A 52,924-nucleotide genomic window follows, 5' to 3' on the forward strand; every position below is an offset into this window, starting at 1 on the left:
TAATGGAATCTATTTTGCCTATGCTTTATTAACTGGCCATTTCGTAGATCAGTTTCAAGTTCTCAATCAGTAAATTTCTTTTCAAAATCTAGCTCATATTGATGAATGAGCTTGTTTCGCTTTTGTCAAAATTACAACAAGATTCTCAAAATTCAATGTTATAGTATGCGGGCATAAAAGTGCAGGAATGATTGCCATTATGAATAATAAAACTCCTCTCTCGACTCAGTCACTCATTGAAGTGAAAAATTTGAGTTTTAATCGAGGGGAACGCGTCATTTATGACAATATTAGTTTAAATATACGTCGAGGCCAGATTACGGCCATCATGGGACCATCTGGTACAGGTAAAACGACTTTATTACGTCTGATTGGTGGGCAGCTTGTTCCCGATCATGGTGAAGTTTTGCTTGATGGTAAAGATATTGCTCAAATGTCACGTCAGGAATTGTTTGCAGCGCGTGCACGTATGGGAATGCTATTCCAAAGTGGTGCTTTATTTACCGATATGTCGGTGTATGAAAATGTCGCTTTTCCAATTCGTGCGCATACTAAGCTTTCTGAAAATCTGATTGCTGAACTGGTCGCTTTAAAGCTTGAGTCTGTTGGCCTGCGTGGAACAGAACAGCTTATGCCTACTGAGCTATCGGGTGGTATGAATCGACGAGTTGCTTTAGCTCGTGCAATTGCGCTTGATCCAGATTTAATTATGTATGACGAACCTTTTGCAGGGCAGGACCCGATTGTAAAAGGTGTTTTAACACGTCTCATACGCTCATTACGAGAAGCTTTGGATTTAACCACCATTATTGTTTCGCATGATGTTCCTGAAACCCTATCTATTGCCGATTACATTTATGTTGTGGCAGAAGGAAAAATTCAAGGGGAAGGAACACCAGAAGAATTGCAAAAATATGCTTCTCCATTTGTAAAACAGTTCTTAACTGGTTCTGCAGAAGGTCCGGTTGAGTACCAGTTTAGCCACCAAGCTTATTTAGATAACGAGGTTCGTCCATGAATACGATTGCCTGGTTAGGTAGACTCGTTATTGAGCGGATTCGAGGGATTGGTGTTGCGGCACTGATGCTCTTACAAATTATTTTTTCATTACCTTCAGCAGGCGGTTTTGGACGTTTCGTCTATCAAATGCATCGTGTAGGGGTAATGTCTTTACTTATTATCACGGTATCAGGTTTATTTATTGGTCTGGTACTCGGATTGCAAGGCTACTCAATATTGGTCAATGTTGGTAGTGAATCAATGCTAGGCACTATGGTGTCTTTAACCTTACTGCGTGAGCTTGCACCAGTTGTTGCTGCTTTACTATTTGCTGGACGAGCAGGTTCTGCATTAACTGCTGAAATTGGTTCAATGAAACAAAGTGAACAGCTTGCCAGTATGGAAATGATTGGTGTTGACCCTTTAAAGCAAATCGTATCACCACGTCTTTGGGCTGGCATAGTCAGTTTGCCAATGTTAACTGTTATCTTTGCTGCGATTGGTATCGTTGGCGGTAAATTGGTTGGTGTTGACTTTCTTGGCGTTGATGAAGGCTCCTTCTGGAGTGGTATGCAAAATAATGTTCAATTTGGCCATGACGTTGTAAATGGCATCATTAAGAGCATTGTATTTGCTTTACTTTGTACATGGATTGCTGTTTTCCAAGGGTATGCATGTGATCCAACACCTGAAGGCATTGCAACGGCAATGACCCGAACGGTTGTATATTCTTCATTATGTGTTTTAGGTTTTGATTTCGTGTTGACTGCGGTCATGTTCGGAGGGATTTAATGAAATCACGTACTAGTGAGCTGGCCGTAGGTATCTTTGTCATTATCTTCGGTATTGCTTTATTCTTTTTAGCGATGAAAGTAAGTGGTTTGGTAGGTACAAACTTGAGCGAAGGTTACACCATGAAAGCTCAGTTTGATAATGTTAACGGACTTAAACCACGTGCTAAAGTAACGATGAGCGGTGTAACAATTGGTCGTGTTGATTCAATCACGCTTGATCCGGTTACACGTTTAGCTACAGTAACTTTTGATCTTGATGGAAAACTGACAAGTTTTAATGCTGAACAGTTAAAAGAAGTTCAAAAAAATGCTTTAGACGAATTACGTTATAGTTCTGATTATACGCAAGCGACTCCAGCGCAACAAAAAACAATGGAACAGCAACTGATCAGTAACATGTCATCCATCACCAGTATTGATGAAGATGCTTATATAATGGTTGCAACCAATGGTTTATTGGGTGAGAAATATTTAAAAATCGTACCGGGTGGTGGTCTTAACTACCTTAAACGTGGCGATACAATTTCTAATACCCAAGGAACGATGGATTTAGAAGATTTAATTAGTAAATTTATTACTGGTGGTGGCGCAGGTAAAGTTGCCGCTGGTTCATCATCCTCAGCAGAAGAAAAAGCTCCTGCAAGTACTGACAGCAGCGCACAGCCGTCATTTGTTGAGTAAGAGATTATTTGAAGGAGTGGTTCCAGGTGAATAAGTTGTTTAAACAAACCCTGACAGCAAGTGTTTTGTCTACTATGATTGCTGGTACAGCTTTTGCTGCACCTTCAGAAGCACCACCTGATTTTATTAAGCGTGTTGCTGATGGTTTGATTGCTCGTTTAAAAACAGATCATGCCAAGTTGCAAAACAACCCTGCTTTAGTTAAATCAATCATACGTCAAAATTTAGATCCGTATGTTGACTCACAAGCGTTCACTCGTATTGTGATGGGTACTTATGCGACAAACCAGTATAGTACGGCTGCACAGCGTGCTCAGTTTGAAACAAACTTCCGTAATACATTAATTGAGAATTACGGTAGTGCATTTGCTAAGTATACAAACCAGACTTACACCATGCGTCCTTATAAAGCGACTGCAGGCAAAAACCCTGTTGTAACTTTAGACTTCAACCACAATGGCGATAAAATTCCTGTGTCGTTCCAGTTGGCTGACAAAGGTTCGCAGTGGAAAATCCGTAACATCAATGTTTCTGGTATTGATTTAGGATTACAGTTCCGCAACCAGTTTGCTGCAACTGTTAAGCGTAATGGTGGCGATTTAAATAAAGCAATTGCTACGTTCCAACCTGATGCAGATGCTGCTGTTAATCAGAACAAACAAAAATAAGTAGGTGAAGAGTGGTTCAGTATCTTAACCAAGAGTTAGTTGTTTCAGGCAAAATCGATTTTGAAAATGCTGAACAACAATATCAAGCTGGATTGGCAATTATTAAAAAGCAGACTAGCTTTCCTCTAATTGTTGATTTAAAACAGCTTGAGCATGGTAATACGTTAGCATTGGCGGTGTTAGTTCAATGGTTACGTCAGACGCCACAGAAGTCTGGATTACATTTTAAAAATGTTCCAGAGAAGATGCTGAAAATCATTCAAGCTTGCCATTTGCAAGAAGATCTACATTTGGTCTGATTATGCAAAGATAAAAAAAGCACCTAAATTTAGGTGCTTTTTTTATATAAAGGATTGGTGAATATGGACAGGCTTTAAATCCACTTTTTCCAGCGGAAATAAATGATAGGGCCAATAAAAAAGCCAATAATGATTAATAAGACTGCGATAAAACTACTTTTACCATGAGCAAAAGGCAATACTTCGGTGTTCATACCATAGATACTCGCGATCAGCATTGGTGGCGCTAACATACTTGGTAAAATCGAGAATCGACGAATCGTATCGTTTTGCTCAGTGTTAATGAACCCAGACGTTGTATCAAGCAAGAATCGTACTTTTTGGAATAAGAAAGCATCATGTTCTACAAGTGAACGAACGTCTTCACTGAGCTCTCGGATATCTGCATCGTAGATATGACTGCCTAAAGCACGTGGACGAGATAAAAACGTTAAGACTCTTCGTAAATCAATTAAACACAGTTGAGCTTTTCCAAGCATGTCTTCTTGTTGAGCCAAGCGGGTAATCATGTCATCAAGGTCTAAAATCTTCTCACGTTGATGGTTGTTGAGCACCTCAGTAGAGTATTTTTCTAGATCCTTGTGGATATCTTCTAAGATATCCGCAAGCTCATCCAGTTTTGCTTCAAGCAAGCCTAATAAAATCCAAGTTGGATCTTTGTAATCCATTTCATAGTCATTACGACGAGCTCGCGCACGAAATGCACGAAATGCAACTAGCTTCTCACCACGCAAAGTAAATAAGCGATCTTTATGTAAAATAAATGCTACGGTTTGCACCATGGCAAGCATATGGGATGAATCTTCCGCATCTCCATCAACCTGATAATTTTTATTTTTCGTTAAAAAATAGGTGCTGATATGCAAAATGCCGTCATCATCACGGTAGAATCGAGCAGAAGATGAAATGTCTTCTAGCGACTTTAGTGTGGGTAAGTTCTGATCGTAGGCATCTAAGACCCATTGTTGTTCTTCTTGAGAGGGTGCAATTAGATCAAGCCATACTAATTCGGGATGTAGATCAAATCCACCGTTGATGGTGGCATCTTCCAGACTTCCGCGTTCTGTGGCATAAAAGGCTTCAAGCATGTGTCTTTTTTCCTCACGCAGTCTGATGGAAATTGATGGGTGTATTTTAGACAAGGATTTGCCGAAAAACACTTGCCAATACGCTATTTTGCAAAAAAAAACTCTGTCGATAGTCTAGTTTGTCAGCATGACAGTTCAATAAAACGGTTTTTATACTATGAATTCAATTTGTATTTTCTGTGGTTCATCTTTAGGTTCAGACCCAATCTTTCAACAAATTGCTCAATTAACCGGTCAAACTATTGCTAAACAAGGTAAAACTCTTGTTTATGGTGGTGGACGTTCGGGTTTAATGGGCGTTGTCGCTGATAGTGCTTTACAAGCCGGTGGACAAGTCATTGGCGTCATTCCTCGTGCTTTAGTCGATCGCGAGTTAGCTCATCCCGGGCTGACAAGACTATATGTCGTCGAGAATATGCATGAGCGTAAGACCAAAATGGCAGATCTATCGGACGGTTTTATTGCTTTACCAGGTGGGGCAGGTACATTGGAAGAAATCTTTGAACAATGGACATGGGCACAATTAGGTATTCATCAAAAGCCGTGTGCTTTTCTAAATGTAGCGGGCTTTTATGAAGATTTGCTTAAAATGGTTCAAGGAACTGTAGATAAAGGTTTTAGCCAAGCAAGGTTTGCCGACAAATTGATCGCTTCGGATAAAATTGAGGATATTCTTCAGCAATTTGAACAATATCAGCCGCCTGCTCCGAAATGGACAAATGCGGATGTTCAACCATAAATGAGGTTAGATAGGTGAAAACAATTACGGTCGCCGCTGCGGTGATCTTAAATGAACAAAATGAATTATTGCTTGTTAGAAAGCGTAATACACAGGCTTTTATGCAAGTAGGCGGTAAACTGGAGCCGAATGAGGCTCCGGAAACTGCTATACAACGTGAAATCTTGGAAGAAATAGGTAGCTCGTGTGTAATAGAGCGGTTTATAGGCCGTTTTGAGACAGCAGCAGCCAATGAACCAGATCATACGCTGATTAGTCATTTATATTTAGTTCGTTTGAAACAGTCTCCACAAATTGCAGCCGAGATTGCTGAAATGAAGTGGATAAAATTTAATGATTCCGAGACAAAACTTGCGCCATTAACCAAAGAAATTGTAATTCCATGGTGTGAGCAGAACTTATCTACAACTCTATAATTTTAATATGATGTAGATGAGGCAGCAGCTAGGCAACTTGCATAAATAGATGTGCACCCTAGCTGTTTTAGTGCCTGACTTAAAGCGTGAATTGAACTTCCTGTTGTGATTACATCATCAATAATCAGCACACGACGGTAACGCCGTTTTTCTTGAGTCATCGCAACAAATTGCTGTTCAATATTTTCAAATCTTTCGAGGCGAGACAATCCTTTTTGAGAGCGTTCATTTAGGCGCTGCACAGGCTGCCAAACAGGTATTTTTAATTGTTTACTTAAAAGTTTGGCGAGTAATAAGGATTGATTAAAACCACGTTCAGTTAAGCGTTGTTTAGAAATAGGCATAGGTACTATGGCTTGTACCTTAGGAAATTTTATTTGCTGTAAGACCTCGGCAAGTAAGGTTTGATAGTGTAATTTTTGTTCATATTTGAACTGCTGAATTATGCGATTAATTGGATATGCGTAGTGGCAAGCCACAAGAACAGATTGATCATTGCGCTGAACTGTTTGCTTAAGCCACGGTAGTTGTTCCCAACATTCTTTACAAAGTGAATATTTTTCCCGTGTTCCTATTTCACATAATAGGCAAGGGGACAATAACTGAAAAAGATATTGAGGGTTGAACAACTTAAACATAAGCGTATCGAGGTGCTTCAGGCAGCCACCGTTTCAAGAGGGCGTCAGCTTGCTCAGGGTAATCTTTTAGAACTTGTTGTGCAACGTAATGCGCTTGAGTCAGTAAATGATCATCTCGTTCTAAACGTGCGACACGGAAGCCCATATCACCTGTCTGTTTTGTTCCTAATAATTCACCCGGACCTCGTAATTCAAGGTCTTTTTCAGCAATGACAAAGCCGTCGTTACTTTCTCTTAAGATTGACAGTCTTTCTTGCCCATTTTGTGAAAGAGGGGGTTTATAGAGAAGAACACAAAAACTAGCCTTTGCACCTCGTCCGACACGACCTCGTAATTGGTGTAGTTGTGAAAGACCTAAGCGTTCAGCATTTTCAATGACCATAATTGATGCATTAGGTACATCTACCCCAACTTCAATAACAGTTGTCGCAATTAGCAGTTGTAGTTCATTGTTTTTAAATGCTTGCATGACAGATTGCTTTTCATCAGCTTTCATTTTGCCATGAACCAAACCAATATTAAGTTCAGGAAAGCGCTCTTTCATTTCTTGATAAGTGGCTTCGGCAGCTTGAGCATCTAAAGTTTCGGACTGTTCAACCAGAGTACATACCCAGTAGGCTTGTTTACCTTCTCGGCAATTTGTAGCAATTCGATTTAGCACTTCTTCACGACGATCTAGCGGAATTGTGACGGTCTGAATTGGAGTTCGGCCTGGCGGCAATTCGTCAATAATCGATGTATCCAAATCGCCATAAGCACTCATTGCTAATGTTCTAGGAATTGGCGTTGCAGTCATGACGAGTTGATGTGGTGTGAGTTGTTCTGCGCCTTTGTTGCGTAAAGCCAATCGTTGATCCACCCCAAAGCGGTGCTGCTCATCAATAATCACGAGTCCTAATTTGGCAAACTCAACATTATCTTGAAACAAAGCATGCGTACCTACAATAAGCTCGGCATGGCCCTCTTTGATTTGTTGTTCAGCTTGTGTTCGTGCTTTACCTTTTTGTTTGCCTGACAGCCAAGCTACTGTAATACCTAAAGGTTCAAACCAGCGCTTAAAATTTAAATAATGCTGCTCTGCTAAAATTTCGGTAGGTGCCATTAAGGCAACTTGCCAATCTGCTTCTAAGGCGTGACATGCCGCAACTGCCGCAACTAAAGTTTTACCTGCACCTACATCACCTTGTACCAAGCGTAACATCGGTTGGTGTTGTTTTAAGTCGCTTAAAATTTCTTTTGATACACGCTTTTGTGCGTTGGTCATTTGAAAGGGAAGAGCTTCTAACAGTTTTTTTGCAAGTACTTTACTACTCGGAAAAGCAGGTGAGGCAATTTGACGAATATAAGCACGTCGCGTGAGAAGGCTAATTTGATGTGCGACCAACTCTTCAAAAATAAGGCGTTGCTGAGCAGGATGAGACCCTTGGGCCAATTGAATCATATTGGCATCGACAGGTGGCTCATGAATGTAATGTAGGGCTTCTTTGAGTGCGTATCCATTTGTATATTGTTTAGGAAGCAGCTCAGGTAGAGCATCACTATGATGCTTCAACGCTTGTTTAACATATTCACGTAACTTAGGTTGCGTTAAACCATCAGTACTTGGGTAAATTGCCGTGAGCTGCGTTTTGGGTAGAGGCGTATGCTCATTAATGAGCTGAATTTCTGGATGATAAAGCTCAAGTCCTCGTGCACCTACGCGAACTTCACCAAAAATACGTAAACGATGGCCTGGTTTTATTTTGTCGGTTAAATTTTTATAAATATGATAAAAGCGTAAAGTCACCTTACCAAATTCATCTTGTATTAATGCGGCCATAGATTTACGTTTACCTGGAGGGAAATCAACAGATTTGACTTCACCCTCGAGTAAATAACTACGACCAACCACCAATTGATTCATAGGAATAATGGTACTGCGATCTTCATAATCACGGGGCAGATGAAACAGTAAATCATCTGTGGTAAAAATATTTAGTTTTTCGAGTAGGGCTGCTGAAGCCGATCCAACGCCTTGTAACTGATGGACTGAAGTCATGTCCCCTCAACGAGTTCTCTATGCATATATTATTTATCGGTTATGGTAAAACATCTCAGCGTGTTGCTAAACAACTATTTGAGACAGGACATCAAATTACCACAATCAGCCGTAGCGAAAAAACAGATCCTTACGGGAAACACCTCGTACAGGATATTTTTACACTTGATTTAAGTGAAATTGCGCCTGTAGATGTAGTGTATATTTTACTTTCTCCAGACGATAGTACAGTTCAAGGTTATCAACATACTTACGTTGATAGTATTGAACCTATTCGTCAGGCGTTAAAATTACATCCAGTCAAAAGACTCATTGTCGTGTCATCTACACGTGTATATGGTGAAAACTCTGGTGAAACTATTAATGATGATAGTGAGATTCACCCGAATGATGCTCAAGGACATATCCTGCATAATATGGAATTGCTTTGGCAGAAATACTTTCCAGCTCAGTGCGTGATTGTACGTCCTACAGGGATTTATGGTACTTCGATTGACCGATTAAAACGCATGGCTGAAAACACACAGACCTATCCAAATATTCACTATAGTAATCGTATTCATATTGATGATTTGGCAAGATTTTTAGCATTTTTAGCCGATTTTGAAAAACCGCATAAGAGTTATCTTGTTGCAAATAATGCTCCTGTACCTTTACATGAAGTTTTACTGTGGTTCCAAAGTCAGTTGGATTTACCACTTCTTACTTTAGATTCAGCTCATGTTTCAGGTAAAAAAATATATGCGAAACATTTATTTGAAACAGGTTTTCAGCTTGAGCACCCAATTTGCTTTAATGACTATTTATTATGTTTAAATGCTCATGGTACAAATTAAAATTTAGACTAAACTTTAAATAACAATAGAAATACCAGAAGAGGCAATCAAATTGCCGATAAAGAAAAAAAGGTTGCAAGTGAAGAAATTTTGTTTAGCTCTTATTTTGAGCGTAATGTCAGTTGCGAGTTGGGCTCAAGATCAGGTGTGGTGTACATATGATCCTATGGGTACCCAAGGGGATATAACGCGTCGTTTAAACGACATTCGGTTATATGCTCAGCAATATCAAGTCAAGTTCAAGGTCGTCAGTTATCAAAAAGAGCAGCAAGCTATACAAGCTTTTGATGAGGGGAAATGTTCGGGGCTAGCAGCAAGTAACTTTAATACTTATCAGTACAATCATTTTATGGGGAGCAGTTCGGGTATCGGTCTTATACCTAATAACCGAACTGCCCGAAATTTATTGCAGCTTTTAAACCATCCTACAATTGAGAAAAAACTTATTAATCAAGACTATGAAGTGGTCGGTATGATTCCAGTAGGAACAGCTTACATGGTCATGAAAAACAAAAAAATATCAAAAGTTGCACAGCTTAGAGGCCAGCGAGTCGGAGTCTTGGCTAATAATCCGCCACAGCAGGCTTTGGTGAGAAGTGTAGGGGCGCAGCCAGTCTATGTTGACTTATCCAATGCAATTGCCCAGTTCCAGCAAAATAAAATCGATATTATGCCTGCACCGATTTATGGTCTTTTACCTTATAACTTACAGAAAGATTTTGGGCCAGACACTCAGGTGATTAATTTTCCATTGGCTTATTTTGGGGTAAATCTAATTATTAAACCTCAAGCTTATCCTGCCAATTTTGGACGAAAAATTCGGGCTTGGTTTGTGCAAAATAGTCAATTACTAACGAATAGAGCAATGCAGTGGGAAAATCATTTACCTGCCTATTATTGGGTAGATGTTTCTTTTTACGAAAAGCAGAGCTATGACATTATGGTGGCCAAAATACGGAATCAATATGTTCGCTCTGGATATTATGATGCATACTTTGTTGAGCTAATGAAACGCTTACGTTGTATCGATGATCCACGTTACTTTGAATGTTCTATGCGTCGATAAAATAAAAGGCAACCTGAGTTGCCTTTTATTTTGACTAAAATTTTAAGATTTCTTACGTTTTAAACGGCGTTTAGCTTGTTGAGAAGCCATTGCTTCAAGGGCTTCTTTTAACTCTTCATCAGTAAAGGTGGTGATGTGTTGCAACATCTGTAACGTTACTTCATCAAGTACTAACTGTGCGCCTGCTGCCATTTGACGGAAATTATCATCAAACTCGATTTGGCCTTGGTCATTCGTTCGAATGTAATTTTGTTGAGTTAAGACTTTGATAAAGCTTTGGAACAATGCTTTGTCAAAGAACTCTGGAGAATTAAACTCGTAAAGTACAGACAAACGTTGGCCTAACAAATGACTTAGCTCTTCAACTTGTTTTGTTGAAATATTGCCTGAACCACGCTGTGTGATTAAAGCTAACGTCATGTAATAACGCTCAAGACTTTGTTTAACAGGTGTTGCCAATACAACAAGCTGATTGTGCTCTTCAGTATTTGGTGCAGAGCTAATCAAGTTACCTTCATCATCTTGCTCAATAAGTTTTGATTGAACTAATGCATCTGCATATTGTTCAATCTGTTCTTTAAGTTCACTACTTTTCCATTTAAGGAATAGTTCAGCTTTTAAGAACGGGTAAAGTGTATAGATGACATTACTTAAATCAGTACGACTGATTTTTCCGTTATGCTCAACAAGAGATGCAACCAATGAAGGTAAAACGAAAGCATGTAAAATGTTATTACGGAAATAAGTGAGGAGAACGGCTTGGTTATCTTCAATCGCAATAATGTCACCAAGAGCATGCTGTACACGCTTAATGAGTTTAAGCTTTAAGCCGTAAGCAATAATTTCCTTACCAGATAAAGGCGTTACTTCTGTACGTGCATCATAAGGGAAATTTGATGCCAAATTGCGATAAGCTTCTAGCTGTTTAATGCAGATTTCTTCATCAAGCGTATGCTTTGGTGTTGCAAGTAAAATAATTGAAAGTAAAGAAACCGGGTTAATCACTACCGCACGGTTAATATTCTCTAAAATTGCATTTGCAGAGCTATTCACTGCTTCTGAAACAGCGGGTGGTACTGGGTCGTCATTCTTTTCAATGTAGACATTTTCTGCATTGTGCTGTTTAAGCAAGTCGTCTAGAAAAACAGGTTCACCAAAGTTAACGTGTACCTTACCGAAAATACGTTCAATTTTTCGAAGTGTTTTTAAAATACCAAAAATAGACTCAGCTTCTTTTGGCTTACCTTGCATTTCGCCTACATAGGTCGAACCCTCCATAAGACGTTCATAACCAATATAAGTTGGTACAAATACAATCGGCTTGGCACGGCCACGTAAATGGCTATGAACTGTCATTGCGAGCATGCCAGTTTTCGGTGGTAATAAACGACCTGTACGTGAACGTCCACCTTCAATAAAGTATTCAAGTGGTGTGTTACGAGAAAGAATACTATATAAATATTCTTTAAATACCGAAGTATAAAGGCCATTACCACGGAAAGAGCGGCGAATAAAGAAGGCACCGCCACCACGTAAAAGCTGACCAACGAAAGGTAAGTTTAAGTTGTCGCCCGCAGCAATATACGGAACCATCAAACCACGTTTATAGATCACATAAGACAGTAATAAGTAGTCAATATGGCTACGGTGACATGGTGTGTACACAATTTCATAGTCTTTTGCGAGCTCACGAACAGTGCTGAAGTTATGAACTTCTACCCCGTCATAAAGCTGAGTCCATAAGCGTGTTAATGCTAAATCTGCAAAACGAACTGCTGAGTGAGAATAGTCAGATACGATTTCGTTGACATAACCAATCGCACGGCGCTCTGCTTCAAGCATGCTGATTTTGCCACGAATACTTTCGCGTCGAATAGCTTCTTGAACATCACGAGACTTTAATACCGACTGCATGACATTGCGGCGATCTGATAAGTCAGGGCCTAAAACAACTTCACGTTGGCGGTCAAGGTAGTCATTTAAAGTACTCACAATATAAGTCGCTGGTGAAAGGTTCGGATAATGCTGTTGAGCATATTCAACGAGGTCACGCAAAGACTGTGGTTCATGGAACTCTAAATAAGATTGACGACCATGTAAACCAATATTTACAAGCTGTTTAACGGTACTTGGTGTTGCCCATGTGTCTGAGAACAATAGCTTAAACCAAGAGTCTTCTTTATCTGGAGAGCGGCCCCATAAAACGGTTACTGGAACTAGTTCTATATCGAGCTCAGGATTTGCTTGTAAAACTTCAATCAGTTTAATTAAACGAGGTGGAAAAGCATGAGGAGGGGGATTTAATAGATTATTTTCATCATTATGTTGTAAAAATAAAACTGATGCTTTTTCCTGATGAGAACCGATGACTAACGGATCTAATGCAGGTTTTAAATTTAAACGGCGAGTTTCCCCATCCACCACTAACGCATTACTGCGAGAATGATTTTGCAAGACGTAGCACACTACCTTTTGGCGCTCAGTCTTTGCTTCAGTTTCCGATGTTTCTGATACTGGTTCAGTAGGAACTTCCCCAAGAACATGTGGTGTTACCACGAGGTCAAGTAGCTTACTTGAAAGCCGACGATACATTTGACCAAACCCACTCTTGGACATAAGAACTCCTACTTCTTAAAGACAAATCCCAGCACCAAATGCAGAGGGTAATTATTTTGAGGCATTTATTAAAAAAAACAATATGCTACTTTCTTATAAATTATAATGCTTTTGGCATTTTTTATCGTTAAAAATCGTATTTTTAGCTACTTTAAGGGTAATGTTCGTCAGAAGTTGACTGATTGTTCCATGTACAAATAGTTTTTTATGGCACAATAGATTCTACACATCTGTCCTTTAATACCAATTTTGCCTGCAATATGAAGGTATCTCTCATGAATGCGTTAACCCAAGAACTGGTTGAGCTGCTCACTTTAGAAAAGCTTGAAGAAAATATTTACCGTGGAATTAGCCGTAATTTGGTCGGTAAACGTGTTTTTGGAGGTCAGGTTTTAGGGCAGGCTTTACGTGCAGCTTCTTATACAACTGATCGTCCTGCGCATTCTATGCACGCTTACTTTTTATATGGTGGCGATATTAATGCTCCAATCATTTATGAAGTAGATCGCTTGCGTGATGGAAAAAGCTTTGTCAGTCGTCAGGTTCGGGCAGTCCAACATGGACGAGTTATTTTCTCTGCAATGGTATCTTTCGCCAATCCTGAAGAAGGCTTGAACTACCAACACTCAGAACCAGAATATCCAGCTCCTGAGACCTTAAAGTCGGAAAATGAACTGAAAGAAGGTATTCTTAATTTTGTACCGGAAAATGTTCGTGCAAGTTTCATGCGTGAACGTCATGTTGAAATACGACCGATTGATCCAGTCAATCCATTTCAACCACAACCGGAAGCGCCATATAATGCGCACTATATCCGTACCCATGACCGTATTCCAAAACAACTTGATGATATCGCTTTACATCAAGCAATTGTGGCGTTTTATTCGGACTTTACTTTGATGACTACGGCTTTAAGACCACATGGTCTAAGCTATATTTCTCCAAGTTTGCAGTGTGCCAGTATTGATCATGCCATTTATTTCCATCGCCCACTGCGCGCTGATGAATGGATGCTCTATGACATGGAAGCAACAGTTAGTGCAGCTTCTCGTGGTTTGAATTTTGGCCGTATGTGGCAAAATGGCCAACTTGTATGTAGTACGGTACAAGAGGGTTTAATTCGTTTGCGGGAAATTGAAACGCAATAAACTTATTTATAAAGCCATCTCATAAGATGGCTTTTTTATTTTAATTGAAAGGATGTGACAAAAAATTGCTCGAATGAAAAGCAAGCTCATGTCATATTTGCAAAAGGATTGCCTACTGAAAAAAATAATGCTGATATGAACTTAAATACACAAATTCTGATTGCTGCCATTTTAGGTTTAGCCTTTGGCTTCGTGCTTACCATGTATCCTGATACTGCTTTTGTAAAGCATAGCTTATACGGCTTAGGCATATTAAGTAGTGTCTTTATTGGGCTGCTTAAAATGTTGTTGGTGCCGTTAATTTTCAGCTCTATTGTTGTGGGAGTTTCAAATTTACAGGCAGGAGGGCAGCTAGGTCCTGTTTGGAAAATTACGTTTTTATGTTTTATCACCACCACCACATTGGCCTTATTCTTGGGTATTGGCTGTGCTCATTTATTTGAGGTGGGGCGAGGCGTAGATATTTCAATTTTTCAGGCATCAATGCAAAACTATCAAGCACCAGATAGTTTAAATCCAGCAACTTTCTTTACTAACTTTATTCAAAATACGTTAATTAACCCCTTTAAAGCATTTAGTGATGGAAATGTTTTAGCTGTTGTGGTGTTTGCACTATTTGTGGGTTTTGCGTTGGTTCAAGGTGGTGAACGCTTTAAGAGTATCCGCTTATTAAGTCATCAGTTTTTTGAAATGATGATGATGCTAGTGGGATGGGTCATGAAGTTGGCACCATTAGGAATTTTTGCATTACTTGCTAAATTAATGGCTACCGAAGATATTTCAGTATTAAGCCGCTTGGCAGAGTTTGCTGTTGTTGTAACTGGAACCACTATTTTCCATGGTGCTGTTGTTTTGCCATTACTGCTCTGGATTGTTGGTCGTATGAGTCCTTGGACTTTTTTCAAAGGTACACGTACAGCCTTAATTACTGCGTTTGCAACAAGTTCGAGCTCTGCAACAATGCCGCTGAGTATGAAATGCACACAGGAAAACTTAGGTGTTCGTCCTCAAACGGCAGGTTTTGTGATTCCATTAGGTTCTCAACTTAACATGGATGGTACAGCTTTATATGAAGCTGCTGCTGCGCTCTTTGTTGCAAATTTAGTGGGATTAGACTTAAACCTGACCCAGCAAATTGTTGTGTGCTTAACAGCGATGATTGCATCACTTGGTGCACCAGGAATTCCAAGTGCGGGTATGGTCACCATGATTATGGTATTGCAATCTGTGGGGTTACCAGCCGAAGCAATTGCTATTTTACTTCCAATCGACCGTTTACTCGATACGGTAAGAACGGTGGTAAATGTGCAGGGCGATATGATGATTAGTGTAGTTGTAGATCGATATACTAAAGAGAAAGATATCAGTTTCTAATCTCTAAATAAAAAAGCAGGATTTATATCCTGCTTTTTTATTTTTAAGCGGCTTGTAGCTCGGCTCTTTTTGCTGCTGGAGATTGAGATAAATAACTTACCGCATCTTCAGTGCTACCTTCTTTAACTGGATCGTACCAAGGCATGAGATAGTCAATTTGCTGAGCAATAAGCCAAAATGGATTTGGTAATACCTGATTATCTTTACGGCTAATCTTGTACCACTCTACAGCAACCCAAACTGGAAAAAATTTAGATTTGGCCGCATCGGCAAAGCGAGGATCTTGCTTCATAATATGCGCAGCGCCGTCTACCCATAATCCAAGGACAAGGGTAATAACAGCAAGGCTTAAGTAGTAACGTGGGATGTAACCACCACCAAGATGACGATATAAATCAAAGGCTACGGTGCGATGTTCAATTTCTTCAGAACCATGCCATTTAACCAGATCGACCATTTCTGGATCTGCGCCTAATTCTTCCCAACGGTTGTTATAAAGCGCATATTTACCGAGTACACAGGTCATATGCTCAACAGTTGCGATAACACCTAAACGAAATAAATCCCATTGTTCCTGCAAGAACTGAGGAACTTCTTTATCAAAAGGTTTATCTGCCAAAGCAGTGGTAAATAGATAATTCATAATGTCCAGATTTCTCTGGATATCAATATTACGTGCGCTTAAATATTCTTTATTGGCAGAAGTGTGTGCATTTGCGTGCATTGCTTCTTGGCGAATAAATGCTTGGACATCCTGTTTAAGTTTTTCATCGGTAATACGAGGTAAAACCTTATTATAGAGTCGACAGAACCAGAACTCTCCAGCAGGCAAGATATTATTAATTTCATTAATAAAATAACTTGCAAACGGTTGGTTTGGAATCCAGTCTACAGGGGTATCTTTCCAGTCAAATTTTACCTTGCGTGGAAGAATTTTATAATCAATAGAAGAACCTAAAGCCTTATTCTTCAAAAAAGATAGCAATTTCATCATTTAGTCCTGATTTTTAACTCGATGAAGTTATAACGAGTATAAAAAAAGCCCCTACATTTGTGTTTAGCAATAGGGGCCAATTGAATATAAATTTAATAAAGAAATTGTATCTGTTTTGACGATTTACTCTTCTGCATCCTCATCGCTTGCTTCAGGGATCGCATCGACGTCAAATTCAGGCTGTTGCTCAAGCGTAAAGTGTAGACGTCCAGCCATTACACTTGCGAGTTCTTCTAAGCCTAGTTTGTTTAATGAAGAGAAAAGCTGAATTGAGAAATCAAGCTTCATTTTTTTCAATTGTTGTTTAACTTCAAGCAAAACTTTGTTTGCTGGACCACGGTTAAGTTTATCTGCTTTGGTTAAAAGAATATGAACAAATAAATGGCGGGAATAAGCCCACTCTAGCATCATCATGTCAAAGTGCTGTAAAGGATGGCGAATATCCATGAGTAAAACTAATCCTTGTAAACTTTTACGATGGATTAAGTAGTTCTCTAATTCTTTTTGCCAAACACGTTTCATATCCTCTGGTACAGCCGCATAACCATAGCCAGGAAGGTCAACTAAACGTTGATCGGGATTACCTAAACTAAAAAAGTTAATCATTTGCGTACGGCCAGGTTTTTTTGAGGCACGTGCGAGTTGTTTTTTGTTGGTTAAAGCATTAATAGCGCTAGACTTACCAGCATTTGAGCGCCCTGCAAAAGCAATCTCGTAGCCACTATCTTCAACACAAAGTGCCAATTTAGGTGCACTCATTAAAAACTCAGCTTGGCGTAACCAGTTTAGAGATTGCACAGCATAGGCTGTGATCGCCGGGTCTGGTTTTTTTTCATAACTGATCTTTTGCTTGGGTGCTAGTCTGGCTTTGGTGTCTTTCGATTTTTCACTACGACGCATAAAAAATAACTTTTTAAATGAGAGGGCTCGCGCTTAGTATAAAGGAGCTTGGTTATTCTTGCTAATTTTCAGTAAGCTTGGTTGTAAAGATAAATAGAATTACAAACATTAGATTTGCAAAAAGGAAATAGGGGATGTGTCAGATGCAGATTTAGGCTGTTGTAAAACTTCACCTAATGTATGCTGATCTAAACTTTGATAGAAACTTTCTAAAGCCTGATCAAGAATTCCTTTTAAACCACAATGCGAGCGTAAAACACAAGGAGGAGTATTGCATTCAACAATTTGATGATCACCTTGTAAAATTCGCACAATTGCGCCGAGCTTTAAATCTAAAGCTTTTGGATTTAAACGAATTCCACCGCCTTTACCTCGAATGGTAATAATCCACTCTTGTTTACCCATAAAATGGACAACCTTCACGAGATGATTTTGTGAAACATATAAATCTTGAGCGATTTCTGCAATTGTATACGGTGCATCACTTGGACGAGCGACATCCATTAATATTCTTAAAGCATAATCGGTAAATTTATTAAGTTGCATGATCACCAAAAACAAAAGGATAAGAGGTTGATCATCTTAGCCTGAAAGTCTAAAGAATAAAACTTTCAGGCCAGAGCTTTTTCAATTACAGCGTTAAAGGGGCTGAAACTTGTACTTGATCACCAACTCTATAGTGTTCAAGCAAAATGTTCGAAACTGAGAACTCTGTATGGTTTTCTTCAGGCTGAACTTCAAAATGATAAGTATTATTTTCTTGAGCCTCTGTGAACTTAAATGCTTTAGGTTGTTCAAGCTGGTGGTCGGGAACTTGAACTTTTACAGAAATAAAGGCATTTGCTGGGCCAGTTAATACATCTTCATGGTCAGTTGCTTTTAAAGTGAAACGTTTGCCAGATTCAAGTGGATCAATTTGTGTGATTTCAAATGAACGCCAACCAGCCCATCCACCTTTTAAGCTCTCAAGTTGCGCATATTTCTGTTTTTCAACACCAATTAATATATCTGCCAACTGTAAATAAGCTTGTTTCCACGCTTCAATGAGTTCTGATTCAAAAGGAACATTTAAAACTTCACTAATTGAATGAAGCAAGTTATCGCCCACAATTGCATATTGATCTGGTTGAATGTCTAAACTCACGTGCTTCGTGGTAATGCGTTCAACTGCTTTGGCAAGCACTGTAGGATTCTCAATATTTTCAGCATATGCGAGTACTGCTGCTGCAAGAGCACGAGGTTGGCGTAGGCTGGTTTGATCATCAAGATTAAAAACATTTTTTAATTCTGGGTTGTTATTCAACATACGTTTATAAAAGTATGTAGTCAGCGTAACGCCATGTTCGCGCAATACAGGTACAGTAGATTTAACGAGTTCAATTTGTTGTGGAGTCATGGCTAGACCTTAATTATCTGGCTATATAAGATGTATTTAAAATACATCTTTAAGAAAATTGTGGCAATAGCTTTTTTACAAAAACCTTAATTAAATTAAGGGATATTACATCCCTTAATTTAATTAATTGATTTGATTATTTTTTATTTTCCAAATAATGAACCGAGTAATCCTCGTACTAATTTTTGTCCAGTACTACCCCCTAAACTTCGAGCGGCACTTTTTGCAAAAGTTCCAACAATATCTTGAGTCAATTTTGCTCGTTCTCTTGCCGCACGTTCTTCTTCTTTCTGCTGTTCACGTGCTAGACGTTCTTGTTCTTTAGCTTGCTGTTTCGCTAAAGCTTCTTGCTCTTTGGCAAGCTCCGCATCTTGTTTTTGTTGTTCACGCTCAGCGACTTTATTTTGGAGCATTTCATATGCACTCTCACGGTCTACGACTTGTTCATAGACGCCAGCAATAATACTTTGCTCAATTAAAGTTTTTCGTTCTTCAGGTGTGATAGGGCTAAAAGAAGAGTAAGGAGGCATAACCCAGCCACGTTCAACAATTTGTGGAGTACCTTGCTCATCTAGACAACTAATAAGTGCCTCACCCACGGCTAGCTGTGTAATTGCCTCATCCACTTTAAAATCAGGATTTGAACGGAATGTATCTGCAGCAGTTTTTACTGCTTTTTGATCTTTGGGGGTAAAGGCGCGTAGAGCATGTTGCACACGGTTACCGAGCTGACCCAAAACACTTTCTGGTAAATCAAGTGGGTTTTGAGTGATAAAGTAAATACCGACGCCTTTAGAGCGAATTAAACGTACAACTTGTTCAATTTTTTGTTGTAAAGCTTGACTGGCGTTGTCGAATAACAAGTGAGCTTCATCAAAGAAAAACACGAGTTTTGGTTTATCCATATCGCCAACTTCAGGAAGTTGTTCAAATAATTCAGAAAGCATCCATAACAAGAAAGTGGCGTATAGCTTAGGTGTATTCATGAGCTTGTCTGCAGCAAGAATATTGATATAGCCACGACCATTAGCATCAGTTTGTATAAAGTCTAGAATATTTAAAGCTGGCTCTCCAAAGAACTGGTCTCCACCTTGGTCGGCAAGAGCGAGCAAATTACGCTGAATTGCTCCTAAACTAGCTGGAGATAGATTGCCGTACTCGGCTTTAAATTCTGCCGCATGTTCACTCACAAAGGTGATCATAGCTTTCAGATCTTTAAAGTCGACTAACAGTAATCCTTGATCATCTGCAATGCGGAATACAGCAGATAAAACACCTTCTTGAGTATCATTTAGGTTAAGTATACGTGCTAATAAAATTGGCCCAATCTCAGAAATAGTGGTTCGAATAGGATGGCCTTGTTGCCCAAATAGATCCCAAAAAATAACGGGATTAGCCGCAAATGGAACACTATCAATTTGTAGAAGCTTTAAGCGTTCATTAAATTTATCCGAGGCCTCGCCAGCTTTTGCAAGACTTGAAACATCACCCTTTGCGTCAGCAAGAAAGACGGGAACACCGATTCGAGAAAAACTTTCTGCAAGAACTTTTAGGGTGACAGTTTTACCTGTACCCGTAGCACCTGCAATCAGGCCATGTCGGTTGGCAAATTGAGAAAGCAAAACAATTTCTTTTGATGTGTCATTAATGTTTTTTGCAATAACAATCGGTGTACCCATATATTTTTATCCCTTGGAGCGAGCCACTATTGATGTTGTCGTTTTACAAATGTTTTAGTGCATTTTCGATATCTTGAATTAAATCTTGAGGATCTTCTAGCCCTATACACAAACGAACCAATAAACCTTGTTGTAAATGTGTATTCTCAAGTTTCCTCATCATTTTTAAATCATAAAGCATAACCAGACTAACTGGTCCACCCCAGCTAAAGCCAAGTTTAAATAACTTAAGAGCGTCACAAAAACGGCGTACTGCTGAAATATCATAGTCAGGTTTAAATATGACACTGACTAATCCTGCACTCTTACCTGTAGTGCAAATCTCTTGCCAATATTGATGACCTGGAGAGGCTTTATCGCTTGGATGTAGAACTTGTGCAAATTGAGGCTGTTGCTTCAACCATTCCAATAAGGTTTTTGCATTATCTGATTGCTGTTTATATCGTAGTGACATATGTGCGAGGCTGCGCTGAACTTGTGCTGCATCATCTCCTGAGATAGCAATACCTAGAATGGCATGTGTACGGAACAGGCGGTGATACAGTTTTTCATCACGTGTTACAACACTTCCCATTAAAATATCACCACCACCACTTGGATATTTTGTTAGCGCATGTACGGTTAGATCTACCGACAAGTGCTCATCAGAGAAATCAAAAGCATTAAATGCAAGTCCAGCGCCCCAAGTATTATCTAAAGCAGTTACAACTCCATGTGACTTGGCTTTTTTAACAAGTTCTTTAAGATCGGGAAATTCAAGAGTCACTGAACCTGCTGCTTCTATCCATAAGAGCTTGGTTTTTTCAGTCGGCTTAAAACTTGATACATCAATTGAATTATAAATTTTGACACTAATACCATATTGATCTTTTAAGTGGTTTAGATGCTCTAGATTTGGGCCATATATATTGTCCGGGACCCAAACTTCATCGCCTGTTGCTAAAAAAGCAGAGTTAACTAAGTTAATTGCAGATAAGCCGCTGGGTGCAAGTAAACAGTACAAGCCACCTTCAATTTGAGCAATATTGTCGCCTAAGGTAAATGTGGTTGGCGTACCGTGCGTTCCATAACTGTAATCATAAGGGTCGGTCCAGTGGCGGTCAAAAAGGTGCGTAGTTGATTTAAAAATAATAGTCGATGCACGAAATAAGGGAGGTTGCACAGTTTCAATAAATTGTGGTGCTTTTCGTGGTGCATGAATGAGTCGGGTTTGGAAATTGTTATGCTTTTTCATGGGGCGCTATGCTTTAAATAATAAGATTAGATTAAGAGAAAACTGATTTATTCGCCAGATTTTTGGTTAATTCTAAGATGTTTCGTTACTACTGTAACATTCACTAAAAACTTGGCTTTATTTTTGCAAAGATCAAACCAACATTCTAACAACAATAGGTTTAAGCGCATGAAGTCGCATTTACGTGTTCACTATTTTCAACATATTGCTGGCGAAGGTTTTGGAAGCTGCTATTCGTTTTTAAAAGCGCATCACGCCACTATTAGCTCTACAGAATTCTTTGCACTTCCCGTAGATCGGTCACTTGAAATAGAAGCTTTACCTCGGATTGAAGAAGTTGACTTACTACTAATTATGGGTGGAACCATGAGTGTAAATGACGAGGCAAACTATCCATGGCTTAAAATAGAAAAAAGATGGTTGCGTCGATATTTGGCAGCAGGGAAACCAGCAATAGGTCTTTGCTTGGGTGGGCAGCTAATTGCGAATGCATTGGGTGCAGCAGTAAGCCGTAATCGTTATCAAGAACTAGGATGGTCGACAGTTCAAAGAGTTGCAAACTTACCACAAGAAAGTTTTCCGCTACCTGAAGAAATCAATGTGATGCAGTGGCATAGTGAAACATTTGAAATACCTAAAGGAGCTATACGTTTGGCTGAGAGCATTGCTTGCCGTAATCAAATGTATCAGATTGGGAAAAATGTACTAGGTTTTCAATTTCATCCGGAAATGACACCAGCAGCTTTACAGCTTTTACTGGAAAATGAAGAAGAGCTATCTATTTTTGACGGAGAATATGTTCAATCTGCACATGAACTGCAATCTTCAGAAGCACAGAAATTTGAACAAGGTAATCAACTCTTAAATAAAGCAATTGAGTTTGTAATAAATGCATAGAATGAATTATTAATACGTAGCTAAAGTGGAATTTGAGCAAAAAATAGAAAAAGAGAATTGCATAAGACTTAAACAATCGTTATAATGAGCGACCCTCAAGAAGAGGGCATTTACTGCGAAGAAAGTAGTAAATGTGCATTACAGTCGTGGCATCGATCACGACCTTGGTGATTATCACTGCCTTTGACACTTACCAATAGGTGAGATGCGTCAAAGGTGATTCTTTATATATTTGGCTTGGAGTTTACTGGTATGTCTAACCAGAGAATTCGTATCCGTCTTAAGTCTTTTGATCATCGTCTGATTGATCAATCTGCTCAAGAGATCGTAGAAACCGCTAAGCGTACCGGCGCACAAGTTTGTGGTCCAATTCCGATGCCTACTCGCATCGAACGCTTCAACGTTCTTACTTCACCGCACGTTAACAAAGATGCGCGTGACCAGTACGAAATCCGCACCTACAAACGTTTGATCGACATCGTTCAACCTACAGATAAAACTGTTGATGCATTGATGAAGTTAGATCTTGCAGCTGGTGTTGATGTTCAGATCGCTTTGGGTTAAGGCTTTCGGTTAATTAACGATTAGTTAATTAGGCCGCTTTTTTAGAGGTTTATGCACATGGCTATTGGTTTAGTCGGTCGCAAATGTGGTATGACTCGCATCTTTACAGATGCTGGTGTTTCTGTACCTGTTACAGTCATCGAAGTCGATCCAAACCGCATTACGCAAATCAAAACACTTGAAACTGATGGTTATCAAGCTGTTCAAGTAACTACTGGTGAACGTCGCGAATCTCGCGTAACTAACGCTCAGAAAGGTCACTTCGCGAAAGCTGGTGTTGCTGCTGGTCGCTTGGTTAAAGAATTCCGTGTTACTGAAGCTGAGCTTGAAGGTCGTGAAGTTGGCGGTACTATTGGCGTTGATTTGTTCACAGTTGGTCAAATTGTTGACGTAACTGGTCAATCAAAAGGTAAAGGTTTCCAAGGTGGTGTTAAACGTTGGAACTTCCGTACCCAAGACGCTACTCACGGTAACTCAGTTTCTCACCGTGTATTAGGTTCTACAGGTCAAAACCAAACTCCTGGACGCGTGTTCAAAGGCAAAAAAATGGCTGGTCACTTAGGTGATGAACGCGTAACAGTACAAGGTCTTGAAATCGTATCTATTGACGCTGAACGTTCTGTTTTAGTTGTTAAAGGTGCAATTCCTGGTGCAACTGGCGGTGACGTAATTGTACGTCCTACCATCAAGGCCTGAGGGGAAATACCGTGAATTTGAAAACTGTTTCCGGCTCTGCTGTTGAATTGTCTGAAGTTGCTTTCGGACGTGAATTTAACGAGGCTCTTGTACACCAAGTTGTTACTGCTTATTTAGCAGGTGGTCGTCAAGGTACTCGTGCTCAAAAATCGCGTGCAGACGTTTCTGGCGGTGGTAAAAAACCATTCCGTCAAAAAGGTACTGGTCGTGCTCGTGCGGGTTCTATTCGTAGCCCTATCTGGGTTGGTGGTGGTAAAACTTTTGCTGCTCGTCCACAAGATTGGTCTCAAAAAGTAAACCGTAAGATGTACCGCGGTGCAATGCAATGTATCTTAGCTGAACTTGTTCGCCAAGATCGCCTTGTATTAGTTGAAGAGTTTGCTGTTGCAGCTCCAAAAACTAAAGAATTGCTTGCAAAACTTAACGACTTAAATGCTGCTCGTGCATTAATCGTTACTGACGCTGTAGATGAGAACTTATATCTTGCAGCACGTAACCTTCCACATGTAGATGTGGTAGATGCAACTGCAATCGATCCTGTAAGCTTGATCGCGTTTGATAAAGTTGTGATGTCTGTAGCTGCTGCTAAGAAAATTGAGGTAGAACTCGGATGAACAACGAACGTATCTATCAAGTCCTTAAAGGACCAGTCTTCTCAGAAAAGGCACAAGTTTTAGGTGATACTGTTGGTGTTCAAGTATTTAAAGTAGACATCAATGCTACTAAACTTGAAATCAAAAAAGCAGTTGAAAAACTTTTTGGTGTAGAAGTTGTTAAAGTTAACACAACTATTACTAAAGGTAAGACTAAGCGCTTTGGTCGTACATTAGGACGTCGTTCTGATGTTAAAAAAGCATACGTCACCCTGAAAGCCGGCCAAGATGTTGAAATGGCTGACTTGGGCGATACCGCTGAAAGCGCAGCGGAATAAGGACGAAAATTATGCCGATTCAAAAATGTAAGCCAACGTCTCCAGGACGTCGCTTTGTAGAGAAAGTGGTTCATGACCATCTTCACAAAGGCGCTCCTTACGCACCGTTGGTTGAAGCTAAAAAACGTACTGGTGGTCGTAATAACAACGGTCACATTACTACTCGTCACGTTGGTGGTGGTCATAAACAACACTACCGTATCGTTGACTTCAAACGTAACAAAGACAGCATCCCAGCTGTTGTAGAGCGTATTGAATACGATCCAAACCGTACAGCACATATTGCTTTATTGAAATATGCTGACGGTGAGCGTCGTTATATCATTGCACCTAAAGGTTTACGTGCTGGCGATAAAGTACAATCTGGTAACGATGCTCCAATTCGTCCAGGTAACTGCTTGCCACTTCGTAATATGCCGATCGGTTCTACACTTCATAACGTTGAACTTAAAATTGGTAAGGGTGCACAATTAGCGCGTTCTGCTGGTGCTTCTGTTCAGTTGTTGGGTCGTGATGGTTCTTACGCGATTATTCGTCTTCGTTCAGGCGAAATGCGTAAAGTGCATGTTGAATGCCGCGCTGTAATTGGTGAAGTTTCTAACCAAGAAAACAACCTTCGTTCATTGGGTAAAGCTGGTGCTTCACGCTGGCGTGGTGTTCGTCCTACCGTACGTGGTATGGCGATGAACCCGATTGACCACCCACACGGTGGTGGTGAAGGGCGTAACAAAGGTATTCAACCTGTAAGCCCATGGGGTCAAAAAGCTAAAGGGTACAAGACACGTACCAATAAGCGTACGACTAAGATGATTATTCGCGACCGTCGCGTCAAGTAAAGGAATCTGACTAATGCCTCGTTCTCTGAAAAAAGGCCCATTCGTCGATGCGCACTTGTTCGCTAAGGTTGAAGCGGCTGTTGCTAGTAACTCTCGCAAGCCGATCAAAACTTGGTCTCGTCGTTCGATGATCCTTCCAGATTTTGTTGGTTTAACAATCTCTGTTCATAATGGTCGTAATCACGTTCCAGTAATTGTTACTGAGCATATGGTTGGTCATAAACTCGGTGAATTCGCGCCAACTCGTACCTATCGTGGTCACGGTGTTGACAAGAAATCTAAACGTTAATAGGTGTCATGATGGAAGTAACTGCTAAATTACGCGGTGCCGCTATCTCGGCACAAAAAGCACGTTTGGTTGCAGATCTTATTCGCGGCAAATCTGTTGCGCATGCTTTAAACATCTTAAACTTCAGCAATAAAAAAGCTGCTGTTTTAGTAAAAAAAGCATTGGAATCTGCGATTGCAAACGCTGAACACAATAACAGTTTAGATGTTGACGATCTTAAAGTTTCTACGATTTACGTTGATGAAGGCATGAGCCTTAAACGTATTATGCCACGTGCTAAAGGCCGTGCAGATCGTATTACTAAGCGTACTTGTCACATCACCGTTAAGGTAGGGGTTTGATATGGGTCAGAAGGTTCATCCAATCGGTATCCGCCTAGGTGTTGTGAAACGTCATAACGCTAACTGGTATGCGAATCCGAAACAATACGCTGAATACTTGCTTAAAGATCTTCAAGTTCGTGAGTTTTTAACTAAAAAACTTAAGAATGCGATGGTAAGCAATATTCTTATCGAACGTCCATCAGGCGCTGCTAAAGTAACTATTAGCACAGCTCGTCCTGGTATCGTAATCGGTAAAAAAGGCGAAGATATTGAGAAATTACAGCGCGAACTTACCAGCATTATGGGTGTTCCAGCGCAAGTAAGTATCAACGAAATTGATCGCCCAGACTTAGATGCGCGTTTAGTTGCTGAAGCAATTGCTTCTCAATTAGAAAAGCGTGTTATGTTCCGTCGTGCTATGAAGCGTGCGGTTCAAAACACTATGCGTGCTGGTGCTAAAGGTATCAAAGTTGAAGTGTCTGGCCGTTTAGGTGGTGCAGAGATTGCTCGTACAGAATGGTATCGTGAAGGTCGTGTACCTTTGCATACATTACGTGCAGACATTGACTATGCAACTATGCGTGCAGAAACAACTTACGGTACGATTGGTGTTAAAGTTTGGATTTTCCGTGGCGAGATCTTAGGTGGCATGAAACAAGTCATGAACCCTGCTCCTGCTGAAGATCGTCCAGCTAAACGTGGTCGTGGTCGTGGTGAAGGTCAAGAGCGTCGTGGTCGTCGCGGTGACCGTGCTGCTGACAAGGGAGAATAATCCATGTTGCAACCTAAACGTACCAAATTCCGTAAAGTGCACAAAGGCCGTAACACTGGTCTAGCGCATCGTGGTAGTACAGTATCATTTGGTTCGATTGCAATTAAAGCAACTGAACGTGGTCGTATGACTGCGCGTCAGATTGAAGCTGCACGTCGTACTATTAGCCGCCGTATTAAGCGTGGTGGTAAAATCTTTATTCGCGTATTCCCGGATAAACCAATTACTCAAAAGCCTCTTGAAGTGCGTATGGGTAAAGGTAAGGGTAGCGTGGAATACTGGGTTTGCCAGATCCAACCAGGTAAGATCCTGTACGAAATTGAAGGTGTGAACGAAGAATTAGCGCGTGAAGCATTTGCTTTAGCTGCTGCTAAACTTCCGTTTAAAACCACTATCGTGACTCGGACGGTAATGTAATGAAAACTAAAGATCTACGTGAAAAATCGGTAGAAGAGTTGAAAGCTTTGCTTGATGAGCAGCAGCTTAACCAATTCCGTCTTCGTATGGCGAAAGCAACTGGTCAGTTGGGTAAATCGCACGAAGTGCAAGTTGCTCGTAAGACAATTGCTCGTATTAAGACACTCCTTACCGAAAAACAGGGGAACGGACAATGAGTGAAAAAACAGTCCGCACGTTAACCGGCAAAGTCGTAAGTGACAAAATGGATAAATCTATTGTTGTTCTTATTGAACGCCGCGTTCAACACCCGTTGTATGGCAAGTCAATTCGCCGTTCAACTAAGTTACACGCTCATGATGAGAACAACGTTGCTAAAATTGGTGATGTTGTAACCATTAAAGAAAGCCGCCCAATTTCTAAAACTAAAGCTTGGACTTTAGTGGAAGTAGTTGAAGCAGCTGCTGAGTAATTCGACGTTCTTGTTGCATCATCGGTCAATTTCGAGTACTCTTTGAGCCTTTCGAAATTGTGACCGGTGATGCTCGGTTTTGGAGTAGGGCAATGATTCAAACCGAAACTATGCTCGACGTAGCAGACAACAGTGGTGCTCGCCGCGTACAATGTATTAAAGTACTTGGTGGTTCACATCGTCGTTATGCTTCTGTTGGCGACATTATTAAAGTTACTGTAAAAGAAGCAATCCCACGCGCACGTGTTAAAAAAGGTGACGTGATGAATGCGGTTGTAGTTCGTACTAAATTCGGCATTCGTCGTCCAGATGGTTCTGTGATCCGTTTTGATGATAATGCTGCAGTTATTTTGAACAACAACAAAGCTCCGATTGCTACTCGTATCTTCGGACCAGTGACTCGTGAACTTCGTACTGAACAGTTCATGAAAATCATTTCATTGGCTCCTGAAGTTCTATAAGAGGCAATCATGGCTAAGATTAAAAAAGGCGATCAAGTTATCGTGATCGCAGGTAAAGAAAAAGGCAAACAGGGTACTGTGTTGTCTGTTTCTGAAGACCGCGTTAAGGTTGAAGGCCTTAACTTAGTGAAGAAGCATCAAAAGCCTAACCGTGTAACTGGCGCTGAAGGCGGTGTAGTTACTCAAGAAGCTTCGCTTCATATTTCAAACGTGGCAATTTTAAATGCTACAACCCAGAAGGCTGACCGTGTTGGTTACCAAGTGATTGATGGCGTGAAAACTCGCGTTTATAAATCAAATGGTGAATCAGTGGCGGTAGCGAAGTAATAGGTTGAAAAGGCAATGGCCAGACTTAAAGCACGTTACAACGATGAACTTAAAGCAAAGTTAAAAGAAGAACTTGGCATTAAGAACGTGATGGAAATTCCACGCATCACAAAAATTACCCTAAACATGGGTGTAGGCGCAGCTGCAACTGATAAGAAATTATTAGATGGCGCTGTAGTCGACATGCAATTAATTGCTGGTCAAAAACCAGTAATTACACTTGCTCGTAAATCTATCGCAGGTTTCAAAATCCGTGATGGTTGGCCAATTGGTTGTAAAGTTACTTTACGTGGCGACCAAATGTACGAATTCTTGGACCGTTTGATCTCTATCGCAATCCCTCGTATCCGTGACTTCCGTGGTTTCTCTTCGAAATCATTTGATGGTCGTGGTAACTACTCAATGGGTTTGAAAGAGCAAATCGTTTTCCCTGAAATCGATTTCGATAAGATTGATCGTATTCGTGGTATGGATATTACCATTACTACGACTGCTCGCACCGATGACGAAGGCCGTGCGCTTATGCGTGCATTCGGCTTCCCGTTCAAATAAGAGGTCGATATGGCTAAGAAAGGTATGATTAATCGCGAATTGAAACGCGAAAAAACAGTTGCTAAATACGCTGCAAAACGTGCTGAATTAAAAGCTACAATTGCAAACGTAAACGCAAGTGAAGAAGAGCGTTTCGAAGCGATGTTAAAGTTACAAGCATTGCCACGTAATGCATCTCCGGTACGTCTTCGTAACCGTTGTGGTTTAACTGGTCGTCCTCATGGTTACTTCCGTAAGTTCGGTTTAAGCCGTAACAAATTACGTGACACAGTAATGCAGGGTGATGTACCAGGCGTTGTTAAGGCAAGCTGGTAAGGAGCGACTAAATGAGTATGCAAGATACCGTTGCCGACATGCTAACACGTGTTCGTAACGCACAAATGGCTAAGAAACAAACTGTTTCTATGCCTTCTTCTAAGTTGAAAGTTGCAATTGCAAACGTACTTCAACAAGAAGGTTATATTTCAAATGTAGAAGTTGCTCAAGAAGAGACAAAATCTACTTTGACAATTACTTTAAAATATTTCGAAGGCAAACCAGTTATCGAAATGGTTAAGCGCGTAAGCCGTCCAGGTCTTCGCCAATACCGTGGTAAAGATAAACTTCCAAGCGTTAAGCAAGGTTTAGGTATTGCAATTGTTTCTACAAGCAAAGGCATCATGACTGATCGCGCTGCACGTGCTGCAGGCGTTGGTGGTGAAGTTATTGCTTTTGTTTCTTAATAGGTGATTCCTCATGTCTCGTGTGGCTAAAGCCCCAGTAACTGTACCTAATGGTGTAGCAGTTACTCAGAACGGCCGGCAGGTCGAAGTGAAAGGCAGCAAAGGTACATTGTCTTTCAACCTGCATGCGCTGGTCGAGCTAAAACAGGAAGAAGGTAAACTTCAACTTGCTCCAGTTAAAGAATCGAAAGATGCTTGGATGCAAGCTGGTACTGCTCGCGCTGTATTGAACAACCTTGTAAAAGGTGTTAGCGAAGGCTTCGAACGTAAGTTACAGCTAGTTGGTGTTGGTTATAAAGCTGCGGTTAAAGGTACTGTTGTAAACCTTAACCTTGGTTATTCACACCCAATTGACTACGCTTTACCAGAAGGTGTAACAGCGGAAACTCCAACTGCAACTGAAATCATTTTGAAATCAGCAAACAAGCAGTTGTTAGGTCAAGTAGCGGCAGAAATCCGTGCGTACCGTGCTCCTGAACCATATAAAGGTAAAGGTGTTCGTTATTCGGATGAAGTCATTCTTCGTAAAGAAGCTAAGAAGAAATAAGGCGCGAGGTTCTTATGAACGAAAAGAAACAATCCCGTTTGCGTCGTGCGAAAAGCACACGCTTGCACATTCGTGCATTGGGTGCGACTCGTTTGTGTGTAAACCGCACTCCGCGTCACATCTATGCTCAAGTTATTTCAGCAGATGGTGGCAAAGTTTTAGCGCAAGCTTCAACTTTGGATGCATCTTTACGTAGCGGTACTACAGGTAATGTAGATGCAGCTACTAAAGTAGGTGCTTTAATCGCAGAACGCGCGAAAGCAGCTGGTGTAACTAAAGTTGCATTTGACCGTTCTGGTTTTAAATATCATGGTCGTATCAAAGCCTTGGCTGATGCTGCTCGTGAAAACGGCTTGGAGTTCTAATCATGGCTAAAGTTGAACAAAACGAAGGTCTTGTTGAAAAGCTGGTTGCCGTTGATCGTGTAGCCAAAGTTGTTAAGGGCGGTCGTATCTTCTCTTTCACAGCATTAACTGTTGTGGGTGATGGTAATGGTCGTGTTGGTTTTGGTCGTGGTAAAGCACGTGAAGTTCCTGCTGCTATTTCTAAAGCACTTGAAGCTGCTCGTCGCAACATGATCACTGTAGACCTTGCTGGTACTACTTTACAACACCCTGTGAATGCTCGTCATGGTGCAAGCCGTGTATACATGCAACCTGCTTCAGAAGGTACTGGCGTAATCGCTGGTGGTGCAATGCGTGCCGTTCTTGAAGCTGCAGGTGTACATAACGTACTTGCTAAATGTTATGGTTCTACAAATGCTGCTAACGTAGTAAACGCAACTTTTAAAGGTTTGCGTGATATGACTTCTCCTGAGAAAGTCGCTGCGAAACGTGGTAAATCAGTAGAAGAAATTCAAGGGTAATCAATCATGAAAACGATTAAAGTTACCCAGACTAAATCTTCTTCACATCGCTTGAAAAATCACAAGCTTTGCTTACAAGGTTTAGGTCTGCGTCGTATTGGTCATACTGTAGAAGTGCAAGATACGCCTTCTAACCGTGGTATGATCAACAAAGTCTACTATATGGTTAGTGTAGAGGAATAAGCCATGACTCTGCGTTTAAATGAGCTTGCACCTGCAGAAGGTGCAAAACGTGAACACCGTCGTTTAGGCCGTGGTATCGGTTCTGGCGTTGGTAAGACTGGTGGCCGTGGTGTCAAAGGTCAAAAATCACGTAAAAGTGGTGGCGTTCGTCCAGGTTTCGAAGGCGGTCAAACAGCGATTTATCGTCGTTTACCTAAATTCGGTTTCACTAGCCAAATCGCTTTAAAAACTGCTGAAGTACGTTTGTCTGAGTTAACTAAAGTGGAAGGCGACATTGTTAGCCTTGAAACTTTAAAAGCTGCGAATGTTGTTCGTCGCGATCAAATTCGTGCTCGTATCGTGCTTTCTGGTGAAATCACTCGTGCATTCACTGTTCAAGGTGTTGCATTGACTAAAGGCGCTAAAGCTGCAATTGAAGCAGCTGGCGGTAAAGTCGAGGAGTAATCTCGAGTGTCTATGTCTCCTAGTTCTTCAGGTCATGTCAACATGATGAAAGGTCAGCCATTTCATGTGAAATACCGTGAAATTATTCGCCGGATGAGTTTTCTAATCGGTGCATTGCTGGTCTTTCGACTAGGAGCGCATATTCCAGTACCAGGCATTAATAATGCTGCGTTAGAAAATTTATTTCATGCAAACCAAGGAACTATTCTTGGGCTATTCAATATGTTTTCTGGCGGTGCTTTAGAGCGAATGTCGATTCTTGCTTTAGGGATCATGCCTTATATTTCTGCATCTATTATTGTGCAGTTAATGTCAACAGTGATTCCTTCTCTTGAAGCCTTGAAAAAGGAAGGGGAGCAAGGTAAGCGAAAAATTAATCAATATACGCGACAAGGTACATTACTACTTGCAGTGGTTCAGGCAGTAGGTATGTGTGCAGGCCTTATTGGTCAGGGTATTACTCTGTCTACAGGACTTGCATTCTATATACCTGCGGTTACATCACTTATCGCTGGAACTATGTTCTTAATGTGGTTAGGTGAACAAATCACTGAAAGAGGTATCGGTAATGGTATCTCAATGATTATTTTTGCAGGTATTGTAGCTGGTTTGCCTAAATTAATTATGCAATCAGTGTCATCTGTAGATAATGGTCAAACAAGTTTGATTGGTCTTGTCATCTTTGGGCTTTTGTCTCTTGGTGTATTGGCTGCGATTGTGTTTATTGAAAAAGCACAACGTCGTATTCCAGTAAACTATGCGCAGAAGCAGCAAGGTCGTCGTATATTTACAGCTCAGCAAACACATCTACCATTAAAAATTAATATGGCTGGTGTGATTCCTGCGATTTTTGCAAGTTCTTTACTATTGTTCCCAGCAAGTCTTGGACAATGGGTGGGTAGTGCAGATCCGAATGCTGGTTTAATTAAACGTAGCTTACAAGATTTAGCTTTGGTATTGTCGCCTGGACAGCCTTTGTATTTGGTGCTCTTTGGTGCGTTAATTATCTTTTTCTGTTACTTTTATACGGCTTTAGTATTTAGCCCTAAGGAAGTATCAGAAAATCTAAAACGCAGCGGAGCTTATGTGCCTGGTATTCGCCCAGGTGAGCAAACTGCTCGTTACTTAGATCATATTCTTAATCGTTTGACGTTTATTGGTGCGATTTATATTACAGTCATTTGTTTGATGCCAATGATTTTACAAAGTTCTTTTGGTATTCCATTCTATTTGGGTGGTACCTCATTACTGATCGTAGTCGTTGTTGTTATGGACTTTATGGCTCAGCTACAAGCGCATTTAACATCTCATCAATATGACAATCAAACATTAATGAGAAAAACGACTGCTCATCCTAAGGGATAAGCGCACTTAGAGGTTTCATCATGAAAGTACAAGCTTCTGTAAAGAAAATTTGTGGTAGCTGTAAAGTTATCCGTCGTAATGGGGTTATTCGCGTGATTTGTAGCGCAGAACCTCGTCATAAGCAGCGTCAAGGTTAATCTAATCAAGACCTGTTGATTTCAGTAGGCGAATTGGGTTAATATCCGCCCCTCAAGATTTTTGTGGGGCGGTTGATTATCTCTACTGCCTTTTTGGAGAAAAGTGAATGGCTCGTATTGCCGGTGTAAACATTCCGGATAACAAGCATGCTGTTATCTCCCTCACTTACATCTTTGGTATCGGTCGCCACACTGCTAAGAATATCTTAGCTACAGTTGGTATTACTGAGACTACTAAGATCCGTGAGTTGGACGATGCTCAGCTTGATGCGATTCGTGCAGAAGTTGCTAAGGTTCCTACCGAAGGTGACTTACGTCGCGAAATTTCCATGAACATTAAACGTTTAATGGATTTAGGTTGCTATCGTGGCCTTCGTCATCGTCGCAGCTTGCCTGTCCGTGGTCAACGCACCAAAACTAACGCACGTACCCGTAAAGGTCCGCGCAAACCGATTAAAAAGTAAGATTTCTGGAAGCTAAAAGATGGCTAAAGATACTCGCACACGCAAGAAGGTCACTCGTACCGTCTCTGAAGGTGTTGCACACATTCACGCGTCTTTTAATAACACCATTGTTACGATTACCGATCGTCAAGGTAATGCATTGGCTTGGGCCACCTCAGGTGGACAAGGCTTCCGTGGTTCACGTAAATCAACTCCGTTTGCTGCTCAGGTAGCTGCTGAAGTTGCTGGTAAAGCAGCTTTAGATTACGGTTTGAAAAACCTTGACGTCCTTGTAAAAGGTCCTGGTCCAGGTCGTGAGTCTGCGGTTCGTGCATTAGGCGCAGTGGGTTATAAGATTAACAGCATTACCGATGTGACTCCAATTCCTCACAACGGTTGCCGTCCACCTAAAAAACGTCGCGTGTAAGGAGAAACATTCATGGCTCGTTATATTGGTCCAAAATGCAAACTCTCTCGCCGCGAAGGGACAGACCTGCAACTTAAATCTGGCGTTAAACCATTTGACGTCAAAACTAAAAAAGCTAACAAAGCACCTGGTCAACACGGTCAGGCTCGCGGTGGTAAGCAATCTGAGTATTCACTACAATTACGTGAAAAACAAAAAGTCCGTCGTATTTACGGTGTGTTAGAGCGTCAATTTAGTAACTACTATAAAGAAGCAGCTCGTGTAAAAGGCGCAACTGGTGAGAACTTGTTGAAATTGCTTGAAAGCCGTCTTGATAACGTTGTTTATCGCATGGGTTTTGGTTCTACACGTGCAGAAGCTCGTCAGTTAGTAAGTCACCGTAGCATTACTTTGAATGGTCGTCGTGTAAACATCGCATCTATTCAAGTTAAAGCGGGTGATGTAATTGCGGTTCACGAAGGTGCTAAACAACAATTGCGTATCAAAAACGCGATTGAATTAGCTGCTCAACGTGGTATTCCAGCTTGGATTGATGTTGATCATTCTAAACTTGAAGGTACGTTTAAAGCTGCACCAGATCGTTCTGATTTACCTGCTGAAATCAACGAAAGCTTGATTGTAGAATTGTATTCTAAATAATCCTTGAGGTAGCAATAATGACGCGTACTGCAAACGAGTTTCTCACTCCGCAAGCGATCAAGGTCGAAGCGGTAAGCGGGACCTCGGCAAAAGTGATTCTAGAACCTTTAGAGCGTGGTTTTGGCCATACTCTAGGTAATGCTTTACGTCGCATTCTATTGTCTTCTTTACCTGGCGCTGCTGTGGTTGAAGTAGAGATAGAAGGTGTCGAGCACGAGTACAGTACTTTAGAAGGCTTGCAGCAGGACATCGTCGAGCTCTTGCTGAACCTAAAAGGATTGTCTATTAAGCTGTTCGATCAAAATGAAGCTTATTTAACATTAGAAAAACAAGGTCCTGGCGATATTACTGCTGCTGACCTTCGTTTACCTCATAATGTTGAAGTGGTTAACCCAGATCATTTAATCGGTACTTTGAGTGCTTCAGGTTCATTAAAAATGCGCTTGAAAGTTGCTCAAGGTCGTGGTTATGAAACTTCTGATTCTCGTTTCCCTGAAGGTGAAACACGTCCTGTAGGTCGTTTGCAATTAGATGCTTCTTATAGCCCAATTAAACGTGTTTCTTACACCGTTGAAAATGCGCGTGTTGAACAACGTACCGATTTAGATAAGCTGGTAATCGACCTTGAAACAAATGGAACGGTTGATCCTGAAGAAGCAATCCGTAAAGCGGCAACAATCTTGCAACAACAAATTGCAATTTTTGTTGATCTTCAGAAAGACCAAACTCCAGTTGCTCAAGAGCCTCGTGAAGAAGTTGACCCAATCTTGCTTCGCCCAGTAGATGATCTAGAGCTTACTGTTCGTTCTGCTAACTGTTTGAAAGCAGAAAATATTTACTACATTGGTGATCTCGTTCAACGTACTGAAGTTGAGTTATTAAAAACTCCTAACCTTGGTAAAAAATCGTTAACAGAGATCAAAGATGTTTTGGCATCGAAAGGCTTACAACTCGGTATGCGTCTTGAAAACTGGCCACCAGCTAGTCTTCGTATGGACGACCGTTTTGCCTATCGTAGCCGTTAATTAAGTAGGACTATCACCATGCGTCATCGTAATAGTGGTGTGAAATTAGGCCGTACAAGCAGCCATCGTAAAGCGATGTTCCAAAACTTGGCTAATTCTTTATTTGAACACGAGTTGATCAAAACAACTGTTCCTAAAGCTAAAGAATTACGTCGTGTTGCTGAGCCTTTAATCACTCTAGCAAAAAACGATACTGTAGCAAATCGTCGTTTAGCATTTGCTCGTACTCGTAATGCTGCAACTGTTGGTAAATTATTTACCGTACTCGGCCCTCGTTACAAAGAACGTAACGGCGGTTATCTACGTGTTCTTAAAGCGGGCTTCCGTGCTGGTGATGCAGCACCGATGGCTTACGTTGAGCTTGTAGATCGTGAAGTGAACACTTCAGCTGAATAATTGATATTATTCGAAAAAGGCCGGCTTTATGCCGGTCTTTTTTATGTTTTGAAAAATGGAAAATTTAAAAATTGTCCTCAAGTGACATAAAAAAACGGATAAACGGTCAAACTTGACATTGTGTATTGTCAAAATTGTGCTTTAATAAAGTCATATTCTCAACAATGGGTATAAAAATAAAATGGAAAAGCAAGTTGATATTCTAATCATTGGTGCCGGCATTTCAGGAATCGGAGTGGCTGCCCATTTATCTAAAAATTCTCCACAACGTCAGTTTGAAATTTTAGAGCGTCGTGAATCTTTTGGTGGGACTTGGGACCTCTTTCGTTATCCTGGTATTCGTTCAGACTCAGATATGTCAACTTTTGGTTTTAACTTTAAACCATGGCGTAAAGCAAATGTATTGGCTGATGGAGCTTCTATTAAAGGATATTTAGGCGAAGTTATTGATGAATTTAAATTAAAAGAAAAAATTCATTTTGGTCATCGTGTACTTTCTGCAAATTATGATTCTTCATCTAAGAAGTGGAATGTTGTTGTCGAAGACAGTAATAAAAAACAGCAGACTTGGGTAGCCAACTTTGTTGTAGGTTGTACAGGTTATTATAATTATGATCAAGGCTATGCGCCGACATTCCCAAATCAAGATGCTTTCAAAGGTCAACTTATTCATCCGCAGCATTGGCCAGAGAATTTAGACTATACGGGTAAGAAAGTAGTAATTATTGGTAGTGGAGCTACTGCAATTACTTTAGTACCAGCTATGTCAAAAGGTGGCGCAGGTCATGTGACGATGCTACAACGTTCACCGACTTATATTGCTTCTGTTCCGTCTATTGATTTCATCTATGAAAAAACACGTAGATTTATGTCTGAAGAGGCAGCTTATAAATTTACACGTGCACGTAATATTGGTATGCAACGGGCAATTTATGCATTGTCTCAAAAGCATCCGAAGACAGTTCGTCGTTTACTCTTAAAAGCAATTGAAATGCAGCTTAAGGGTAAAGTAGATATGAAACATTTTACACCTTCATATAATCCTTGGGATCAGCGTTTGTGTGTGGTACCTGATGGTGATTTATTTAAAATTCTTCGTGAAGGTAAAGCGAGTGTTGAAACTGATCAAATTGAAAAATTTACTGAGACCGGTATTCAATTAAAATCAGGTAAACATCTTGATGCAGATATCATTGTTTCTGCAACTGGTTTACAGGTTCAAATCATGGGTGGTGTGCAGGCAACTATTGATGGAGAACCTGTTAAATCATCTGAACACATGCTGTATAACGGCGTGATGCTCAGCGATGTACCAAATATGGCGATGATTATTGGCTATGTAAATGCTTCGTGGACATTAAAAGTTGATATTGCAGCAGATTATATCTGTCGTTTATTAAACTATATGGATAAGAATAATTATGATGAAGTCATCCCATCTGGTGATAAGACTGTGATGGAAGAGGACACAGTCATGGGTAGCTTATCATCTGGTTATATTAGTCGTGCTGCTGACGTGATTCCTAAACAAGGTAAACAAGCACCATGGCAGGTAACCAATAATTATCTTGAAGACCGAAAATCATTAAAAAATGCAAAATTTGATGATGGTGTTCTACGCTTTCATAAGCATTCAGAAGTTACTACACGTAAACCAAAATTAGTATCTTGATATTCAAAAATGAAAAGGAGGCTATAAGCCTCCTTTTTATTGTGAACATTAAAGAGTTCTAGAGATTAGTTCTTTCATAATTTCATTAGTACCTGCATAGATACGGTTTGCTCGGTGATCGATGTAAGCGCGAGCAATTGGATATTCCAGCATATAGCCATAACCACCGTGTAATTGAAGACATTCATCTACAACTTTTGAGAACATATCTGAAATTTTATATTTTGCAGCAGCTGCTGCTTCAACACTCAATTTTTCATCGAGTTGTAATTCCATACAACGATCTAAATAGGTACGGCAGAAATCAATTTCTGTACGTAATTCTGCGAGTTTGAAACGTGTATTCTGGAAAGCACTAATTGGCTTGCCAAATGCTTTACGATCTTTTGTATATTGAACAGTATGAGCAAACGCTGCTTCTGCACCAGCTTGGCAGATAATTGCCACCAACATACGCTCCCATGCTAATTCTTTCATGAGCATAATAAAGCCCATACCTTCCATGCCTAAAAGATTTTCTTTAGGAACACGGACGTTGTCGAAGAAAAGTTCACATGTATCTTGGCCTTTCATGCCAATTTTGTTGAGTGGCTTACCTTTAGTAAAACCTGCACGATCAGCTTCCACAATAATAAGTGATAAATTGGCAGAGCCTTTATCACTGTTGCCTGTTTTACAGACCACGATGGCCATATCGCACAAATAACCATTGGTAATAAATATTTTTGAACCATTAATTACATATTCATCGCCATCAAGAACAGCAGTCGTTCTCACAGCTTGTAAATCGGATCCTGTTCCTGGCTCGGTCATGGCAATCGCGGTTACTGTTTCACCAGTCGCCATTTTAGGGAGCCATTTTTGCTTTTGTTCTTCGTTTCCAAAGTTATTGATATAGTTCGCGACAATATCGGAATGCAGTGAAAAACCTGTACTTGAGTCCATTGCATAGGCTTGTTCTTCAATAAGAATCATACTGTATAGGCGGTCAACACCTGAGCCACCGTATTGTTCAGGCATGGTTGTGCACAGTAAGCCTAAGGCACCAGCTTTATTCCAAAGATCTCGGTCAACATGTTGTTGTTTTTCATATTTTTCAGTATTTGGTACCACTTCTTTTTCATAAAACTTGCGTACAGTTTCTCGGAAAGCTTCATGTTCTTCATTTAATAGACGGCGAGGTAACATATTTGGAATGGGACGAATAGCACCAGATTGCATTGTATTTCTTCCTTGGTTTGGGCTTGATGTTATAAGTCTAAACATACGGGAAGCTTACTAGGTCTAACAATGTGATGAATGCTCATTTATAGCTATGAAGTGATAAGTTTGGTCAATTTGAGATTTTTAGCGAACTTTCTTATGTGATCAGGTAAACTAGGCGCACTATCAACGCAGATGGGGAAATAAATGTCTGAAGAAATGACCTTGGAAGAACGTAAAGTAGTTTATCGCGCACGCCGCGGTTTAAAGGAAATTGATGTCTATTTTGACCCATATGTGAAAAATTATTATTTAAAGGCAGATCCAGCAGAAAAAGCATTATTTGCTGAATTAGTAGAGCAGGAAGATCCTGATTTACTTGACTGGTTTATGGAAGTATCTGAACCGCCGCGTACAGAATTACGTGATTTTATTCATAAATTAAAGCACTATGTTCATGGCTGATTAGTTTTGGTCAACCATTTGAATTTCAAACTGAAATATAGCCGTTTTGCGATTATATTTCAGTTTTTTATTGGCTTAAGTTTGGTAGTTCTATTTTATCAACTCCTACCAATATTATGGTGGTTGGTTACGGTCAGTTTACTATTCATAAGTTTTATTTTCTTTTTAAAGCGGCCACAGCTCGCTCAAATTGCTCATTTAGATCAAAAATTATGGTCACTTAGCTTTCATTCAGAACAAACAATTTCTCGGGTAGAGATTTTAAAAATAATTGATTATCAGATTTTCATAGTGGTCTATTTTGAAGGGCATAAGACATTAACTTCTGTTATTTGGTTTGATCAAATACCTCTATCTCAGTGGAAACAACTTAAAACCTTAGAAAAATTTTATTAATTGTTAGACAATTCTACATTTGTATATTTATTTAAAAGCATTAAAAATCAAATAATTAATATTTATTTCTTTTCAGGAAATTTAAATTGTCTAGTTAAAATACAGAAAAAATAGCAAGAAAGTCAATTGTCCGACAATTTCTCAATATGGTTATTATTCTATCGGTTAAAGTACAAACACCAACGTAAAGTGTGTCGGAGGTCTCAAATGGAGATGCCAACATGGTCGTTCTTGGTCATTGCCATCATTCTGGCAGTGGTGATAGGAAGAGCAGGAACTTTACTCAGGGAACATCTTAATAAAGCTAATTATAGCAAAGTTAAGAGACAGAGGATGCAAAGGTCGTCGGTCAGTCAATAGTTTAATTGGTTAATCGATTAATTTCATCAAGTGTCCAGTTTTACTGGGTGCGAATGTAGTAAGGAGGTCTCTCATGGAGATTTCAATGTGGATGTTTCTGTTAATTGCAGTTGTTATGGCTGTAGTAGTAGGAAGAGCAGGAACTTTACTCAAGGATTATATAGAACAACAATAATATAAGCCGTTAAAAGCTTATCCCAGTTAATAAGTAGCATGTGCTGAACCGTCGCAATGCTACTTTTTTTTGCCTAAAATTTTTGTTTCCCTGAAAAACTGTCAATTTTATCTGCTGTGAAGTGTGTCAAAGTATAAGCGCTACAATTAGAGTAATTACTCTTTTATTCAAGATATGCATCTGCTAATGTACATCTGAAAAGGAAAAAACAAATTACATCGAGGACAGGAAGATGTCTAAAGTCCAAAAAATAAGCCAAGGTTTGGCAATGAGTTTTCTTGCAGCTTCAGTTTTATCAGGTTGTTCATACGTCGTGAAAAGCGGAGCAAATGTTGCTTTAGGTTTCACGGAAAAGCACGTCGTTCCACCTATTTTGGCAATGCAAGATGCTGAAATGGTTTGTAATACTGGTAGTGCCTTAACTCCTGCAATTATGTCGACTAAAGGTATGGGTGCAGATCCTACTCGTGTCGCTGTCTTAATGTATGCTGCTTCAGGTGTATGTGCGGAAAACCAAGCATTAGAACAGGAGTTACGTTACTTGCGCGCTTCAAAAGCAGGACAGGTTACAGAAGCTCAAGATGCACGTATTGCGCAGAAGCGTTGGGCTGCTATTGCTGCTGAACGCCAATATACCGGCTATAAATTATTCGCTGATCGTTGGGAATCTAAATATAAGTACCATTTAGGTGACTCATGTCCAACTATGCGTAGTGATACTGATCAGACTGTATATCTACTTGGAATGATCAGCGGTCTTCAAGCGGTGACGAATGATATTAACTCAGGTGGTTCTGTCAATGTTCCGAAAGATATCGCTGCTATTGTAGAGCGTGGTATGGTCTGCCTTGATAACCAAAAGTTCTGGGGTGCACCAAATGCAACACGTGCGGTGATCTGGACTTTATTACCAGGGGCTAACGAAGGTAAGCCTGATCCGTATGAGACTTTAAAACAGTCAGTCCAAATTGGTGAACAAAAAGGTGTTCGTTTGTCTCACGCACTCTATGCTGTAGCTGCTCAGGCGAGTGGTGACGATGCAAAAATCCGTGATGCATTAAAAACATATGCAGCATCTCAAGCAGATGATAAACCAGTTAATCCGAACTTTAAGTTAATCGATAGTATGGCTGGTTTAATCGTTCGTGGCATTTCTGACCGTTACTGGACTGAGCATACCGGTGTTCGTACAGGCGATGGTGGTATGTCTCATTTCTGGGATGAGAAAAACGAAGGTTCAGCAGAACTGGATGAGTTATTTGATGGTGGGGCTGCATCAGAAGTTCCAGCTGACTCAACAACTGCACCTGCACAGTAAAAAGATCTGAAGAAACTCACTCCTTGCGTTACTACTTATTTTCGTATTAATCGTAAGGAGTTCAGTTTTAAAAGGAGTGTGCTATGAAAGATCATGTACTCAATAAAAAAGTGCTTTTGGTCGCAGGGTGCATTTCTGTTTCTGCATGTCTGCAGGTATTTCCAGACTATTTTATTTATTGGCGCGAAAGCTTACTTGGTGAGTTTTGGCGTTTGTGGACAGCACACTGGGTACATGTCGGCTGGATTCATTTTTTATTAAATATGATGGCATTTGCATGTTTGCCCTTCATATTTCCGCATACCAAAGTGTGGCATATTTTAAGTCTTCTTTTTCTTCTGCCGCCTTTTATTAGTTTGGTTTTCTATTTTTATTTGCCTTATATCGATGCATATGCCGGTCTATCTGGAGTGCTCCATGGGCTGTATACGGCTGTTGCTTTAGTTTATTTGCAATACCGTAAAGAACGGAATTTTGCATTACTGGTTTTAGGTTTAATTATCGCCAAGCTAATTTGGGAAAATACATTTGGTCAAACAGGCACAGCACAGCTGATTGGAAGTCCTGTTTTAACTGAAGCTCATTTATATGGGGCGATAGGCGGTGCAATCTTTGGAGGATGCTATTGGCTAATACAAAGATTCAAATAGAAAGATTGACAATACAAACTGTTAAAAAAGAGATTTTAGTCATTCTTTATTGATAAAGTTTGATGCAAATTTGATCGTTGAATAAAGGGATTGGTAGAAGGGGAATGGACGATACCCCTGACCAAGGAAATTGCATGACTCAAAGCCTTTGTTATGAGGGATTTGAGAGAACAAAATTGGAATATTTATGCAAGAATATCAAGAAAAAAGATCTGGATTAGGTCTGCTGGGTTATGTATGGAACGAATGGATCTCAACATTCGTGATCCTCATTTTGTTATTAATGACGCTCATAATTGGTACCGGGGAAATGATCCACGGACAATTATTACGTATCGGGGAACGCCTTTATGGTGACCCTGCTTCAGGCATGCAATATTCGTTTTTGCGTGCTGAGCCTGAAAAGCCATCTTGTGATCGACACCCAAATATTGATGCTCAAGTAAAAGAGCAAATGAAAGCGAATGCATCTGATGATTTCGCAAGCTTCTTTGGTGCAGCTTCAGAAAGTGATGTCCGTGCATCCTTACTAGCAGCACAGCAGCAATGTGAAGATAAATATTTGGCTTATGATAAAACCATTAAATATATTGAAGCACATCCAGGCGTACGTACATACCGTACGATTGAAACGGGTTTCTTTGGTATATTTAAATTTGGTACAGAAAATCGCGCAATTTTGCTGGTCTTTATGGTTTTGATTTCAGCGATTACTGCATCGTTAAAGTTTCACCATATTGGTTTACGTAACCCTGCAACAAAGCTGGACTACAAAGTGTATGCCTTCTTTATGTTGCTTGGTAATGCCTTGCTCAGTTCTTCAGTAATTAGCCAGTACCGTTCTGTGATTAATTCAGGGGTTTCTCCAACTCATGAAACAATCATTATTTATTGGTTATGGATGATCTTGTTTGTCATTCTGACCTTAATTAGCCTTTATCAGCTATTTGTTTCCCCTGCGCCAAAACGTGAGGGTGGCAATATTGGCTTAGCTTTATTATGTGTACCTTTGTATGCGTATATGGCTGTGATTACAGGTGTAGCTTTTACATTCTTTATGGACTATCCAATGGGCCAAGGGATTTACCTAGGTCAGTTGGTAGAATTCTCGGGTATTTTCTTAAACCTTGCCTTATTTATTTGGGCGGGTATGTTACTCACGCAAACACGTGTTATGGATTTATTCCTAAACGTACTTCGTCCATGGAATCTGGCACCAGAAACTTTAACTTGGTTAATTTTAATCGCTGCTGCTGTGCCGACTGCTTATACGGGTGCTTCTGGAATTTTCGTTATCGCAGCCGGTGCGATTATTTATAAGGAAGTTTGGAATGCAGGTGCTCGCCGTCAGTATGCACTTGCTGTATCTGCAATGTCAGGTTCATTAGGTGTTGTGGTACGTCCATGTCTATTGGTAGTTTTAATTGCCATGCTAGACAGTCGCCATGTTACATCTGATGAGTTATTTGGTCATGGTATTTATGTCTTCTGGTTAACTGCATTTATTTTCTTAGGTGTATCTCTTTTCTTGGCAGAAGAGAAGTTTCGCGTGAACTCGCCGAAAGTAGCACTTCCAGGCATGGCACGAGCTTTCGTACCTGTTATTCCATATATCTTAATTACAGTAGTTGTTCTTGCATTTTATAAATATGCATTAGATACAGGAATGAACGAATTTACTGCACCAGTAATTCTGCCACTCGTGCTGATTGCAATGATCTTGTACGATAAAATGGTTATGCCTAAAGAGGCACCAGCTTTAAATATTCATGAAGCAATTGTTCGTGAACATGAGAAAAAATCTCCATTTTTACAGTCACACGATCCGCATAGTTCACAGTTCCGTCTAGGTTTTGGTGGAGCATTACGTTTTGCCACATCAGAAACAGTTGGACATATTGGTGCACTTATTATTTTGATGGCATTGTCAGCAAGTGTGGGTGGTTTAATCGAGCGTACCGAAATTGTTGAAATGTTGCCGACTCACTTAGGTAATATTTATATTTCGCTCGCATTTATTGCATTACTACTTGCCATTATTGGTATGTGTACCGATCCATTTGGTGCGGTAATTTTAGTAGCAGCAACAATTGCACCTGTAGCCTACGAAAATGGTATTCATCCAATTCACTTCTGGATGATTGTATTGGTTGCATTCGAATTTGGTTATGTAACACCACCAGTTGCCTTGAACCATCTATTAACGCGGTTATCCGTTGGTGATGATGAGGTGAATGCTGCCGATGCAGAAGCGAAAGAGAAGTACACAAGTTTCTATTACCGTTATGAACGTTGGTTATTACCAATTATTGTTTTGTTCTCATCATTGGTATTAGTTACTTATGCTCCATTAGTACTCAAACTATTTGGTTGGTACCAATAATCTAAATATGTAAGCTCAATAAAAACACTCTCTTTAAGGAGGGTGTTTTTTTATGTGGTAGTTATTTTGATATAAAAATTCTTAATAAATAAAAAGCTAGTTCAGAGTGAACTAGCTTTTTGCATCATAATGAGATTTAAATAAATACTATTGTTGTTTAACCTGAGCTTCAAGGAGTTTTACTTGCTCTTCTTTTAACTTAATGAGTTGGTCTGCATCGGCATGCTGGGCTTTTAGTGTTACTTCCTGATCTTGCAGCTGCTGATGAATGTCATTAAGTTTAGAAACTTCTTCTTTTGCTAAAGACTCTTGCGCAGGGACAGGCTGTTTGAGCACATCTTCATTTATAAGTTGCTGCGAATTAGCAGTGTGTGTTTGAGCTACAGGCTCCGAACTTGCAGATGGTTGTGTCGTTTTTTGAGGTACAGGTGTCGAGGCTGGTTGAGGATCAACCATTGGCGCTGACGATTCAGTTTTTTTGAAAAACCATTGTGCTGCGAAAAAAAGCACTACGAGAATGCTTAAGCCCCCAATTAAAATCCACAATAATTTTGAGTTTTGTTTTCTTTGTAGTGGCATGTCTAAGACCTTTAGTCAGAACGACGAGGCTTGAACTGTATTACTCCAACTTCATCAGGTATAGCAGGCGTTTCGGGCTCATCAACATGAGTCGGTCGATTTTCGCTATATCCGCATTCGATACATTCAATCCATTCGTCTTCAGCGGTGGTTAGCATGACAATCCGATCTATGGCTTCACATTTTGGACATTTAGCTCCAGCAATGAAACGTTTTTTCATCTTTATCACCCTAACCACACGATCAATTTAGGCCCATAGTTTAAGCGGTTTTATTGTCATTCGTCCAACCTTGATGACGTAACAATGCATCAATTTTTGGCTCACGACCGCGGAAATTCACAAATGCTTCAAGAGCAGTGTCTTTTCCACCTACAGCTAAAATTGCTTGGCGGAATTCTTTACCTGTTTGAGTATTGAAAATACCTTCATTTTCGAAACGGTCAAATGCGTCACTTGCTAAAACTTCCGCCCATTTGTAAGAGTAGTAACCCGCTGCGTAGCCGCCTGCAAAAATATGACTAAAGCTATGTTGGAAACGGTTGTATTCAACAGTTGGTACCACTGCATATTGTTTACGAATTTCATCTAAAGTCTGTTGAATTTGCTCACTATTTAATGCTGGTGTTTTGGTATGAATGGTTAAATCAAACAATGCAAATTCAAGCTGACGTAAAGTTTGCATACCAGACTGGAAGAAACGTGCATTTAATAAAGCATCAAGTAACTCTTGAGGTAAGGTCTGCTTGCTCTCAATATGCTCACTTAAAACATCCAGACTTTCTTTATCCCATGACCAAAACTCCATAAACTGACTTGGTAACTCGACTGCATCCCAAGCAACGCCGTGAGTACCTGCAACCGAAATATTATCTACTTCAGTGAGCATATGGTGTAAGCCATGGCCAAATTCGTGGAATAAGGTGATGACTTCATCATGAGTTAATAAGGCAGGCTGGTTACCTACAGGTGGTGTGAAGTTACACACCATATAGCAAATTGGTTTTTGTAAACCATGAACAGTTTGCATACGTGAGCGGAAGCCACTCATCCATGCACCGCCGCGTTTACCTGTACGTGCATATAAATCAAAGTAGAACCCACCAATCACTTGGCCTTGGTCTTCTAACTCAAAATAACGTGCATCTGGATGCCAAACTGGAGCTTCACGTTCAACAATATTAATACCGTATAGGCGCTGCACAATCTGGAATAAACCCTGAATGACTTTCGGAGCAGGGAAATAAGGCTTTAATGCTTCTTGTGACAAATTGAACTGTTGTTGTTTAAGCTTTTCAGAATAGTAAGTGGTATCCCAAGGTTTGAGTTCATCAATCCCATCTTGTTTGGCAATGGCTTGTAGCTCAGCAACTTCTTGGAGAGCAGGGGTACGTGCATGCTCAGCTAAGTCGGCTAAAAAGTCATGAACAGTTTTAACATCTGGAGCCATTTTGCTAGCAAGAGAATATTCAGCGTAGTTATTGAAACCAAGAAGTTTTGCCATCTCTTGGCGAAGGCTCAAGATTTCTTCCATAATCTTGCTGTTATCAAATTCTGTTTGTTCAGATTGATCTGATGCACGAGTGACATAAGCTTTATAAAGCTCTTCTCGCAAAGCACGATCATCTGCGTAGGTCATAATGGCAAAATAAGCTGGGAAATCTAAAGTTGCTACTGCTTGATCAAGCTCACGCTGTTTGCCGTACTGTTTTAATAACTCAACATTACTTTCTGGAAGACCTTTTAATTGATCTTCTGTCAGTGGTTTAAAATAAGCCTGTGTCGCATCAAGTACATGGTTTGAGAAGTCCGAAGAAAGCTGTGAAAGACGTGCAGAAATTTCTGCGTAGCGTTTTTTCTCTTCACCTTCTAAAGCAACGCCAGAAAGTTTAAAGTCACGTAATGCAAGGCGGATCGCACTTTGTTTTGCGGGGCTTAACGTTGAATAGCTCTGACCATCATGAATGTGTTGATAAGTCTGGTACAGCGCCGTATGTTGGCCAAGCTGAGTGTAATATTCACTTAAAGCAGGTAAGAGCGACTGGTAGACCTCTCTAGTTTCAGCATTACTCATCACAGCATTTAAATGTGACAACACTCCCCATGATTCACTGAGGTTATTTTCAAGTGCATCAATTTGTTCAAGCACGGCAAGTTGCTGATCTGTCTCGGATGGTGCAGCCGTAAGGGTATTTAAGAACTCTTGTCCTGCTTGAATCGCTTGTTGAATATCTTGTTTTAAATTATCTAATGTAATTTGGTCAAAGTGGGGAGTAGGTAGAGTCGCTTGCTGTAAAGTCATTGCTAATAGCCACATTATTTTTTAAACATAGTATTAGATGTAGGTATTGTTAGGCAGGAAATCAAGCTTAATTTGAAAATAAACGTTTTAAAAGTATTAAGCCCCCATGCTTGGGAGCTTAATAAAAGGGATTAGAAACACCTATGAATTAGTCAGCCTTAGACTTGGCATTCGACTTTTTCTTTTTGGGTTTCGCTTTTTTCTTTACTTTTTCTGGCTTGGCTTCTGCTTTCGTTGAGGTTTTTTTGCCAGACTTTTTACTATATGAACTAGGTTTACCTTTTTCCTTCTTTTTACGGACAGGTTTTTCACCATCATTCGAAGGAGTAGATGGTTTGCCAAAAACTTCTTCAGTTGCTTGTGCCGCTGTTCTGGTTGTGCGTGGGGCACGACTGCGAACTACTCGTCCAGCATGTGTCACTTGCTGAATAAGTTGGAAATCGATCTTACGTTCTTCTAGATTTACACCAGCAACCTGAATTTTAACTTCATCGCCTAAACCGAAAACCTGACCACGATTTTGTCCAATAAGGTTTTGACTTGCTTGATCATAAATAAAGAAATCATCGCCGAGCTGGCTAATATGAATCATGCCATCAACATAAAGGTCTTTAAGAGTAACGAATAGACCAAATTCAGTGACAGCACTCACAATACCAATGAACTCATCACCTAAGTGCTGTTGCATATAGTGACACTTCAACCAAGTCGTTACACTACGAGATCCTTCATCAGCACGGCGCTCGGTTTGAGAGAAATGTTCACCAGCATCATCTAAAGCCGCACCAGAGAGCGGATAAGGCTTTTGTTTCAAATGAGCTTTAATAGCACGATGTAACAATAAATCTGGGTAGCGGCGAATTGGTGAAGTGAAGTGTGTATAAGCTTCATAAGCTAAACCATAGTGACCGGCATTTTTTGCACCATAGTAAGCTTGCATCATTGAGCGTAATAACACTGCATGAATGCTTGGCGCATCAATGCGGTCTTTAGTTGCCTCAATAACTTTTTGATAATCTGCTTGAGTTGGTTGGTCGGGGAACGGTAAGCCAAGAAGTTTTACAAAGTCTTTTACTTTCTGAATACGTGAGAACTCAGGCGCTTCGTGTACGCGATATAACATTGGAATATCATGTTCTAATGCATATTCAGCCGCAGCAACGTTAGCAAGCAACATACATTCTTCAATCAGCTTATGTGCTTCATTACGTGTACGTGGCAAAATTTCTTTAATTCCGCCCAGCTCATCAAAAGTCATGTACGTTTCAATGGTTTCAAACTCCATTGCATGACGATCAGCACGTAAATTTTTCAAAATCTGATAAAGCTGGAAAAGCGTATTTAGCGATTTGTGAATATCACGATCTTTTGGAATTGCGTCAGTTGCACCGTCAAAGTATTGCGCTACCTGTGTATAGGTCAAACGCGCTTTTGAATGCATTACCGATGGATAAAACTCATAACCAGTTACGCGGCCCGTACGTGAGAGCTTCAAGTCACAGACCATACATAAACGATCTACGTGTGGGTTAAGTGAGCACAATCCATTTGATAATGCTTCTGGTAGCATTGGTAAAACAAAATGAGGGAAGTAAACTGAAGTACCACGTTCTTCTGCTTCTTCATTTAGTGCCGAGCCTAGGCGTACATAGTGGCTTACATCAGCAATTGCTACAACAACGCGATAACCGCCACCAGGACGTTTTTCTGCATACACAGCATCATCGAAATCTCGAGCATCTTCACCATCGATTGTGACGAGTGCTAAATCTCTTAAATCAACTCGACCTTCACGGTCTTGTGCAGAAGGTTCCTTAAAACTTTCTGCTTCTTTTATAACTTCATCTGGGAATTCATAAGGCAAGCCAAACTCAAGAATGGTTTGTGGGATAATAATTTCTGTATCAGCTTTATCGGCCATAGATTGAATAATATGCGCCGTAGCAAACTCTTCGCGGGTTGGATAGGTATCGATAGCAACACGAAGCATATCGCCAACATTTGCTTTGGCATGTGCAACTAATTCTTTTTCTAATGGGATAGGTTGATGCTGATTTGGATTATTGGGTTGAATAAAGTATTCACCCTCGTGTATCGACAATTTACCAATTAACTGTTTTACACGGTGTTGGAGAACCTCGGTAATGAAACCCCACGGTTTACCTTTTCGGTCTACTGAGGTCTGCCGAACTCGGACGCGATCGCCGTTAAAGACTAAACGTAACTCGCGCTCAGGAAGCAAAAGATCATCTTGGCCATCAATATGTGCAGTGCCTAAACCTTTACTATTAATATAGACAGTGGCTTCATAGGTTGGTTGGTCTGCCACTAACTGAAACTTGAACCCTTCTTTCATGATTTGGCCATCACGAACCATTGCACTTAAGCGATGGCTTAAAGCTTCGATACTTTTTTGGTCTTGAATATGAAAATGGTCAACAAGTTCTGCATGAGATTGCGGCGTTTGCAATTGTTCCAACGTATCTAATATTAGAGTACGGCTTGGAATAGGATTGTCATAACGTTCAGCTTCAGCTTTCGCTTCGGGATCAGCCCAGTTTTTTGTCATGTCTTTTGGTTTCACGCTTGGCAGATAAGTTTAGCATAAGTCATGCAGACCCGAACTGCACGTTTAGGTTTGCAATAATGTGTTATGCGCTACTGTATTTTAATGAAGAAATAATATCTATCTTAACAAGCGTTTGATCGAAAAAGACGAAAATAATAAGGAAATTGCTTAAAAAATAATTCATTGAACGAAAAAATAAGAAAATTTCAGTATGATGACTTGAACAATAAGGTTTTAGTTTGTATTATGGCGGCTCGTTCCGGTGAGGTGGATGAGTGGCTGAAATCACTTCCCTGCTAAGGAAGCATACCTATTACTGGTATCGAGGGTTCGAATCCCTCTCTCACCGCCATTTACTTAATGCGCTCATAGCTCAGCTGGATAGAGCACTTGGCTACGAACTAAGGGGTCGGGAGTTCGAATCTCTCTGAGCGCACCAAGTAAAACAGAACGAATCGCTGAAAAGCACACAAGTTACGCGCTCATAGCTCAGCTGGATAGAGCACTTGGCTACGAACTAAGGGGTCGGGAGTTCGAATCTCTCTGAGCGCACCAAGTAAAACAGAACGAATCGCTGAAAAGCACACAAGTTACGCGCTCATAGCTCAGCTGGATAGAGCACTTGGCTACGAACTAAGGGGTCGGGAGTTCGAATCTCTCTGAGCGCACCACTTGAAGAATTAACCGCTATATAGCGGTTTTTTTGTGCCTATTTTATATGGATTCTAATAAAAAAGCTGGTGCACATGGCGACCAGCTTTAAAAAGTTCTAAATTCAAAAAAACTATTATCCGAATGTTTTAAAACGACTTTCATCATCAATAAAGGTTTTTTCACCAGCTTTAGCTTCAATAGAACCAAAAACTAACTGAGCTCTTAGCTTCCATTCAGATGGAATATTAAATAAAACATTAATTTTTTCATCAATAATTGGGTTGTAGTGTTGCAATGAAGCGCCAATACCTTGTTCGGTTAAAATGTTCCAGACCGCAAATTGTGCGATTGCTGTTGAATGCTCTGACCAGATCGGGAAATTATCAGCATAAGCTGCAAACTGTTCTTGTAAACCTTTAACCACGTTCTGATCTTCATAAAACAAAACTGTGCCTGCACCAGCAGCAAAACTTTGAATTTTTTGTTCTGTTCCAGATACAGCTTCAGCTGGAACAATACTTTTTAAAACTTCAAGAACTGTATTCCAGAATTTATGATGTGATTGTCCAAATAAAATGACAGCGCGAGATGATTGAGAGTTAAAAGCAGAAGGGCTGTGTCTGATTGCTTCTTGAATTAACTTTTCAATTTCATCATTTGATTGATTTAAGTTATTTCCAATTGCATAAATAGAGCGGCGGTTCTTAATGAGTTCTATAAAAGAAGTTTCATTTGAAGATTCTAGCTCTTGAGCGGCTTTTAAAGCCACATCTTCTTGAGCTGTCGTTTTTTGATTTAAGCCAAATAGTTTTGCAAAGAAAGACATGACGTATTCCACTAAAGAGACAATAGAAGTATTTTATAAATTTAAAGATATGGAATAAGCCTTAAAAATATGAATCTACGTTCTATATATGAAACGAGTAAGCAGCTTGTATGAGTGAAGGCTTTATAGTTCGAGCAAAAATAAAAAATCACTTTTGATTCATTTTAAAGCGTAGATGAATATGCTCTAATAGTTTCGATTTATTCAATATTGATACATAGTGATGACCGAGCAAAAAAGCGCTTTATCTTTACGTTATTATTTAAATTTAGAAGAGTCTCAAGATGGGTTTGGCTTGGTGACATTCGGAAAGAAACAATTCACACGTTTTTTAACCCCTGTTATTAGTATTGCAATTGTTATTTGGGGTTTTTATTTAGGCTTATCAGGCGTTGGTCGCTACTATGTTGCTTTGGGTATTTTTTTCCTGATTATGCAAGGTTTAATGCGCTATTGGCTTTTACCTATGATGTTTAAACGTCAATTTGTTCGTTATCAATTTGGTAAGAGCGAGCAGGGGATCGATTTATACCAAGATTACTTTGAGCTTTATGCCGCTGGCCGTAAACAAGTTGTACAGTATGGTGATGTACAGACTTTTGCCAAAGGTAAACTAACTTATATGCTTGAGTTAAAAAATAAAACGGTCATTATTGTACCGAAACGTGCCTTTGCTCAAGCTTCAGATCAAACTATATTTGAAAATACATTCAAGAAGTAAGTTATTGGAATTATTAGCCGCAACAATAAAGGAAGCCTCATGAAAACACGTCCTTCAAAAATCGTTTGTGTGGGCAGAAGTTATGCTGATCATGTAAAAGAGCTGAACAATGCAATGCCGGGACGACCAGTATTGTTTATCAAGCCTCCAAGTAGTTTGATTGGTTTGGATGACGGTATTTCATGGAATCCTGCTTGGGGTAGCTGTCATTTCGAATGTGAGTTTGTTTTACGTATTGATCAGCCACTAAAAGGAGAAACCGATCCGCAAAAAGTACTACAAGCTATTGGTGCAGTGACTTTAGGATTGGATTTAACATTACGTGACTTACAAAATGAAT

63 protein-coding genes, 4 tRNA genes and 2 pseudogenes are annotated in these 52,924 nt (G+C 40.1%); 52 read left to right on the forward strand and 17 right to left on the reverse strand.

What is annotated here, in order from left to right:
- Positions 1 to 199 precede the first annotated feature (199 nt).
- The 5 genes from J582_RS15695 to J582_RS15715 are packed head-to-tail and all read left to right on the forward strand — an operon-like array spanning position 200 to position 3,441.
- Positions 200 to 1,018: an ABC transporter ATP-binding protein gene (locus J582_RS15695; RefSeq protein WP_004711782.1), complete on the forward strand. Its 819-nt coding sequence runs from the start codon at positions 200 to 202 to the stop codon at positions 1,016 to 1,018.
- A complete protein-coding gene (mlaE, locus tag J582_RS15700) occupies positions 1,015 to 1,791 on the forward strand; it encodes a lipid asymmetry maintenance ABC transporter permease subunit MlaE (RefSeq protein ID WP_001091949.1) in 777 nt (258 codons plus the stop codon). The genes J582_RS15695 and mlaE overlap by 4 nt, the downstream gene beginning before the upstream one ends.
- Complete coding sequence (locus J582_RS15705; RefSeq protein ID WP_002049738.1) at positions 1,791 to 2,474, forward strand: outer membrane lipid asymmetry maintenance protein MlaD; 684 nt, start codon at positions 1,791 to 1,793, stop codon at positions 2,472 to 2,474. The genes mlaE and J582_RS15705 overlap by 1 nt, the downstream gene beginning before the upstream one ends.
- A 26-nt stretch (positions 2,475 to 2,500) precedes the next feature.
- Complete coding sequence (locus J582_RS15710) at positions 2,501 to 3,142, forward strand: MlaC/ttg2D family ABC transporter substrate-binding protein (RefSeq protein WP_002049753.1); 642 nt, start codon at positions 2,501 to 2,503, stop codon at positions 3,140 to 3,142.
- Between the two features lie 11 nt (positions 3,143 to 3,153).
- The gene (locus J582_RS15715) at positions 3,154 to 3,441 is read left to right on the forward strand and encodes an STAS domain-containing protein (protein ID WP_000250997.1); all 288 of its coding nucleotides are present in this window, start codon (positions 3,154 to 3,156) and stop codon (positions 3,439 to 3,441) included.
- A 74-nt stretch (positions 3,442 to 3,515) separates the two neighbouring features.
- On the opposite strand, the gene J582_RS15720 is transcribed toward J582_RS15715, so the two are convergent.
- Positions 3,516 to 4,529 (reverse strand): CorA family divalent cation transporter, encoded by a 1,014-nt coding sequence (locus J582_RS15720; protein WP_002049699.1) that lies wholly within the window; start codon positions 4,527 to 4,529, stop codon positions 3,516 to 3,518.
- A 157-nt stretch (positions 4,530 to 4,686) separates the two neighbouring features.
- Between J582_RS15720 and J582_RS15725 the strand changes: the two genes are divergently transcribed.
- Entirely contained in the window at positions 4,687 to 5,268 is a 582-nt protein-coding gene (locus J582_RS15725; RefSeq protein WP_002049746.1) for a TIGR00730 family Rossman fold protein, read from the forward strand.
- Between the two features lie 14 nt (positions 5,269 to 5,282).
- Complete coding sequence (locus tag J582_RS15730) at positions 5,283 to 5,684, forward strand: NUDIX hydrolase (protein WP_004884602.1); 402 nt, start codon at positions 5,283 to 5,285, stop codon at positions 5,682 to 5,684.
- A gap of 2 nt (positions 5,685 to 5,686) precedes the next feature.
- Here the strand turns inward: J582_RS15730 and J582_RS15735 are convergent, their stop codons facing one another.
- Positions 5,687 to 6,322, reverse strand: a complete 636-nt coding sequence (locus J582_RS15735; protein WP_031982346.1) for a ComF family protein — start codon at positions 6,320 to 6,322, stop codon at positions 5,687 to 5,689.
- Positions 6,315 to 8,360: an ATP-dependent DNA helicase RecG gene (gene recG, locus J582_RS15740; protein WP_031982344.1), complete on the reverse strand. Its 2,046-nt coding sequence runs from the start codon at positions 8,358 to 8,360 to the stop codon at positions 6,315 to 6,317. Before recG ends, J582_RS15735 begins: the two co-directional genes overlap by 8 nt.
- 20 nt (positions 8,361 to 8,380) lie before the next feature.
- On the opposite strand from recG, the gene J582_RS15745 reads away from it, so the two are divergent.
- Together J582_RS15745 and adeT2 are read left to right on the forward strand one after the other, a co-directional pair.
- Positions 8,381 to 9,196 carry an NAD(P)H-binding protein gene (locus tag J582_RS15745; protein WP_006582598.1) on the forward strand — a complete coding sequence of 272 codons (816 nt, stop codon included), beginning with the start codon at positions 8,381 to 8,383 and terminating at the stop codon, positions 9,194 to 9,196.
- A gap of 79 nt (positions 9,197 to 9,275) precedes the next feature.
- A complete protein-coding gene (gene adeT2 / locus J582_RS15750; protein ID WP_004711792.1) occupies positions 9,276 to 10,262 on the forward strand; it encodes a putative multidrug efflux protein AdeT2 in 987 nt (328 codons plus the stop codon).
- Positions 10,263 to 10,304: 42 nt separating this feature from the next.
- On the opposite strand, the gene plsB is transcribed toward adeT2, so the two are convergent.
- Positions 10,305 to 12,878: a glycerol-3-phosphate 1-O-acyltransferase PlsB gene (gene plsB / locus J582_RS15755; protein WP_004711794.1), complete on the reverse strand. Its 2,574-nt coding sequence runs from the start codon at positions 12,876 to 12,878 to the stop codon at positions 10,305 to 10,307.
- A 275-nt stretch (positions 12,879 to 13,153) separates the two neighbouring features.
- On the opposite strand from plsB, the gene J582_RS15760 reads away from it, so the two are divergent.
- Both J582_RS15760 and J582_RS15765 read left to right on the forward strand, forming a co-directional pair.
- Positions 13,154 to 14,026: an acyl-CoA thioesterase gene (locus J582_RS15760; protein WP_002049736.1), complete on the forward strand. Its 873-nt coding sequence runs from the start codon at positions 13,154 to 13,156 to the stop codon at positions 14,024 to 14,026.
- Between the two features lie 108 nt (positions 14,027 to 14,134).
- Positions 14,135 to 15,400, forward strand: coding sequence for a dicarboxylate/amino acid:cation symporter (locus tag J582_RS15765; RefSeq protein ID WP_031982342.1), 1,266 nt, complete (start codon positions 14,135 to 14,137; stop codon positions 15,398 to 15,400).
- Between the two features lie 43 nt (positions 15,401 to 15,443).
- Here J582_RS15765 and J582_RS15770 read toward each other — a convergent pair whose 3' ends face one another.
- The 7 genes and pseudogenes from J582_RS15770 to J582_RS15795 form a co-directional block, all read right to left on the reverse strand.
- Positions 15,444 to 16,394, reverse strand: coding sequence for a metal-dependent hydrolase (locus tag J582_RS15770; RefSeq protein WP_079378128.1), 951 nt, complete (start codon positions 16,392 to 16,394; stop codon positions 15,444 to 15,446).
- Positions 16,395 to 16,517: 123 nt separating this feature from the next.
- Positions 16,518 to 17,294: a ribosome biogenesis GTP-binding protein YihA/YsxC gene (gene yihA, locus J582_RS15775; protein WP_022575955.1), complete on the reverse strand. Its 777-nt coding sequence runs from the start codon at positions 17,292 to 17,294 to the stop codon at positions 16,518 to 16,520.
- Between the two features lie 108 nt (positions 17,295 to 17,402).
- The gene (locus tag J582_RS15780; protein WP_032048232.1) at positions 17,403 to 17,840 is read right to left on the reverse strand and encodes an RrF2 family transcriptional regulator; all 438 of its coding nucleotides are present in this window, start codon (positions 17,838 to 17,840) and stop codon (positions 17,403 to 17,405) included.
- A gap of 85 nt (positions 17,841 to 17,925) precedes the next feature.
- On the reverse strand, positions 17,926 to 18,690 hold the full coding sequence (locus tag J582_RS15785; RefSeq protein WP_016804177.1) for a globin domain-containing protein: 765 nt from the start codon (positions 18,688 to 18,690) through the stop codon (positions 17,926 to 17,928).
- Between the two features lie 2 nt (positions 18,691 to 18,692).
- Positions 18,693 to 18,773 (reverse strand): annotated as a pseudogene (locus J582_RS27295) (hypothetical protein); the annotation flags it as partial.
- A 60-nt stretch (positions 18,774 to 18,833) separates the two neighbouring features.
- Entirely contained in the window at positions 18,834 to 20,369 is a 1,536-nt protein-coding gene (locus tag J582_RS15790) for a helicase HerA-like domain-containing protein (protein WP_004711804.1), read from the reverse strand.
- Between the two features lie 43 nt (positions 20,370 to 20,412).
- Positions 20,413 to 21,603, reverse strand: coding sequence for a PLP-dependent transferase (locus tag J582_RS15795; RefSeq protein WP_016804179.1), 1,191 nt, complete (start codon positions 21,601 to 21,603; stop codon positions 20,413 to 20,415).
- A 168-nt stretch (positions 21,604 to 21,771) separates the two neighbouring features.
- Between J582_RS15795 and J582_RS15800 the strand changes: the two genes are divergently transcribed.
- From J582_RS15800 to J582_RS15945, 30 genes and pseudogenes are all read left to right on the forward strand, one after another.
- A complete protein-coding gene (locus J582_RS15800; RefSeq protein WP_004711809.1) occupies positions 21,772 to 22,500 on the forward strand; it encodes a type 1 glutamine amidotransferase in 729 nt (242 codons plus the stop codon).
- A 252-nt stretch (positions 22,501 to 22,752) separates the two neighbouring features.
- The gene (gene rpsJ, locus J582_RS15805; RefSeq protein ID WP_000070912.1) at positions 22,753 to 23,064 is read left to right on the forward strand and encodes a 30S ribosomal protein S10; all 312 of its coding nucleotides are present in this window, start codon (positions 22,753 to 22,755) and stop codon (positions 23,062 to 23,064) included.
- Positions 23,065 to 23,121: 57 nt separating this feature from the next.
- Positions 23,122 to 23,760 (forward strand): 50S ribosomal protein L3, encoded by a 639-nt coding sequence (gene rplC / locus J582_RS15810; RefSeq protein WP_002049740.1) that lies wholly within the window; start codon positions 23,122 to 23,124, stop codon positions 23,758 to 23,760.
- Between the two features lie 11 nt (positions 23,761 to 23,771).
- Complete coding sequence (gene rplD / locus J582_RS15815; RefSeq protein ID WP_002049755.1) at positions 23,772 to 24,374, forward strand: 50S ribosomal protein L4; 603 nt, start codon at positions 23,772 to 23,774, stop codon at positions 24,372 to 24,374.
- On the forward strand, positions 24,371 to 24,691 hold the full coding sequence (gene rplW / locus J582_RS15820; RefSeq protein ID WP_002049693.1) for a 50S ribosomal protein L23: 321 nt from the start codon (positions 24,371 to 24,373) through the stop codon (positions 24,689 to 24,691). Before rplD ends, rplW begins: the two co-directional genes overlap by 4 nt.
- A gap of 11 nt (positions 24,692 to 24,702) precedes the next feature.
- Complete coding sequence (gene rplB, locus J582_RS15825) at positions 24,703 to 25,527, forward strand: 50S ribosomal protein L2 (protein WP_002049686.1); 825 nt, start codon at positions 24,703 to 24,705, stop codon at positions 25,525 to 25,527.
- A 13-nt stretch (positions 25,528 to 25,540) separates the two neighbouring features.
- Positions 25,541 to 25,816: a 30S ribosomal protein S19 gene (rpsS, locus tag J582_RS15830; protein ID WP_001138119.1), complete on the forward strand. Its 276-nt coding sequence runs from the start codon at positions 25,541 to 25,543 to the stop codon at positions 25,814 to 25,816.
- Between the two features lie 11 nt (positions 25,817 to 25,827).
- Positions 25,828 to 26,157, forward strand: a complete 330-nt coding sequence (gene rplV, locus J582_RS15835; RefSeq protein ID WP_001982638.1) for a 50S ribosomal protein L22 — start codon at positions 25,828 to 25,830, stop codon at positions 26,155 to 26,157.
- Between the two features lies 1 nt (position 26,158).
- Positions 26,159 to 26,975 (forward strand): annotated as a pseudogene (gene rpsC / locus J582_RS15840) (30S ribosomal protein S3).
- Positions 26,915 to 27,328 carry a 50S ribosomal protein L16 gene (gene rplP / locus J582_RS15845; RefSeq protein WP_002049688.1) on the forward strand — a complete coding sequence of 138 codons (414 nt, stop codon included), beginning with the start codon at positions 26,915 to 26,917 and terminating at the stop codon, positions 27,326 to 27,328. Before rpsC ends, rplP begins: the two are co-directional and overlap by 61 nt.
- Positions 27,328 to 27,525 carry a 50S ribosomal protein L29 gene (gene rpmC, locus J582_RS15850; RefSeq protein WP_000849928.1) on the forward strand — a complete coding sequence of 66 codons (198 nt, stop codon included), beginning with the start codon at positions 27,328 to 27,330 and terminating at the stop codon, positions 27,523 to 27,525. Before rplP ends, rpmC begins: the two co-directional genes overlap by 1 nt.
- Positions 27,522 to 27,779, forward strand: coding sequence for a 30S ribosomal protein S17 (rpsQ, locus tag J582_RS15855; RefSeq protein WP_001291845.1), 258 nt, complete (start codon positions 27,522 to 27,524; stop codon positions 27,777 to 27,779). Before rpmC ends, rpsQ begins: the two co-directional genes overlap by 4 nt.
- A gap of 92 nt (positions 27,780 to 27,871) precedes the next feature.
- Entirely contained in the window at positions 27,872 to 28,240 is a 369-nt protein-coding gene (gene rplN, locus J582_RS15860) for a 50S ribosomal protein L14 (protein WP_001982634.1), read from the forward strand.
- A 9-nt stretch (positions 28,241 to 28,249) separates the two neighbouring features.
- Positions 28,250 to 28,567, forward strand: a complete 318-nt coding sequence (rplX, locus tag J582_RS15865) for a 50S ribosomal protein L24 (RefSeq protein WP_002049703.1) — start codon at positions 28,250 to 28,252, stop codon at positions 28,565 to 28,567.
- Between the two features lie 15 nt (positions 28,568 to 28,582).
- Positions 28,583 to 29,119: a 50S ribosomal protein L5 gene (rplE, locus tag J582_RS15870; protein WP_002049698.1), complete on the forward strand. Its 537-nt coding sequence runs from the start codon at positions 28,583 to 28,585 to the stop codon at positions 29,117 to 29,119.
- A gap of 9 nt (positions 29,120 to 29,128) precedes the next feature.
- Positions 29,129 to 29,434 (forward strand): 30S ribosomal protein S14, encoded by a 306-nt coding sequence (rpsN, locus tag J582_RS15875; protein WP_002049689.1) that lies wholly within the window; start codon positions 29,129 to 29,131, stop codon positions 29,432 to 29,434.
- 11 nt (positions 29,435 to 29,445) lie between these two features.
- Positions 29,446 to 29,841, forward strand: a complete 396-nt coding sequence (gene rpsH, locus J582_RS15880; protein ID WP_002049732.1) for a 30S ribosomal protein S8 — start codon at positions 29,446 to 29,448, stop codon at positions 29,839 to 29,841.
- Positions 29,842 to 29,854: 13 nt separating this feature from the next.
- On the forward strand, positions 29,855 to 30,388 hold the full coding sequence (rplF, locus tag J582_RS15885; RefSeq protein ID WP_002049709.1) for a 50S ribosomal protein L6: 534 nt from the start codon (positions 29,855 to 29,857) through the stop codon (positions 30,386 to 30,388).
- A 14-nt stretch (positions 30,389 to 30,402) separates the two neighbouring features.
- Positions 30,403 to 30,753: a 50S ribosomal protein L18 gene (gene rplR / locus J582_RS15890; RefSeq protein ID WP_002049741.1), complete on the forward strand. Its 351-nt coding sequence runs from the start codon at positions 30,403 to 30,405 to the stop codon at positions 30,751 to 30,753.
- 2 nt (positions 30,754 to 30,755) lie between these two features.
- Positions 30,756 to 31,253, forward strand: coding sequence for a 30S ribosomal protein S5 (rpsE, locus tag J582_RS15895; RefSeq protein WP_001141025.1), 498 nt, complete (start codon positions 30,756 to 30,758; stop codon positions 31,251 to 31,253).
- Between the two features lie 6 nt (positions 31,254 to 31,259).
- A complete protein-coding gene (gene rpmD, locus J582_RS15900; RefSeq protein WP_000849088.1) occupies positions 31,260 to 31,436 on the forward strand; it encodes a 50S ribosomal protein L30 in 177 nt (58 codons plus the stop codon).
- A 3-nt stretch (positions 31,437 to 31,439) separates the two neighbouring features.
- Positions 31,440 to 31,880: a 50S ribosomal protein L15 gene (gene rplO / locus J582_RS15905; protein ID WP_002049750.1), complete on the forward strand. Its 441-nt coding sequence runs from the start codon at positions 31,440 to 31,442 to the stop codon at positions 31,878 to 31,880.
- 45 nt (positions 31,881 to 31,925) lie between these two features.
- Positions 31,926 to 33,245, forward strand: coding sequence for a preprotein translocase subunit SecY (secY, locus tag J582_RS15910; protein WP_170318186.1), 1,320 nt, complete (start codon positions 31,926 to 31,928; stop codon positions 33,243 to 33,245).
- Positions 33,246 to 33,265: 20 nt separating this feature from the next.
- Positions 33,266 to 33,382: a 50S ribosomal protein L36 gene (gene rpmJ, locus J582_RS15915; RefSeq protein ID WP_000867907.1), complete on the forward strand. Its 117-nt coding sequence runs from the start codon at positions 33,266 to 33,268 to the stop codon at positions 33,380 to 33,382.
- Between the two features lie 107 nt (positions 33,383 to 33,489).
- Positions 33,490 to 33,846 carry a 30S ribosomal protein S13 gene (gene rpsM, locus J582_RS15920; RefSeq protein WP_000090816.1) on the forward strand — a complete coding sequence of 119 codons (357 nt, stop codon included), beginning with the start codon at positions 33,490 to 33,492 and terminating at the stop codon, positions 33,844 to 33,846.
- Positions 33,847 to 33,865: 19 nt separating this feature from the next.
- Positions 33,866 to 34,252: a 30S ribosomal protein S11 gene (rpsK, locus tag J582_RS15925; protein WP_001040166.1), complete on the forward strand. Its 387-nt coding sequence runs from the start codon at positions 33,866 to 33,868 to the stop codon at positions 34,250 to 34,252.
- Positions 34,253 to 34,264: 12 nt separating this feature from the next.
- Positions 34,265 to 34,891, forward strand: coding sequence for a 30S ribosomal protein S4 (gene rpsD / locus J582_RS15930; RefSeq protein ID WP_002049716.1), 627 nt, complete (start codon positions 34,265 to 34,267; stop codon positions 34,889 to 34,891).
- A gap of 17 nt (positions 34,892 to 34,908) precedes the next feature.
- Positions 34,909 to 35,916, forward strand: a complete 1,008-nt coding sequence (locus J582_RS15935; RefSeq protein ID WP_002049752.1) for a DNA-directed RNA polymerase subunit alpha — start codon at positions 34,909 to 34,911, stop codon at positions 35,914 to 35,916.
- Positions 35,917 to 35,934: 18 nt separating this feature from the next.
- On the forward strand, positions 35,935 to 36,312 hold the full coding sequence (rplQ, locus tag J582_RS15940) for a 50S ribosomal protein L17 (RefSeq protein WP_002049717.1): 378 nt from the start codon (positions 35,935 to 35,937) through the stop codon (positions 36,310 to 36,312).
- 181 nt (positions 36,313 to 36,493) lie between these two features.
- Positions 36,494 to 37,984, forward strand: coding sequence for a flavin-containing monooxygenase (locus tag J582_RS15945; RefSeq protein ID WP_006580692.1), 1,491 nt, complete (start codon positions 36,494 to 36,496; stop codon positions 37,982 to 37,984).
- Between the two features lie 48 nt (positions 37,985 to 38,032).
- On the opposite strand, the gene J582_RS15950 is transcribed toward J582_RS15945, so the two are convergent.
- The gene (locus tag J582_RS15950; protein ID WP_002049748.1) at positions 38,033 to 39,205 is read right to left on the reverse strand and encodes an acyl-CoA dehydrogenase family protein; all 1,173 of its coding nucleotides are present in this window, start codon (positions 39,203 to 39,205) and stop codon (positions 38,033 to 38,035) included.
- A gap of 189 nt (positions 39,206 to 39,394) precedes the next feature.
- On the opposite strand from J582_RS15950, the gene J582_RS15955 reads away from it, so the two are divergent.
- The 5 genes from J582_RS15955 (at position 39,395) to J582_RS15975 (ending at position 44,934) form a co-directional block, all read left to right on the forward strand.
- Complete coding sequence (locus J582_RS15955) at positions 39,395 to 39,652, forward strand: succinate dehydrogenase assembly factor 2 (protein ID WP_002049719.1); 258 nt, start codon at positions 39,395 to 39,397, stop codon at positions 39,650 to 39,652.
- Positions 39,653 to 39,658: 6 nt separating this feature from the next.
- Entirely contained in the window at positions 39,659 to 40,048 is a 390-nt protein-coding gene (locus tag J582_RS15960) for a hypothetical protein (protein WP_025466084.1), read from the forward strand.
- A gap of 767 nt (positions 40,049 to 40,815) precedes the next feature.
- Complete coding sequence (locus J582_RS15965; RefSeq protein ID WP_002049690.1) at positions 40,816 to 41,901, forward strand: hypothetical protein; 1,086 nt, start codon at positions 40,816 to 40,818, stop codon at positions 41,899 to 41,901.
- 83 nt (positions 41,902 to 41,984) lie between these two features.
- Positions 41,985 to 42,551, forward strand: a complete 567-nt coding sequence (gene rrtA / locus J582_RS15970) for a rhombosortase (protein ID WP_004711824.1) — start codon at positions 41,985 to 41,987, stop codon at positions 42,549 to 42,551.
- Between the two features lie 187 nt (positions 42,552 to 42,738).
- Entirely contained in the window at positions 42,739 to 44,934 is a 2,196-nt protein-coding gene (locus J582_RS15975; RefSeq protein ID WP_006580689.1) for a TRAP transporter large permease subunit, read from the forward strand.
- 147 nt (positions 44,935 to 45,081) lie between these two features.
- On the opposite strand, the gene J582_RS15980 is transcribed toward J582_RS15975, so the two are convergent.
- The 4 genes from J582_RS15980 to rnr form a co-directional block, all read right to left on the reverse strand.
- The gene (locus tag J582_RS15980) at positions 45,082 to 45,513 is read right to left on the reverse strand and encodes a hypothetical protein (protein WP_031982338.1); all 432 of its coding nucleotides are present in this window, start codon (positions 45,511 to 45,513) and stop codon (positions 45,082 to 45,084) included.
- Positions 45,514 to 45,524: 11 nt separating this feature from the next.
- Positions 45,525 to 45,734 carry a YheV family putative zinc ribbon protein gene (locus J582_RS15985; RefSeq protein WP_002049754.1) on the reverse strand — a complete coding sequence of 70 codons (210 nt, stop codon included), beginning with the start codon at positions 45,732 to 45,734 and terminating at the stop codon, positions 45,525 to 45,527.
- 40 nt (positions 45,735 to 45,774) lie between these two features.
- Positions 45,775 to 47,829, reverse strand: a complete 2,055-nt coding sequence (locus J582_RS15990; protein ID WP_031982336.1) for a M3 family metallopeptidase — start codon at positions 47,827 to 47,829, stop codon at positions 45,775 to 45,777.
- A 133-nt stretch (positions 47,830 to 47,962) separates the two neighbouring features.
- Entirely contained in the window at positions 47,963 to 50,383 is a 2,421-nt protein-coding gene (rnr, locus tag J582_RS15995) for a ribonuclease R (RefSeq protein WP_031982335.1), read from the reverse strand.
- A 261-nt stretch (positions 50,384 to 50,644) separates the two neighbouring features.
- Between rnr and J582_RS16000 the strand changes: the two genes are divergently transcribed.
- The 4 genes from J582_RS16000 to J582_RS16015 all read left to right on the forward strand — a co-directional run bounded on the left by J582_RS16000 (position 50,645) and on the right by J582_RS16015 (position 51,054).
- Positions 50,645 to 50,735, forward strand: a tRNA-Ser gene (locus tag J582_RS16000).
- Between the two features lie 10 nt (positions 50,736 to 50,745).
- Positions 50,746 to 50,822 (forward strand) — tRNA-Arg (locus tag J582_RS16005).
- Positions 50,823 to 50,861: 39 nt separating this feature from the next.
- Positions 50,862 to 50,938 (forward strand) — tRNA-Arg (locus J582_RS16010).
- A gap of 39 nt (positions 50,939 to 50,977) precedes the next feature.
- Positions 50,978 to 51,054, forward strand: a tRNA-Arg gene (locus tag J582_RS16015).
- A gap of 116 nt (positions 51,055 to 51,170) precedes the next feature.
- Here the strand turns inward: J582_RS16015 and J582_RS16020 are convergent.
- Positions 51,171 to 51,863, reverse strand: a complete 693-nt coding sequence (locus J582_RS16020; RefSeq protein ID WP_031982330.1) for a nitroreductase family protein — start codon at positions 51,861 to 51,863, stop codon at positions 51,171 to 51,173.
- Positions 51,864 to 52,086: 223 nt separating this feature from the next.
- On the opposite strand from J582_RS16020, the gene J582_RS16025 reads away from it, so the two are divergent.
- Positions 52,087 to 52,584 (forward strand): YcxB family protein, encoded by a 498-nt coding sequence (locus tag J582_RS16025; protein ID WP_004711841.1) that lies wholly within the window; start codon positions 52,087 to 52,089, stop codon positions 52,582 to 52,584.
- 39 nt (positions 52,585 to 52,623) lie between these two features.
- Positions 52,624 to 52,924, forward strand: a 301-nt coding sequence (locus J582_RS16030; RefSeq protein WP_032048233.1) for a fumarylacetoacetate hydrolase family protein, incomplete at its 3' end; no start/stop codon positions are given.

The organism is Acinetobacter sp. 1566109 (assembly GCF_000582255.1).
Classification (GTDB): domain Bacteria; phylum Pseudomonadota; class Gammaproteobacteria; order Pseudomonadales; family Moraxellaceae; genus Acinetobacter; species Acinetobacter nosocomialis.

Bases quoted from the DNA above. Each gene is read 5' to 3' on its own strand.
- rpsH (WP_002049732.1), top strand. From the start codon at position 29,446: ATGAGTATGCAAGATACCGTTGCCGACATGCTAACACGTGTTCGTAAC.
- rplX (WP_002049703.1), top strand. From the start codon at position 28,250: ATGGCTAAGATTAAAAAAGGCGATCAAGTTATCGTGATCGCAGGTAAA.
- J582_RS15735 (WP_031982346.1), bottom strand. From the start codon at position 6,322: ATGTTTAAGTTGTTCAACCCTCAATATCTTTTTCAGTTATTGTCCCCT.
- J582_RS15935 (WP_002049752.1), top strand. From the start codon at position 34,909: ATGACGCGTACTGCAAACGAGTTTCTCACTCCGCAAGCGATCAAGGTC.
- J582_RS15745 (WP_006582598.1), top strand. From the start codon at position 8,381: ATGCATATATTATTTATCGGTTATGGTAAAACATCTCAGCGTGTTGCT.
- J582_RS15790 (WP_004711804.1), bottom strand. From the start codon at position 20,369: ATGGGTACACCGATTGTTATTGCAAAAAACATTAATGACACATCAAAA.
- rplF (WP_002049709.1), top strand. From the start codon at position 29,855: ATGTCTCGTGTGGCTAAAGCCCCAGTAACTGTACCTAATGGTGTAGCA.
- secY (WP_170318186.1), top strand. From the start codon at position 31,926: ATGAAAGGTCAGCCATTTCATGTGAAATACCGTGAAATTATTCGCCGG.
- rpsN (WP_002049689.1), top strand. From the start codon at position 29,129: ATGGCTAAGAAAGGTATGATTAATCGCGAATTGAAACGCGAAAAAACA.
- J582_RS15780 (WP_032048232.1), bottom strand. From the start codon at position 17,840: ATGCAACTTAATAAATTTACCGATTATGCTTTAAGAATATTAATGGAT.
- J582_RS15965 (WP_002049690.1), top strand. From the start codon at position 40,816: ATGTCTAAAGTCCAAAAAATAAGCCAAGGTTTGGCAATGAGTTTTCTT.
- plsB (WP_004711794.1), bottom strand. From the start codon at position 12,878: ATGTCCAAGAGTGGGTTTGGTCAAATGTATCGTCGGCTTTCAAGTAAG.
- J582_RS15980 (WP_031982338.1), bottom strand. From the start codon at position 45,513: ATGCCACTACAAAGAAAACAAAACTCAAAATTATTGTGGATTTTAATT.
- rpsM (WP_000090816.1), top strand. From the start codon at position 33,490: ATGGCTCGTATTGCCGGTGTAAACATTCCGGATAACAAGCATGCTGTT.
- rplB (WP_002049686.1), top strand. From the start codon at position 24,703: ATGCCGATTCAAAAATGTAAGCCAACGTCTCCAGGACGTCGCTTTGTA.
- J582_RS15950 (WP_002049748.1), bottom strand. From the start codon at position 39,205: ATGCAATCTGGTGCTATTCGTCCCATTCCAAATATGTTACCTCGCCGT.
- J582_RS15955 (WP_002049719.1), top strand. From the start codon at position 39,395: ATGTCTGAAGAAATGACCTTGGAAGAACGTAAAGTAGTTTATCGCGCA.
- rplC (WP_002049740.1), top strand. From the start codon at position 23,122: ATGGCTATTGGTTTAGTCGGTCGCAAATGTGGTATGACTCGCATCTTT.
- J582_RS15785 (WP_016804177.1), bottom strand. From the start codon at position 18,690: ATGACTCCACAACAAATTGAACTCGTTAAATCTACTGTACCTGTATTG.
- J582_RS15705 (WP_002049738.1), top strand. From the start codon at position 1,791: ATGAAATCACGTACTAGTGAGCTGGCCGTAGGTATCTTTGTCATTATC.
- rpsK (WP_001040166.1), top strand. From the start codon at position 33,866: ATGGCTAAAGATACTCGCACACGCAAGAAGGTCACTCGTACCGTCTCT.
- J582_RS15985 (WP_002049754.1), bottom strand. From the start codon at position 45,734: ATGAAAAAACGTTTCATTGCTGGAGCTAAATGTCCAAAATGTGAAGCC.
- J582_RS15725 (WP_002049746.1), top strand. From the start codon at position 4,687: ATGAATTCAATTTGTATTTTCTGTGGTTCATCTTTAGGTTCAGACCCA.
- rplN (WP_001982634.1), top strand. From the start codon at position 27,872: ATGATTCAAACCGAAACTATGCTCGACGTAGCAGACAACAGTGGTGCT.
- J582_RS15720 (WP_002049699.1), bottom strand. From the start codon at position 4,529: ATGCTTGAAGCCTTTTATGCCACAGAACGCGGAAGTCTGGAAGATGCC.
- J582_RS15990 (WP_031982336.1), bottom strand. From the start codon at position 47,829: ATGTGGCTATTAGCAATGACTTTACAGCAAGCGACTCTACCTACTCCC.
- rpsJ (WP_000070912.1), top strand. From the start codon at position 22,753: ATGTCTAACCAGAGAATTCGTATCCGTCTTAAGTCTTTTGATCATCGT.
- J582_RS16020 (WP_031982330.1), bottom strand. From the start codon at position 51,863: ATGTCTTTCTTTGCAAAACTATTTGGCTTAAATCAAAAAACGACAGCT.
- J582_RS15760 (WP_002049736.1), top strand. From the start codon at position 13,154: ATGAATGCGTTAACCCAAGAACTGGTTGAGCTGCTCACTTTAGAAAAG.
- rpmC (WP_000849928.1), top strand. From the start codon at position 27,328: ATGAAAACTAAAGATCTACGTGAAAAATCGGTAGAAGAGTTGAAAGCT.
- rplE (WP_002049698.1), top strand. From the start codon at position 28,583: ATGGCCAGACTTAAAGCACGTTACAACGATGAACTTAAAGCAAAGTTA.
- rrtA (WP_004711824.1), top strand. From the start codon at position 41,985: ATGAAAGATCATGTACTCAATAAAAAAGTGCTTTTGGTCGCAGGGTGC.
- recG (WP_031982344.1), bottom strand. From the start codon at position 8,360: ATGACTTCAGTCCATCAGTTACAAGGCGTTGGATCGGCTTCAGCAGCC.
- rpmJ (WP_000867907.1), top strand. From the start codon at position 33,266: ATGAAAGTACAAGCTTCTGTAAAGAAAATTTGTGGTAGCTGTAAAGTT.
- rplW (WP_002049693.1), top strand. From the start codon at position 24,371: ATGAACAACGAACGTATCTATCAAGTCCTTAAAGGACCAGTCTTCTCA.
- J582_RS16025 (WP_004711841.1), top strand. From the start codon at position 52,087: ATGACCGAGCAAAAAAGCGCTTTATCTTTACGTTATTATTTAAATTTA.
- J582_RS15975 (WP_006580689.1), top strand. From the start codon at position 42,739: ATGCAAGAATATCAAGAAAAAAGATCTGGATTAGGTCTGCTGGGTTAT.
- rplP (WP_002049688.1), top strand. From the start codon at position 26,915: ATGTTGCAACCTAAACGTACCAAATTCCGTAAAGTGCACAAAGGCCGT.
- mlaE (WP_001091949.1), top strand. From the start codon at position 1,015: ATGAATACGATTGCCTGGTTAGGTAGACTCGTTATTGAGCGGATTCGA.
- J582_RS15695 (WP_004711782.1), top strand. From the start codon at position 200: ATGAATAATAAAACTCCTCTCTCGACTCAGTCACTCATTGAAGTGAAA.
- rpsS (WP_001138119.1), top strand. From the start codon at position 25,541: ATGCCTCGTTCTCTGAAAAAAGGCCCATTCGTCGATGCGCACTTGTTC.
- rpsD (WP_002049716.1), top strand. From the start codon at position 34,265: ATGGCTCGTTATATTGGTCCAAAATGCAAACTCTCTCGCCGCGAAGGG.
- J582_RS15770 (WP_079378128.1), bottom strand. From the start codon at position 16,394: ATGATGAAATTGCTATCTTTTTTGAAGAATAAGGCTTTAGGTTCTTCT.
- J582_RS15945 (WP_006580692.1), top strand. From the start codon at position 36,494: ATGGAAAAGCAAGTTGATATTCTAATCATTGGTGCCGGCATTTCAGGA.
- rplO (WP_002049750.1), top strand. From the start codon at position 31,440: ATGACTCTGCGTTTAAATGAGCTTGCACCTGCAGAAGGTGCAAAACGT.
- yihA (WP_022575955.1), bottom strand. From the start codon at position 17,294: ATGCGTCGTAGTGAAAAATCGAAAGACACCAAAGCCAGACTAGCACCC.
- rpsQ (WP_001291845.1), top strand. From the start codon at position 27,522: ATGAGTGAAAAAACAGTCCGCACGTTAACCGGCAAAGTCGTAAGTGAC.
- rplV (WP_001982638.1), top strand. From the start codon at position 25,828: ATGGAAGTAACTGCTAAATTACGCGGTGCCGCTATCTCGGCACAAAAA.
- rplQ (WP_002049717.1), top strand. From the start codon at position 35,935: ATGCGTCATCGTAATAGTGGTGTGAAATTAGGCCGTACAAGCAGCCAT.
- rpmD (WP_000849088.1), top strand. From the start codon at position 31,260: ATGAAAACGATTAAAGTTACCCAGACTAAATCTTCTTCACATCGCTTG.
- rpsE (WP_001141025.1), top strand. From the start codon at position 30,756: ATGGCTAAAGTTGAACAAAACGAAGGTCTTGTTGAAAAGCTGGTTGCC.
- J582_RS15795 (WP_016804179.1), bottom strand. From the start codon at position 21,603: ATGAAAAAGCATAACAATTTCCAAACCCGACTCATTCATGCACCACGA.
- rplR (WP_002049741.1), top strand. From the start codon at position 30,403: ATGAACGAAAAGAAACAATCCCGTTTGCGTCGTGCGAAAAGCACACGC.
- rnr (WP_031982335.1), bottom strand. From the start codon at position 50,383: ATGACAAAAAACTGGGCTGATCCCGAAGCGAAAGCTGAAGCTGAACGT.
- J582_RS15800 (WP_004711809.1), top strand. From the start codon at position 21,772: ATGAAGTCGCATTTACGTGTTCACTATTTTCAACATATTGCTGGCGAA.